Origin of the sequence: Micromonospora sp. NPDC048842, assembly GCF_040649935.1 — a bacterium.
Classification (GTDB): Bacteria; Actinomycetota; Actinomycetes; order Mycobacteriales; family Micromonosporaceae; genus Micromonospora; species Micromonospora hortensis.
Genome location: NZ_JBEZGK010000004.1, coordinates 285,853 through 341,219, shown reverse-complemented (window position 1 = coordinate 341,219; position 55,367 = coordinate 285,853). Strand labels below are relative to the sequence as shown.

Below are 55,367 nucleotides of genomic sequence, written 5' to 3'. Positions count from 1 at the left end.
ACACCGTCGACGAGACCGGTGCGCGCGCGGGTCGCAGCCGGTCGGCCACCATCGCGGCGGTGCTGCCCGCAGTGCTGGCCGGCTGGTACGCCGCCCGGTACGGCGCGGCCCAGGCCGAGGTCGTCCGGGACCCGTCGGCCGGGCGGGTCCGCGCTGCCGTCGGCGCCGGGATCACCGGGTTGCCGGCCCTCCAGGGCGCTCTCACCGCACGTGGTGGAGCGGGTCTGCTCGGGGTGGCCGTCGCGGCGGCCGCGCCGCTGGGTCGACGGCTGGCCCGGAAGGTCTCCCCGACATGAACGTCCCCGAGCCCCGGCCCGGTGCGTCGGCCGCCGACGCCACCACGCTGCGCCTCGGGTACGGCACGAACGGCTTCGCCAACCACCGCCTCGACGACGCGCTCGCCGTCATCGCCGACCTCGGCTACGACGGGGTGGCGCTCACCCTGGACCACGACCACCTGGACCCGTTCGCGCCCGGGCTCACCCGCCGGGTCGCCGCGGTCGGCCGACGGTTGGAGTCGCTGGGCCTGGGGGTGGTCATCGAGACCGGTGCCCGCTACCTGCTCGACCCGTGGCAGAAGCACGCCCCGACGTTGCTGCACGACGACCCGACCCGGCGGATCGAGTTCCTGCGCCGGGCCGTGCGGATCGGCGCCGACCTGGGCGCGGAGGCGGTCTCGTTCTGGGCGGGTGTCCGACCCGAGGCGGTGTCACAGCAGTGCGCCTGGGACCGGCTGGTGGCTGGCTGCGCCACAGTGGTCGACGCGGCCGACACCGCCGGCGTCACAGTCGGCTTCGAACCGGAGCCGGGCATGCTGGTGCAGGACATCGCGGACTGGCGTCGGCTGCACGCCGCTCTCGACAACCCGGCCTGCTTCGGCATCACCCTCGACATTGGCCACTGCCGGTGCCTGGAGCCCTGGCCGGTGCCGCAGTGCGTCGCCGAGGTGGCCGACCACCTGGTCAACGTGCAGATCGACGACATGCGCCGAGGCGTGCACGAGCACCTGGAGTTCGGCGTCGGCGAGATCGACTTCCCGCCGGTGCTGGCCGCGCTGCGCGACGCCGGCTACCGCGGCCTGGTCGCCGTCGAGTTGCCCCGCGACTCGCACGCCGCACCCGCCGTGGCCGCCCGGTCGATCGAGTTCCTGCGTGCCGCCGCACTGGCCGGCCGCACGAAGGACGAACTGCCCGCAGACATTCCTGGGGTGCCTGCGTAGCAACAAGGGGAGGAGACGGGATGACACCGGATTCACTACGGGCCGCGCTGGGAGGCGTACCCGATCCGGATTGGCTGGACACGGCCCTGCGCCGGGTCAGCACCGAGCCCACCGCGATCACCAGGCTCTTTCCCGCCGCCGGCCGACGCTGCGGACGGGCCGCGCTGCCCGACGCCCCCGGCTGGACCGCCGACGACGCGGCCCGGGTGCTGCTGCTCACCAGCCTGCCCGGCGAGCACGCGGCGTACGCCGAGCGCCTCTACCAGCACGGTGACGCGGCCGAGCGACGAGCCGTGCTGCGTGCCCTGCCACTGCTGCCGATCGGCGCCGACGGGGTTCCGTTGCTGCACGACGCGATCCGGACCAACGACACCCGGCTGGTCGCCGCCGCGCTCGGCCCGTACGCCCGGCACCTCGACCAGGCCGCCTGGCGGCAGGCGGTGCTCAAGTGCGTCTTCAGTGGCGTCCCCCTGGCGACCGTGGCCGACCTGGACACCCGGGCCGACGGCGAGCTGACCGCGATGCTGGCCGCGCTGGCCGCCGAACGGCACGCCGCCGGCCGGGAGCTGCCCGCCGACGCCAACGACCTGCTCCACCGGCTCACCGCCGCACTGCCCCAGGAGGCGTGAATGCGCATCTTCGACCCCCACATCCACATGACCTCGCGCACCACCGACGACTACGAACGGATGGCAGCCGCCGGAGTGCGCGCGGTGGTGGAGCCGGCGTTCTGGCTGGGCCAGCCGCGCACCAGCGCCGCCTCGTTCACCGACTACTTCGACTCGTTGATCGGCTGGGAGCCGTTCCGGGCCGGGCAGTTCGGGGTGCGCCACTTCGCCACCATTGCCCTGAACCCCAAGGAGGCCAACGACCCGCGCTGCCGGCCGGTCCTCGACCTGCTGCCCCGCTACCTGGACAAGGACGCGGTGGTGGCGGTCGGCGAGATCGGGTACGACTCGATGACGCCCGAGGAGGACGAGGCGTTCGCGGCGCAGCTCGCCCTCGCTGTGGCGTACGACCTGCCGGCGCTGGTGCACACCCCGCACCGGGACAAGGCGCGCGGCTGCGAGCGGACCCTCGCCGTGGTCGCCGAGTCCGGCATCGACGCGGGTCGGGTGGTCGTCGACCACCTCAACGAGGTGACGGTGAAGCTGGTCCGCGACAGCGGCTGCTGGCTGGGTTTCTCCATCTACCCGGACACCAAGATGACCCCGCAGCGGATGGTGGAGTTGCTGCGGGAGTACGGCACGGATCGGATGCTGGTCAACTCGGCAGCCGACTGGGGGCGCTCCGACCCGCTGCTGACCCGAGCCACCGGCGAGGCGATGCTCGCTGCCGGCTTCAGCGACGACGACGTCGACAAGGTGCTGTGGCGAAACCCGGTGGAGTTCTACGGGCAGTCGGGGCGGCTCGACCTCAGCGACCTGGAGGCAGCCGCCGCCGTGGACCCGCAGACCGGCAACTCGATCCTGCGCGGCGGTAGCTGATGCGGCTGCGACATGCCGGCGGTGAGACCGTCCACCTGAGCTACTGCACGAACGTGCACCCGGCCGAGGACCTGGCCGGCATCCTCGGTCAACTGGACACCTACGCGGTGCCGGTCCGCGAGACGCTCGGCAGCGATCTGCTCGGGCTCGGCCTGTGGCTGGCCGCCCCGGTCGCCGCCGAGCTGGCCGCCGACCCGACGCTACGCCGCCGGTTGCGCAGCGAGCTGGACGCGCGCGGCCTGGAGGTGGTCACCCTCAACGGCTTCCCGTACGCGGCCTTCCAGGCCCCGGTGGTGAAGCAGGACGTGTACCACCCGGACTGGACCACCGAGCAGCGCCTGACCTACACCCTCAACCTGGCCCGGGTGCTCGCCGACCTGCTGCCCGACGACGCCGCCCGAGGTTCGATCTCCACGCTGCCGCTGGCCTGGCGTTCACCGTGGGACACCGACCGGGCCGACGCGGCGCGGCGCCGGCTGGACCAGCTCGCCGCCGGCCTGGCCGACGTGCAGCGGGACACCGGCCGTGAGGTGCGCGTCGCCTTCGAGCCGGAGCCCGGCTGTGTGGTGGAGAGCACGGGTCAGGCAGCCGCGTTGCTGTCCGGAATGGACACCGAACGGCTGGGTGTCTGCGTCGACCTCGCCCACCTGGCCTGCGCCTGGGAGGAGCCGGCCGAGGCGCTGCACCGACTGCGGGCGGCCGGACTGCCGGTGGTGAAGGTGCAGGTCTCCGCCGCCGTCGAAGCCGCCGACCCGGAGGGCGGGGCCGAGGCGTTGCGCCGTTGGGTGGAGCCGCGCTTCCTGCACCAGACCCGGGGCGCCGGTTGCGCCGGTCTGGCCGACCCGGCCGACCCGGCGTACGCGGCCGACGACCTGGACGAGGCGCTGGACCGGGCGCTGCCCGGGCCGTGGCGGGTGCATTACCACGTGCCTTTGCACGCACCACCCGAGGAGCCGCTCGGCTCGACCCTGCCGGTGCTTCGCGCGGCCCTGAGAGCGCTCTTCGACGGCCCGACGGCCGGCTGCGACCACCTCGACGTCGAGACGTACACCTGGGGGGTGCTGCCGGCCGCCCGACGGCCCGGCACCGACGCGGAGCTGGCCGCCGGCATCGCCGCGGAGCTGGCGTTCGCCCGGGACGAACTGGTCGGCCTCGGCCTGACCGCAGAGCGAACCGTGAGTATGGGAGTGACGCGATGAGCCGGCGACTGGTGGTCCTCGACGTGGTGGGGTTGACGCCCCGACTACTGGCCCACATGCCTCGACTGCGGGGAGTCGCCGACGGCGGCTTCCGGGCCGAGCTGGGCACGGTGCTGCCCGCCGTCACCTGCTCGGTGCAGTCCACCTTCCTCACCGGCGAGCAGCCCAGCGGGCACGGGATCGTCGGCAACGGGTGGTATTTCCGCGAGCTGGGCGAGGTGCTGCTGTGGCGGCAGCACAACGCGCTGGTCGGCGGGGACAAGCTCTGGCAGGCCGCCCGCCGGGCCGAACCGGGCTACACGGTGGCCAACGTCTGCTGGTGGTACGCCATGGGCGCCGACGTCAACTGGACGGTGACACCCCGCCCGGTCTACTACGCCGACGGTCGTAAGGAGCCGGACTGCTACACCGACCCGCCGGAGCTGCACGACGCGCTCACCGGGCGGCTGGGCACCTTCCCGCTCTTCACCTACTGGGGGCCGACCGCCGGGTTGCCGTCGTCGCGGTGGATCTGCCAGGCGGCCGAGCAGATCCTCGCCGACGTGTCACCCGACCTGACCCTTGTCTACGTTCCGCACCTGGACTACGACCTGCAACGCTTCGGTCCCTCGTCGGCCCAGGCCGCCGCGGCGGCAGCCGAGCTGGACGCGGTGCTCGGCCCCCTTCTGGACGCCGCCCGGGCCCGGGACGCCACAGTGGTGGTGCTGTCGGAGTACGGCATCACCGACGTGTCCCGGCCGGTGGACGTCAACAGGTTGCTGCGCGCCGAGGGCCTCTTGCGGGTGCACACCCAGGCGGGCATGGAGTACCTCGACCCGTGGACGTCGAAGGCGTTCGCTGTCGCCGATCACCAGATCGCGCACGTCTACGTCAAGGATCCGGCCGACGTGCCCGCGGTGGCGAAGCTCTGCGCCGGCCTGCCCGGGGTGGCCGAGGTGCTCGACGCCGAGGGCAAGGCCGCACACGGACTGGACCATCCGCGCGCCGGTGAGCTGGTGCTGGTGGCCGAGCCGGACGCCTGGTTCACCTACTACTACTGGCTGGACGACGCCCAGGCACCGGACTTCGCCCGGCTGGTGGAAATTCACCGGAAGCCGGGCTACGACCCGGCGGAGCTGTTCTTCGACCCGGCGAACCCCGGTGCCGCGAAGGCTCGGGCCGGGGTCGCGCTGGCCCGCAAGAAGCTCGGCATGCGGTACCTGATGAGCGCTGTCGGCCTCGATGCCGGCGCGCGGGCGGTACGGGGCTCGCACGGGCGACTGCCGGACGATCCGGCGGACGGCCCGGTGCTGCTCTGCTCCGACCCGACAGCGGCCCGGGACAAGATCGCGGCGACCGAGGTCAAGGCGCTGCTGCTGGAACTGGCCGGGCTGAGCCCCGGCGGTGCCGGCGGGTCGGGGGAGGGTTCATGACGGTCACCGTCGCGCCCACCGACGCCAGCGAGCTGCGGGCGCGTTTCGACGCCGAGTTGGCCGGGTTTCTCAGCCGGCAGGGCCCGGACTGGCCGGACGGAGCGCCGCGCGGCGTGTTCACCGCGCTGCAACGGTTCGTGCTGGCCGGTGGCAAACGGCTACGACCGCTGTTCTGCTACTGGGGTTGGCGCGGCGCGGGGGCGGCCGACGGCACCCCGATCGTGGTGGCGGCGGCGGCCCTGGAGCTGTTCCACGCGTTCGCGCTGATCCACGACGACATCCTGGACGGCAGCGACCGCCGTCGGGGTGAGCCGTCGGTGCACCGGCTCTTCGCCGACCTGCACGCCCGCTCCTCGTGGCGCGGTGACCCTGAGGCGTACGGCCGAAACACGGCGTTGCTCTGCGGGGACCTCTGCGCGGCCTGGTCGGATCAGATGTTCCACGAGTGCGGGCTGAGCACCGAGCAGGTGCACCGGGGCTACGGCGTGTTCGCGCTGATGCGTACCGAGGTGATCGCGGGGGAGTACCTGGACCTGGTCTCGGGTGTGGGTGACGGCTCGGTGGCCAGCGCGCTCACGGTGATCCGGATGAAGGCTGCCCGGTACACGGTCACCCGGCCGTTGCAGATCGGTGCGGCCCTGGCCGGCGCGGGGCCGGAGCTGATCGCCGCGTTGGGCGAGTTCGGTGACCCGCTGGGTGACGCGTTCCAGCTCCGCGACGACGTCCTGGGCGTGTTCGGTGACCCGGCGGTGACCGGGAAGTCGGTCCTGGACGACCTACGTGAGGGCAAGCCCACTGTCATGATGGCGCTGGCCCGCAGCGCCGCCGACCGGCCGCAGACCATCCGGCTGCGGGAGCTGTTCGGCAACCCGGCGTTGGACGCCGAGGGCGCGGCGGAGCTGCGCGACATCATCGAGGCGACCGGCGCGCGGGAGCGGATCGAGCAGATGATCCGGGTCCGGACCGAGGCCGCGCTCTCCGCCCTGCAGAACGCCATGGTGGCCGACGAGGCCCGCGCGGCCCTGGTTGCGCTGGCCGGGCAGGCGATCGACCGACGCGCCTGACCGGCGACTTTCGATCAAATCGACAAAAGTTGATGCTGAACCGCCGGAAGGTATGGACACATCGACACGTGCGACTTAGTGTCGTGACCAACACGACAATGTTTCGTCGAGGTGAACCGGCGGCGCGGTAACCCATCGACCCCCCCACCACCGCTACGGCATCCGGCGCGACGGCGCGCGCCCGGCCTGGCAGTCACACGTCAGGAAGGGACAGCACAAATGTCCATGAAGGACGCTCCGAGACAACGGTCCCGACGATGGTTCTCCGCCGGATCCGCGCTGCTGCTGGCGGTCGCCGCCGGCACTGTCACCTTCGCCGCCGGCTCGGCCCCCGCCCAGGCACACACGATCGTCGCCAGCGACTTTCAGCAGGTCGAGCTGGCTCGCGGCGTGACCGACATGGGTGAGCCGATGTCGCTGGCGGTGCTCCCGGACCGCTCGGTCCTGCACACCGCCCGCAACGGCACCCTGCGCCGCACCGACGCCAACGGCACCACCTCCGTGATCGGCACCCTGTCGGTCTACCAGCACGACGAGGAGGGGTTGCAGGGCGTCGGGATCGACCCGGGCTTCGCCAGCAACCGCTACATCTACCTCTACTACGCGCCGCCGCTCTCCACCCCCGGCGGCGACGCGCCGGCCACCGGCACCGACTTCTCGGCCTGGAACGGCGTCAACCGGCTCTCCCGGTTCACCCTCAACTCGGACTTCACGCTCAACCAGTCCAGCAAGGTCGACGTGCTCGACGTCCCGGCCAGCCGGGGTGTGTGCTGCCACGTCGGTGGAGACATCGACTTCGACGCCGCCGGCAACCTCTACCTGTCCACCGGCGACGACACCAACCCGTTCGAGTCCTCCGGCTACTCGCCGCTGGACGAGCGGACCAACCGCAACCCCGCGTACGACGCGCAGCGCAGCGCCGGCAACACCAACGACCTGCGTGGCAAGATCCTGCGGATCAAGGTGAACGCCAACGGCACGTACTCCATCCCGTCGGGCAACCTGTTCGCCCCCGGCACGGCCCAGACCCGGCCGGAGATCTACGCGATGGGGTTCCGCAACCCGTTCCGAATCAGCGTGGACAAGGCCACCGGCGTGGTCTACGTCGGTGACTACGGGCCGGACGCCGGCTCCACCAGCTCCACCCGCGGGCCGTCCGGTCAGGTGGAGTTCAACAGGGTCGCGGCACCGGGCAACTACGGCTGGCCGTACTGCACCGGCACCAACACCAGCACCGAGACGTACAACGAGTTCGACTTCGCTACCAGCGCCAGCGGCGCGAAGTACAACTGCACCGGCGGGCCGACAAACAACTCGTTCCGCAACACCGGCCGGACCACCCTGCCGCCGGCCCAGCCGGCCTGGATCCGGTACGCCGGCGACGCCGGTACCCCGACCGAGTTCGGCGGCGGCTCCGAGTCGCCGATGGGCGGCCCGGTCTACCGGTACAACGCCTCGTCGACCTCCACCACCAAGTTCCCGCAGTCGTTCGACGGGCAGTTCTTCGCCACCGAGTTCGGCCGGGGCTGGATCAAGCCGATCCACGTCAACTCCGACGGCTCCCGGGGCACCATCGACACCTTCCCCTGGGTCGGCAAGCAGGTGATGGACTCGGCGTTCGGCCCGGACGGCGCGTACTACGTGCTCGACTACGGCACCGGCTACTTCAACGGTGACGCCAACTCGGCGCTCTACCGCTTCGACTACGTCGGCGGCGGCAACCGGGCGCCCACCGCGAAGGCCAGCGCCAACCGCACCTCCGGCGCGGCTCCGCTCGCTGTGACGTTCTCCTCGGCCGGCTCGGCCGACCCCGAGGGCGGCGCGTTGACCTACTCGTGGGCGTTCGGTGACGGGACCACCTCGACCGCCGCCAACCCGACGAAGACCTACAGCGCCAACGGCACCTACACCGCCACGCTGACGGTGCGCGACCCGCAGGGCGCCACCGGCAGCAGCAGCGTGCAGATCAGCGTCGGCAACACCGCGCCCACCGTCACGATCAACAACCCGGGCAACGGTCAGCTGTTCGGCTTCGGAGACACGGTGGCATACAGCATCACCGTGACCGACCCGGAGGACGGCACCATCGACTGCACGAAGGTCAAGATGACCTACGTGCTCGGGCACGACCAGCACGGGCACCAGATCACCTCGAAGACCGGCTGCTCGGGCTCGATCACCATCCCGGTCGACGGTGAGCACGACGACGCGGCGAACATCTTCGCGATCTTCGACGCCGAGTACACCGACGCCGGTGGGCTGACCACGCACACCCAGCACACGCTGCCGCCGCGGCACCGCCAGGCCGAGTTCTACGGCACCTCGTCGGGGGTCAACGTGTTCAGCAAGACCCCGGCCGAGGGTGGCAAGACCGTCGGCGACATCAACAACGGTGACTGGATCGCGTTCCAGCCGTACCGGCTGGGCAACGTGACCTCGTTCAACGCCCGGGTCTCCTCGGCGGGCGCCGGTGGCACCCTCCAGGTCCGGGCCGGCTCGGCCACCGGCACCGTGCTCGGCTCGGCCACGGTCCCGGTGACCGGCGGCTGGGAAACCTTCACCACTGTCACCGGGACGATCAGCAACCCGCCGACCGGCACGACCACGCTCTACCTGACCTTCGCCGGGTCGGGCACCGGGGCGCTCTACGACCTGGACGCCTTCACCTTCGTCACCGGGACGCCCCCGGCCGGTGGGGCCGGGGCGATCAAGGGCCTCGGCGGCAAGTGCCTGGACGTGCGCAACGCCGCCACCGCCGACGGCACGCAGATCCAGATCTACACCTGCAACGGCAGTGCCGCGCAGACCTGGGCGGTCACCCCCAACTCCACGATCAAGTCGTTGGGTAAGTGCCTGGACGTGTCGGGCGGCGCCACCGCCGACGGCACCAAGATCCAGCTCTGGACCTGCAACGGGACCGCCGCGCAGAACTGGGCCGCCCAGGCCGACGGCACGCTTCGCAACACGTCGTCGGGCAAGTGCCTCGATGTCTCCGCCAACAGTTCCGCTGACAGCACGGTGGTCCACCTCTGGACCTGCACCGCCGCCGCCAACCAAAAGTGGACCCTGCCCTGAGCTGGCGGGAGGGGCCCTTCGACAGCGCCTAGTGTGAGGCGAGGGGCCCCTCCTAACCGCAATTAGGAGAGCGATATGCGCAGACGCCTGCGACCCGTCCTCGGTGCGGCCATGGCCGCACTCGCCGTCATCGCCTGCACCACCCCGGCCACCCCGGCCAGCGCCGCCGACGCCCCGTACGACGTGCTGGTCTTCTCCAAGACCGCTGGTTTCCGGCACGACGCGATCCCGGTCGGCATCCAGACCATCCGCGACCTGGGCGCGGGGAACAACTTCACAGTCACCGCGACCGAGGACGCCGCCGCGTTCACCACGAGCAACCTCAACCAGTACGAGGCTGTCGTCTTCCTCAACACCACCGGCGACGTGCTCAACGCCAGCCAGCAGACCGCCTTCGAGTCGTACATCGGCTCCGGCCGCGGATACGTGGGTGTGCACGCCGCAGCCGACACCGAGTACGACTGGCCGTTCTACGGCAACCTCGTGGGGGCGTGGTTCGCCTCGCACCCCGCGATCCAGCAGGCCAACATGAAGGTGGAGGACCGGGGCCACGCGGCCACCGCTCACCTGCCGCAGACCTGGACCCGCACCGACGAGTGGTACAACTACCGCACCAACGCCCGGTCGAGCGCCCACGTGCTGGCCACCCTCGACGAGTCGTCGTACTCCGGCGGCGGGATGGGCGCCGACCACCCGCTGAGCTGGTGCAAGAGCTACAGCGGCGGCCGGTCCTTCTACACCGGCGCGGGGCACACCCAGGCGTCGTACGCGGAGGCGGGTTTCCGGAACCACCTGCTCGGCGGAATCCGGTACGCCTCCGGCCGGAGCAAGGCCGACTGCCGGCCCGAGACCGGCTACACCCCGCTGTTCAACGGCTCGACGGCCGGTTGGTCACAGGCCGGCCCGGGCAGCTTCACCAACACCGACGCCACCCTGACCTCGGTCGGCGGCATGGGACTGTACTGGTACAACGCCAAGCAGTTCACCAACTACTCGCTGAAGATGGACTGGAAGCTGGCCGGTGACGACAACTCCGGCATCTTCATCGGGTTCCCACCGTCGAGTGACCCCTGGTCGGCGGTCGACAACGGGTACGAGATCCAGATCGACGCCACCGACGCGGCCGACCGCACCACCGGCGCGGTCTACACCTACAAGTCCGCCGACATCGCCGCCCGTGACGCGGCGCTGAACGCGGCGGGGGAGTGGAACACGTACGAGCTGCTGGTCGAGGGCGAGCGGCTGCAGATCTTCCTCAACGGGGTGAAGATCAACGACTTCACCAACACCAACCCGGTGCGCTCGCTGGCCGGTCACATCGGCATCCAGAACCACGGCACCGGTGACGACGCCTCCTTCCGCAACATCCGGATCAAGGAGCTGGGCACCACGCCGCCGCCCACCGGCACGATCCAGGCCGAGGCGTTCAGCTCGGCCAACGGTGTCTCCGCGTTCACCAAGGCGGGCGCCAACGGCGGGCAGACCGTCGGCTACATCGACCCGGGTGACTGGGCCGCGTACAACGGGGTCAACCTGGCCGGGGTCACCTCGTTCACGGCCCGGGTCGTCTCCGGCGGCGCGGGTGGCGCCATCCAGGTGCGTACCGGTTCGGCCACCGGCCCGGTGCTCGGCACTGTCGCGGTGCCCAACACCGGCAGTTGGACGACCTACGCCAACGTCTCCACGGCGCTGTCCAACGTCCCGTCCAGCACCCAGAACCTCTACCTCACCTTCACCGGTAGCGGCACGGGGCTCTTCGACCTGGACGACTTCACACTGGTGAAGGGCGGTGGGGGCGGCACCGGTGTCGGCCCGATCAAGGGTCTCGCCGGCAAGTGCCTGGACGTGCGCAACGCCGCCACCGCCGACGGCACCCAGATCCAGCTCTACACCTGCAACGGCAGCACGGCGCAGACCTGGACCGTGACGCCGAACTCGACGATCAAGGCGCTCGGCAAGTGCCTGGACGTCTCCGGAAGCGGCACCGCCGACGGCACCAAGATCCAGCTCTGGACCTGCAACGGCAGCGGCGCGCAGAACTGGGCTGCCGCCTCCGACGGCACCCTGCGCAACCCGTCGTCGGGCAAGTGCCTGGACGTCTCCGGCAACAACTCCGCCGACAGCACCGTCGTGCACCTCTGGACCTGCCTCAACGCGGCCAACCAGAAGTGGACCCTGCCCTGACCGACTGACCCCCTGACCCCCTGACAGCGGAGGGGCCGCGGCTCACGTCGTCGGCCCCTCCGGCCCAGCCGGCCTGACCGCCGACGTGCTCCCGGCTGACGTGCCCGGTCGACGTCCCCCGCCGAACGGTCGCATCCTCGAAGCGCGACGAGCGGTGTCTCCAACGAGCGTGATGCCTCTGAGTCATCTTGATGACTCAGAGGCATCACGCTCGCACCGCTTCGTCCGCCGGGTCGCCATCCCGCCGGGCGTCGCACGCGGGGTGTGCGGGGTTGTCGGGGAGGCCGGGCCTCGGTGTAGGGCTGGCCCCCGCGCCGCTGCCGGGGCACTCGGATGCAGGCGCATTGCGTGGACGCCGCCGACCGGCTCACAGCGGGCTGCCGTACCTTGACCTGCATGGGGTTGTTCGCGCAGTGGCGTGGGACGGTGCTGGCGCGAGGCCATCAGCTGCTCGGTGCGCTGGGCCGGGCCGACGAGCCCGACGACCCGTCCGAGCCGGCGCCCAGCCTGAACCGCCTCGACGCGCTGGTGGAGGGCTTCACCGCCGGTCAACCGGTGCGGTGGACGATGGCCGGGCAACCCCGACCGCTGCCCGGCCCTGTCGACGTGGTGGCGTACCGGATCATCGAGGAAGCGCTGACCAACGCCTGCCGACACGCGCCGGGCGCGCCGGTCGGGGTCCGCCTGCGCTACGACACCGCGGGCATCACCATCGAGGTCCGCGACGAGGGCGCCGGTCCCGCTCCGTCCGGCGGCGGCACCCAGGGCGCCGGACGGGGTCTGCTCGGGGTACGCAGACGCGCCGAGCGGCTCGGCGGCACGTTCTCCGCCGGCCCACGCGCCGGTGGCGGCTTCACCGTACGGGCTGTCCTGCCCGCGCCCGAGGAAATGATCGGATGATCGGCCGACCGCGGGGCTTCCCCGATGGGGCACTGCGGAAATAGGGTGGGGGTCGGCGACCGTGCTGGTGGCCGGTGACCCGGTGGGAGGCGCAACCCGCCGGGCTCAGGTGTGTTCCGCACCCACCGGTGACCGCTCGGGTGCCGCGCACGTCCGGTCACCCTCGCCCCGGTCCGCACAAGGAATCCCCATCACACTAGGGGAGAAGGACAATGGCGCGACCCATCACGCTCTTCACCGGCCAGTGGGCCGATCTTCCGTTCGAGGAGGTCTGCCGGCTCGCCTCCGAGTGGGGCTACGACGGTCTGGAGATCGCCTGCTGGGGCGACCACTTCGAGGTCGACAAGGCGCTCGCCGACGACTCGTACGTCGAGCGCAAGCGGGAGACCCTCGCGAAGCACAACCTTGAGGTCTTCACGATCTCCAACCACCTGGTTGGTCAGGCGGTCTGCGACCACCCGATCGACGAGCGGCACCAGGACATCCTGCCCGGCCGCATCTGGGGCGACGGGGAGCCCGAGGGGGTTCGTCAGCGGGCCGCCGAGGAGATCAAGGACACCGCGCGGGCGGCGGCGAAGCTCGGGGTGAAGACCGTCGTCGGCTTCACCGGTTCGTCGATCTGGCACACCCTCGCGATGTTCCCGCCGGTGCCGCCGTCGATGATCGAGCGCGGCTACCAGGACTTCGCCGACCGCTGGAACCCCATCCTCGACGTGTTCGACGAGGTGGGAGTCCGGTTCGCGCACGAGGTGCACCCCAGCGAGATCGCGTACGACTACTGGACGACGAAGCGGACGCTGGAGGCGATCGGCAACCGGCCCGCGTTCGGGCTGAACTGGGACCCGTCGCACTTCGTGTGGCAGGAGCTGGACCCGGTGAACTTCATCTTCGACTTCGCCGACCGGATCTACCACGTGGACTGCAAGGACGCGAAGGTGCGTACCGGCGATGGCCGGCGTGGCCGGCTTGCCTCGCACCTGCCCTGGGCCGACCTGCGGCGCGGTTGGGACTTCGTCTCCACCGGCCACGGCGACGTGCCCTGGGAGGACTGCTTCCGCGCGTTGAACGCGATCGGCTACACCGGCCCGATCTCGGTCGAGTGGGAAGACGCCGGAATGGACCGGCTGGTCGGCGCCCCTGAGGCGTTGCAGTTCGTCCGCCGGCTCGCCTTCGACGCACCGAGCGCCGCCTTCGACGCGGCGTTCAGCAGCAAGGACTGACCGCACGTCGGACAGACCACGGGCCGGTCGCCCTGCGGCGACCGGCCCGTCGACGTGCGATTGGTCAGAGCGTGCTGGCGTTCGTGCCCGAGCCGGACGGCTTGGTGCGGGGGTTCGTGGACGACGGCGACCCGGAGGTCGTGCCGACCGTGCTGGTGCCCGCCTTGGCGCCCACAGTGGCGGGCGTGCCGGCGAACGCGTCGTCGGCGGCGGTCAGCTCCTGCTTGCCGGTGCTGCCGTTGGTGGTGCCCAGCTTCTCGCCCAGTTTGGTCTGGCCGAGCTTGTCCTTGCCCTCGCTGTAGAGCTTGTTGGCCTGGGCCTGCGCGACCCCGGCCGCCTCCTGGACGGTCGGGTGGTCGAGCACCTTGCGGCCCCGGACCACTAGCTCTTCGTACTTTTCCCGGCCGGCACGGGCGCCCAGGACGAATCCCGCAGCCAGCCCGCCAAGAAACATGATCTTTCCGCGCATGGCGGCTCCTTCCGTACCTGACGCGCCGTCACCCCGGCGAGTTGCCCCGTCGGAAGGCGACCTGTTCGCGCCTGCGTCCTCTGTCCGCAGCTAACTACCCATCCTGCTCTCCGCTCAAGCATTGTTGTGCCGGGATGGCGATTTACCCCTATTGTCAATGCGGCGGCGGGGAGGCAACCCACTGGACCACCACCGGGGGATGTCCTGTACTCTTGTCCCGTCGCAAGGCGTCGGGGAGATCCGAAGTCGGGCGGAGCACGATCCCCTGTAGCTCAATTGGCAGAGCAGCCGGCTGTTAACCGGCAGGTTATTGGTTCGAGTCCAATCGGGGGAGCTTTTCCACGTACGCCCGTCAGCCACCGGCCGACGGGCGTTTTCGTGTGTGTGACCTGGTTTCACCCACCCTCGACCTGCTTGCCCGGCAGGATGGTCGATGTCGACTGAGGCTACCGCTGCGTCGATTGATGCGTCGATCCTTGGGGTGAGTGCGGATGTCCGGACGAGGCGGCAAGGCCACGCTGATCGCGGTGGCGGTCGTGCTGGCCTGGTTGGTGATCGGCGGCGTGTCCGGCCCGTACGCGGGGCGCCTCAGCGAGGTCGCCACCAACGACAACGCCGCCTTCCTGCCCACCGACGCCGAGGCGACCCGCGCCCAGGACCTCGCCGGCGAGTTCGTCGACCGGCAGACCATCCCGGCTCTGGTCGTCTACGAGCGGCCCTCCGGGATCACCGACGCGGACCGGCAACGGGTGAGCGCCGACGCCGCCCGGTTCGCCCAGATTCCCGGCGTGGTCACCCCACTGCCCCCGCCCATTCCGAGCGACGACGGCCAGGCACTCCAGGTCGTCGTACCGGTGGACGACGCCGAGGGCGAGGAGATCGGCACAGTCGTCGAGAAACTGCGCGACATCACCGGCGGTGACCGCGACGGCCTCACAGTGGACGTCTCCGGCCCGGCCGGCCTGCTCGCCGACCTGATCGAGGTCTTCTCCGCCATCGACGGACCACTGCTGCTGGTCACCCTGGTCGTGGTGCTGGTGATCCTGCTGATCGTCTACCGCAGCCCAGTCCTCTGGATCTTCCCGCTGCTCGCCGCCGGGATGTCGTACGCCCTCGCCTCGGTCTTCGTCTACCTGCTCGCCGACGCGGACGTGGTCAAGCTCAACGGGCAGGCCCAGGGCATCCTCACCGTGCTGGTCTTCGGCGCCGGCACCGACTACGCGCTGCTGCTGATCGCCCGCTACCGGGAGGAACTGCACCGGCACGACCGCCCGTGGGACGCCATGAAGACCGCCTGGAAGGGCGCCGCACCGGCCATCATCGCCTCCGGTGGCACCGTCATCGTCAGCCTGCTCTGCCTGCTGCTGTCCAGCCTCAACTCCAACCGGGCACTCGGGCCGGTCGCCGCCATCGGCATCGCCGCCACCCTGCTGGTGATGCTCACCTTCCTACCCGCGCTGCTGGTGCTCGGCGGGCGGTGGGCGTTCTGGCCCCGACGGCCCCGAGCCGATCAGGCCGACCCGCGGGCCGAACACGGCATCTGGAGCCGGGTCGCCGGCTTCGTGGCCCGGCACGCCCGGCCGATCTGGCTGAGCACCGCCGTCGTGCTGGCCCTGCTGACCCTCGGCCTCACCCAGCTCGGCGCCACCACGCTCGGCCAGTCCGACCTGTTCACCCAGCGCACCGACTCGGTCGACGGCCAGGAGGTGATCGCCCGGCACTACCCGGCCGGCACCGGCAGCCCGGCCACCATCTTCACCACCGAGCAGACCGCCCGACAGGTCGCCCAGGTGGCGAAGGACGTGCGCGGGATTGCCGACGTCCGTCCCCTTCCGGCCGGCCCGCAGACCGGTCCACCCGAGGAGAACGCCGCCCCGAAGGTCGTCGACGGACGGGTGCAACTGGAGGGGACCCTGGCCGACCCACCCGACAGCGACGGCGCCGAGCGGACCATCCGCGAGCTGCGGGTGGCCGTACACCAGGTGCCCGGCGCGGACGCTGTGGTCGGCGGCTTCACAGCGATCAACGTGGACACCTCGGACGCCGCGAAGCGCGACCAGAACGTCATCATCCCGGTGGTGCTGGTGGTCATCGCTGTCATCCTGGCCCTGCTGCTGCGCGCACTGCTCGCCCCGCTGCTGCTGATCGCCACGGTTCTGCTCAGCTTCGCGGCGACCCTCGGCCTGTGCGCGCTGCTGTTCCGCCACGTCTTCGACTTCCCCGGCGTCGACTCGTCGTTCCCGCTGTTCGCGTTCGTCTTCCTGGTCGCGCTCGGCATCGACTACAACATCTTCCTGATGAGCCGCGTCCGCGAGGAGTCGGTCAAGCGCGGCACCCGCGCCGGAGTGCTCGCCGGCCTCGCCGTCACCGGCGGGGTGATCACCTCCGCCGGCATCGTGCTCGCCGCGACGTTCTCCGCCCTCGCCGTCCTGCCACTGGTGGTGCTCGTCGAGTTGGGTACGGCTGTCGCGATCGGGGTACTGATCGACACCATCATCGTCCGGTCGTTGCTGGTGCCCGCACTCGCGTACGACATCGGGCCGAAGATCTGGTGGCCGGGCCGGTTGTCCCGGGCGAACGGTGAGCGGGAGGCGCGCGGTGCTGGCTGAAACCGATGTGGTCATCGTCGGCGGCGGCCTGGCCGGCCTCGCCGCCGCCCGCCGGTTGCACCGCGCCGGCGTGCCCTGGCGGCTGGTGGAGGCCGAAGGTCGGCTCGGCGGCCGGGTCGCCACCGACGTTGTCGACGGTCACCTCATCGACAGGGGCTTCCAGGTGCTCAACACCGCCTATCCCCGGCTCGGCACGCTGCTCGACACCGGCCAGCTCGACCTCGGCTACTTCACCTCCGGTGTGCTGGTCCGCAAGGGCGACAGGCTGCTGCGCCTGGTCAACCCGCTGCGCGAACCGACCGGCGGGCCCGGCACGGCGCTCGCCGGGGTCGGCTCCCTGCTCGACCGGCTGCGCTTCGCCGCGCTCGCCACCGGCTGCGCCACACTCCCCGCGTCCCGGCTCCTTGCCGCCCCGGAAACCAGCAGCGAGACGGCGCTGCGCCGCGCCGGCCTGTCCGACGCCATCATCGAGGAGCTGCTGCGACCGTTCCTGTCCGGTGTGTTCATCGACCGGGAACTCTCCACCTCCAGTCACGTGCTGGCGATGGTGCTGCGTTCCTTCGCCCGCGGCCGGATCGGCCTGCCCGCCGAAGGGATGGCCGCGCTGCCCCGGGCCATCGCCGCGCCGCTGCCGGCCGACCTCCTCGACCTGGACACCCCGGTCGCGGAGGTCGCCCCCGGCCGGGTCCGCACCCAGGCCGGCGACATCCGCTGCCGGGCCGTCGTGGTCGCCGTCGACCCGCCCGCCGCGGCCGCGCTGCTGCCGGCCCTGGCGACGGTACGCATGCACAGCTACACCACCTACTACCACAGCGCTCCCGAGCCGCCGCTCACCGAACCGATCCTGCTCGTCGACGGCGACCGACGCGAACTCGTCGCCAACACTGTGGTGCTCAGCAACGCCGCCGCGACGTACGCGCCCGCCGGACGGCACCTCATCGCCACCTCGGTGGTCGGCCCGACGGCCCCACCCGAGCCGACCATCCGGGCCGAGTTGACCCGGCTGTACGGCCGCTCCACCGCCGACTGGACCCACCTCACCACTGTGGCCGTCCCCGAGGCGCTACCCGCCGCGCCACCGCCGCAGGGACGGCTGCGCAAGCCGGTGGCGCTGGGGGAGGGCCTGTTCGTAGCCGGTGACCACCGGGACAGCCCATCGATCCAGGGCGCTCTCACCAGCGGCTGGCGCGCCGCCGACGCCGTGCTGGACGAGCTGCGCGCCGGCTGACACCCGCCGCACATGAGGGCACCGCCGTCGTAGTTGATCACCTATGATCGCCGCCATGCCCGCCCCCCTACCGGCCCCCACCTTCGACGCCGGTGCCGCGTACCCCGAGGTCGAGGACCTGCGCAAGGCGCTCGATGCCGCCGACTGGCCCGCCGTCCGCTCGCTGCTCGCCGACCGCGACCACGACGGCCGAACACTGCTCGTCCGGGAAGCCGGTGACCACGTCGACGCTGACGCGTTCCTGCGCCGCGTGTACGACGAGGATCCGACCGATCAGCTCGCGGGCGCCCTGCTCGGCACCCACCTCGTCTGCGCGGGATGGCGGATCCGCAGCGGGGCCCGGGCTCAGTACGTGAGCAGGTCGCAGTTCGGCGGCTTCCACGAGCACCTGCGTCGCGCCGAGCAGGTGCTCATCGACGTCACCGCCCGATACCCCGACGACGCGGCCGCGTGGACCGAACGTATCAACGTCGCCCGGGGCCTGCAGCTGGGCCAGAACGAGGCGCGCCGCCGCTACGACCGGCTCGCCCACCACCATCCCCACCATTTGCCCGCACAGGCGAGCCTGCTTCAGCAGCTGTGCCCGAAGTGGAGCGGTGACTGGGACCGAGCCTTCGCGTTCGCCCGAGAGTGCGCCGAGGCCGCACCTGACGGCGCGCCCAACGCCGTGCTGATCGCCGGGGCGCACCTGGAACGCTGGCTCGACGCCGACAGCGACCAGGAGTGGGCGGACTACCTGCGCAGCACGCCGGTTGCCGACGACGTCCTGCGGGCCGCGCAGCGTTCCGTGCTGCACCCGGACTACGTCGACAGGCCCGGCTGGGTCGGGGTCCGTTCGCTGTTCGCACTGATGTTCAGCCTCACCGGGCAGTGGTCAGCCGCCGCGAGCCAGTTCACCGTCCTCGGCAACCGTGGCACCACCTACCCCTGGGCCTACGTGGACTACGCCGAAGGATTCACCAAGTACCGCTCGGCGGCGTACGCGAAGGGTGACAAGTCATGATCCAGCACTTGGACGTGGACGGGGTGCCCACGCTGCTCGCCCCCACCGGCGGGCCGATGCACGCCGGTTTGACCTTCCGGGTCGGCACCGCCGACGAGACGCTCGCCCGAGCCGGCATCACCCATCTCATCGAGCACCTCGCGCTCGCACCGCTCGGTCTCACCGATTACCACGTCAACGGCGCGACCGCCCCCGTGTTCACCACGTTCCACACCCAGGGCTCCGAGACGGACATCGCGGCGTTCCTCACCGCCGTCTGCGGGAACCTCTCCGATCTGCCGGTCGCGCGGCTGGCAGTCGAGAAGGAGATCCTGCGCACCGAGTGGAGCAGCCGAGGTGCCGCCGCCGTCGACGAGATCCCGCTGTGGCGCCACGGAGCCCGCGACTTCGGTCTGAGCAGCTACCCCGAGTGGGGGCTGAGCGCGCTTACCGCCGACGACCTGCGCGAATGGGCCGCTCGATGGTTCACCCGGGAGAACGCGGTGCTCTGGATCGCCGGTGACCGCGTGCCCGCCGGGCTGCGGCTAGCCCTGCCCAGCGGGGTCCGGCAGCCGGTGCCTGTGGCATCGTCGGCGCTGCCGCAGACCCCTGCGTACTTCGTCAACGGCGCCCGCGGCGTCGTGCTCGATTCGGTGGTACGTCGCAGCACCGCCGCCAGCACCTTCGCCGGTGTCCTGGAGCGCGAGCTGTACCGGTCGCTCCGTCAGGAAGCCGGCCTGTCCTACACCACTACCACCGCGTACGAGCCGCGCGGCGACGGGTACGCCACCCTGCGGGCGCTCGCCGACGCGCTGGCGGAGAAGCAGGACGCCGTGCTGGGTGGCTTCATCGACGTACTGGCCAAGATGCGGGTCGGGCGGATCGAGCAGGCCGACCTCGATGCGACAGTCGCCAAACGGGAGGACGTCCTCGCCACCGCGGAGGTGGACGCCGCGCGGTTGCCGTCGTACGCCCTCAACCTGCTGACGGGGCAGCCGAACCTCAGCATCGACGAGCACCGGGCCGAACTGAAGGCCGTCAGCCTCACCGACCTGCACGACGTGGCCGGAGAAATGACGGCGTCGGCGCTGCTGTTGGTGCCGGGCGGGCACACCGCCGACTGGGCCGGCTTCGTCGCCGCACCCACCCACTCCGCCGACACCGTGGAGGGCGCGACGTACCGGGCGAAGGAGGGTGCCGGCGGGCTCCGCGTCGGCGCCGACGGGGTGAGCTACCTGCGGTCGGAGGGGCCGCTGACCGTCCGCTACGACGACTGCTCTGTCATGCTCGCCTGGCCCGACGGCGCGCGACAGTTGGTCGGCGCGGACGCCATCGTGCTGCACATCGAGCCGACAATGCTCGATTTGCCCGCACTGACGATCCCGGCCATCGACGCCGGGGTGCCGTCCGACCGGCACGTCGCCATGCCGGCCCGTACCCCCGACCAGATCCCGCAGCCCCGGCCCATCGTCCGAGAAGTCAAGTTCCCCGGACGTTCCTGGTGGGAGGTCCCGGTCATGGTGCTCAGCGGACTCGGCACCCTGCTGATGGGCGGCCTCTGCCTGATGCTGACCATCGGCACCCTCGCCGACGACACCGAGCCGGACGAGGCATTGTGGTGGGGCGTCATCGCTGTCGGGTGGGTGCTCACTGTTATCCTCGCGTTGCCCATCGTGCTGCTGAGACGACGACGGCAGTGATGAGGTGGAGCCTGATCGCCCCTGGCCCGTGATCCACCGGGCAGGATACGATCCGGCGCGGCATCGGGGGCGGTAGCTCAGCCGGTTAGAGCAGGGGACTCATAATCCCTCGGTCGCGGGTTCGAGCCCCGCCCGCCCCACCAGCCGTTTTCCCTGGTCAGCGGCGCTGTCGACGACCCGGACGCACCGCATCGAGGTCCGGACCGACACCCGCAGTCCGATCTCGTGCGATCTTGGTCGCGCGGCGCTCATCCCGCTGGCGCACTGAGCCCGCAGCCGCACGGCCCGCCGCCCCGCCTCACGGAGCTGGCCGAGGTCGCCGCCTGTCCGCTCGATCGCGTCAGTGGTCACGAGGTCGTCGGGGCGCGGCCCCGACGGGCTGCTCCCGGAAGCACGCCGGGCGGGATGATGCCGAACCAGGCTCCGACGGCGGCCATCGAGGCGACGACGTACGCCGCCCACCACCCGAGCAGCGCCCACGTACCCTGGAAGACGGCGCCGGGCAGGCAGGGCAGGACGGGCAGGAGAAAGAGGTAGACCAGACGGCCGTGCGAGAGGCTGTTCTCCTTCGGCAGCCTCCGGGCCTTGCGGAACGGAATGAGTCTGACTCCGTAGGGACGACGGCGAAGCGTGAAACTCGCCGGCCAGAGCCGCCCGTACCCGGCCACGTCGACTACGCTGACGCCGGACCCGTGCCGGACCGTGGCCTGACGCGGCCTGGTCAGCTCGCGCAACCACGGTTCCCAGACGACGCGTTGGTGCAGGACACGGCCGTCCCGGCCGTTCACCGTCAGCCACACGGCGTATCCCTTGGGACTGGCGTCGATCCCGCCGGCGGCGCTCACGGCGCCCGCCGCAGCGGTGACCCGCCCCGCACTTCCCGGCTGCGGCGACTGCGCCAGATGCGCGGTCACCATGACGCGCTTCGCGGGAGCACGAGCGGCACCCCACCACTGCAAAAGGCGGACGAGCCAGGACAGCACCAGAAGGGCTCCCGAAGCCAGCGCCACGAGGATGACGACCTCTCCGTGCTCGACCCGCGGGTCGGTACCCAGCCTGTACCCCAGCGCGATGAGGGCGGCCAACGCGACGACGCTGCCGATCACGACCATCGGCGCGCGAGCACGCCGATTCGCCAAGGCCGCCGTACTTCCGCTGCTGGCCACCGCGTCGTCCTTCCCGTCCGGCCCTCCGGACGTCGCCCCGACGCTAGCAACGCCGAGCAAGGCTGACATTGCGCGTCCGTTCCAGATTTCACGTCGTACGGCGGTCGCAGGCTGCGGTGCGGTGCGGTGCCGTGCACATCCGCGGTTCCTAGCGAGGGCCATCGAGATCTCGCAAGTCTTGACGGAACCCGCTGTCGTCCAACAAGAGATGCGCGACAGATCTCCGCCAGTTGAAGTGCGACAGGCTCCACCGAACTAGAGCAGCAGGCCCTCGGGCGTGGACGCACGAATCTGTCAATGATCGGATGCCTGGCCACTACAACGAACACTGGCTTGGAACCGTGGCCGGACTACCCTCATTGGCGTGCCCATTGATGATCTTCCGTTGCCTCCCGCGTTCGAGGCGGTCACGGCCTGGGCCGGTCCTGGGCGGGTGGTGCGTGCTAGCGAGCTGGACGTGGCGACGTGGCGGCTTCCCGAGCCGCAGAAGGCCGCGCTGGTCTCCTCTGGCGTACCGCTGATCGATGACCTCGTGAGTGCGGTGTCGTTCCACGCAGAGCCGACGATGTACCGGTTGGCGAACGCCGATGACCTGGACTGGGTGTACGGTGCCGCGCCGGGGACCGGTGAGGTGCAGATCTGGTCGTCGGACGGCGGCACCGGGTTCGTCAACTCAACGATCACCCACTGGCTGTGTTCGCTGCACCTGGTTGGTAGCTGGCTGACCGGCTCGACCGTCATCGACCGCTGGGACGAAGACGGACAGGCCGAAGAAGAAGCACTCGCGGAGCTCGCCGACCTGTTGGAGCGGATCAAGGCCCTTGACCCGCCCGCGTTCGGGGACGGCGACCATACGACCCACTTCTGGCCCGGAGTGCTCGACCGGTGGCTCTACTGATCGACGCAGGCATCCTCTTCTGGCCGGACACCGATCCTGGCCACCACATGCTTGACAGTTGATCTAGCCTGGCTGCGCCAGATAATCGAGGTAGCGAAGCTGTGGCGAGGGAACTCATGGTCGACGTTGTAGACGAGGCTCCGGGCTGGGCCGCAATCGAGGCGGCAGTGGCAACCAGGGTTGGTGATCAGAATCCACTGCACTGGGGGACGAACAACCTCCCGGGGCAGGGCCTCTACGGCTTGAGCGCGTACCGATCCACCGGCCACTGGTTGCTGGTTACGTTCGGGATGACCGAGCTGTTCTCCAAGAACAGCGATGAGCCGGACGTCAGCGGCTGGGGATACGAGCTGACGATGCGCGTACCCATGGACGCCGACCAACCTCCCGCGTGGTCCATGCGCCTGCTTGAACGACTGGTCGACTACGTGCTCACCAGCGGTAGACCCTTCACCGAGGGCCATCGCATGGACCCGGGCGGCCCGATCACGGGCCAGGCGACCACCCGGCTCCGCGCACTAGCCTTCGCTGCCGACCCTGAACTGCCGCCCATCGACTCCCCGCATGGCTCAGCGCGGTTCCTGACCGTCGTCGGGATCACCGTCGACGAACTGGACCGCATGAAGGCCACCACGACGGCCGAGATACTGAGCGAGCTGGCCGAGCGCTCGCCCCTGCTCGTCACCGACCCGACTCGCTAGCCCTCACCCGCTTTGCCACCACCCTGCAGGGCGCCCCAGCGCTTCCCAGCGTGCTGTCGCTTATTACGCGGGACTTGGTTCTCTGAGCTGATGCAGTAGCCGGGAGTGCTCGTTCCAGGTGTATGCGTCGCCGGGGTCGGTGGCGGTGTTTGCCAGGACGGTGACCCGTGCGCAGGCGATGAACCCCGGTTCAGTGTCCGCGGTGGGCAGAGTGAGGCAGAGGTACCGGGCCTGGTGGCGTTCGGGTATCCGGGCGAAGGCAAGGATGTTGGCGCGGGTGTCATGTTCTGCGGATTGGAGAATCAACGGGTGGTAGGACGGGCAGAGCTTCACGGCGCGGACGTCTTCGAATAGGACGTTGAGGTGCTCGTCGTGGCTGCTGTCGGCGTGAGCGTGCAGCAGCAGTGTCGAGTGGCTGATGCCGTAGCGCCAAGGGCGGAACCGGCGGCGCAGCGTGAGAGGTTCCATCGCCCGATCATGACCACGGTGGCACGCATCGACCACCCGGTCCAGAGGGGCCGGCGGGCCATCCACGGGCCAGTAACCGTGACGCCCAGCGGTCATGAGGGGCCCAAGCGGCACTTGGCTCTGCTGCCGGCCGTGCATCACCGCCAGCGGCGCAGCCCGCCGTAGGCCAGCACGCGGATGATCAGCCATTCGGCGACGCGCGATTGTCAGGTTGGTCAGAACCAGTCGAACATCCGCACTGGTAGGAGTACGAGAACGACGGTCGCAGCGACGGCCAGCAGAACGCGCACCGTGCGAAGACCTCGCCACCACGGGATGACCCAGAGCAGCAACCACATGGTGCCTGAGATGACCACATGTACGCCGACCACACCGAGGCTGGTCTCCTCGCACATGTTTTCAGCGATGGCCTTCTTGCACAGCGCTGGCGGGCCGTTGTGGTCACCGAGGCTTCCCAACACCCCGACGAAGCAGGCCAACACGGGGGCCGCCACCAGGGTGAACAGCGGCGTCACCAACCACCCGGCGAGATCACGGTGCCGGTCCACTAGCCGTTCCACTGGCAGAACGCTACAACCCGATATCGACAGTTCTCAAGCTGTCGCTTCAAGCCCTCGCGCCAATGGAACGGTCCGCGTCCAGTCCGTGAGAGGTTCACGGACGGTGGGGAACGGTGAGAGGTGCAGGAAGGGTTTTCCGCCGCTAGACCACCGTGGGCCGGGCTTGCGGCGGTCGATGAGGAAGTCGGCGATCGGATTGCGTAGCCCGCGCTAGTGCTGGGTCAATCCGATTGTGTCGGCCATGCGGGTCAGCGGCGGGCGACGTCGTCAGCGTCGCCAGCGGTGGCGCAGGGACCGAACAGCACCTCCATGCACTGGGAGGCGCCGCCGAGGCTGAGTCGGGTGCGGGCGCGTCGAGGACGAGCAACACCAGGGCAACAAGGTGTCCGCAGACGACAAGCGGCGGGCGGAGGTGCGGCAGGAACCGTGCGACCATCGGAAGGCCCTACGTGATGTGACCGACTTCGATGGGGGTGCGAATCCGGCCCAGGCCGGCGAGCGGTGACGTGGTGGAGGGGCAGGACATGTTTCGAGGCACCCGCGCCGAGCTGCTCGGGCGCTTGGCCGAGGCGGTTGACTCCGTCACCGTCACCGTCACCCACCCGACGCGGGTTGCCGTCGACGGGCCGCCCGCCGCCGGCAAGACCACCCTCGCTGACGAGTTGGCCGCCGTCCTGCGTGACCAGGGCCGCCACGTCATCCGCGCCACGATCGACGATTTCCTCTTTCCCCGGGCTCAGCGCTATCAGCGCGGCGAGTACTCGGCCGAAGGCTGCTACTACGACACTCACGACTACGACGCGCTGAACAGGGTTCTGCTCGGTCCGCTCGGCCCGGACGGAGACCGACGCTTCCAACCCACTGTCTACGACCGAACTACGGATGCCGTGCTGTCCCCGCCGGTCGCAGCCGCCCCCACCGACGCCGTGCTCGTCTTCGACGGCGTCTTTCTCCTGCGCCCGGAACTGGTTGACCGGTGGGACCTGCGCATCTTCGTGTCGACGGCACTGGAGAAGACAGTGGACCGTGCCGTGATCCGAGAGGGCCGGGTGTCAACTCGGGCACACATCGAGCGACGCTGGCGCGAGCGCTACATCCCCTCGCAGCAGCTCTACTTCGCGACGGCGCGCCCGACACGGCACGCCGACGTCGTCGTGCACAACGACGAGCCCCAGCGGCCGGTCTGGGAGGCTGCCCGGCGAGGAGGTCCGCTTCCCGACGTCCTCACGGCCGGTGAGTGACAGCGCTTACGGGTGGTCCACATACTCGCCGAACGGCTCGATGGACCCGTCCCAACCATTCCAACCCTGCTGGGTGATCTGCCCGTTCGCGTAGGTGTACGACCAGCGGGCGCCGTCCTCGCCCTCGATCTGGACGGTTCCCGAGCGAACGAACGGCGCGATCGCGACGTAGAAGGCCGTTGTCTGGTTCGACCACTTGGGGTCGCCCTCGTCGTCGTGCCCGAACTCGATCCAGTCACCGTCGCGGACGATTGTGGCCCTGGCCGGATCCCCCAGGTCGACCAGCGTGCCATCCGACGGAAACTCACCCGGCCTGTACCAGCCGCCTCGTCCTGCCAGGGCGGCGTGGACAGCGGCGACCGCAGCGGCGTCCTCCGACTCGGGGAGGTTCAGACGGCCTGAGGGCATCACCGTGTATCCCACGGCACGCACCCTACAGCGGTCGATGTCCACCACGCCCCAGTCAGGATCTGGTAGGGCGGCTGTCGCATAGGCGGAACTGGCCAGGGAGGTCGCAGCAGCCTTCGGCGTGGAGGTCGAGGGTGGGGGCGTTGAGGGTGGACGGCGTGAAGTAGGACGGGTCGAGGTGGTAGGTCAGTCTGGTGCCGGTGCCACCTGGCGCGTCGAAATCGTGGACTGGACCGGCGGGGCGTAGGCCGGCGAGGTCCTGATGCCGGGCGTGGCCTGCCTGCCAGGTCTCGATCGTGGTGTGGGTGCTCACGGCCGCGGCTGCGGCGTGGACCCAGCGGTAGGAGGTCAGGAGGGATCCGGGTGGAGCGACGCTATGACGACGGCGGTCAGGACGCTGGTCGCCAGGTGCGCATCGGCCCCGAAGTACATGCCTGGCCGACGGCGGACCGACTCGTCGAAGTCCAGGACCGTGATGTTCGCTGCGGTGTACTCACTCACGGGTTAACGGTGCCCGAACCGGCAGGGAAAGAGAAGATCGGGCTACGAGTCACCCTGACTCTGCGCGCGGGTGCGCTGAATGCTCCCGACCTCGCCTTTGATCGGCAGCCAGTAGAAGGGGATGAACGCGATGACCACCACGAGGCCCACGACCGGATGAAGGGCGCCGAGAGCGGTCCCGACGGCGATCCAGAACGGCGCGGGGCGGAAGCGTCTGCTGATCGCCCGGGCGGTGTCATTGTCGGTGGTAGAGGTCAGCAGACGACGGCCGTGCCTGGCGTACTCCCAGATCACGTTGAAGAGGATGGCGGCCACCTCGTAGGTGGCCCCGTAGAAGATGAGTGCGGTGCGCTTGCCGTGGCCGGACTCGAACGCGTGAGCCAGGAGGGACGAGGCGAACGGCAGGAACGCGATCACCATCAGCAGCAGGGTGTTGAGCAGGAGCAGCATGCGGTCGGCGGAGCGGATGTGGTCGAACATGACGTGGTGGTTCACCCACATCTGCCCGATCAGCAGGAAGGTGATCGCGTACGCCACGTACGAGGGCCACAGTTCGATGAGGCCGCGGAGCAGGTGCTCGGTGTCCTCCGGCGGCTGGATCTCCAGGACGAGCAGCGTAACGGCGATGGCGATGACCGCGTCGCTGAAGGTCACCGCCCGCTTCGGATCTCGTTCCGCACCGATCGGGTTGCTGGATCTGGTCGCGCCCTTCGTGGAGGCGTCGCGAGCCGCGCGGAACCAGCGCATGAGCCCCCCCGAAGATGAGAGCACCCGGTCACGCACCGCGGGCAGGGCTGCCCACGGTGGTCATCCAAGAGCCTTCCGGTGCCGCGGGTTCCCGCCGTCGCTTGAACCAAACCGGCTTGCGGCTGCCGTACCAGCCCCTGCTGCCGTCACCGTTCCCTGATCCGTTGCCGCCACCACGCCTGCGCGTGCCACGGACTCAGCTCGGCAGCTCGGGGGTCGGGCAGCGTCTTCCGGAGAAACTCGTCGTCCAACGGGTCGACGACACGCCGCAACTCGCGGGAGGCTGCCGTTGGCAGTCGGCGCATCGCGTCGCCCAGGACGTCTCGCTGGTACAACACATCGCAATCCGGACAGGGACAGTCATCCCCTAGATCGAGCCACCGTCCCGAGCGTCGAATGGTGCGACGGTAACCGGCCAGCGCTGTCGCTACTGCAACGAAACCCGGATGGGTGCCTTCGAGCCTGGCGATCGCCGCGTTCGCGCCGTTCGAGAGACCATCGATGGGGCGCAGCTTGCCCGCATTCCGCCCGGCCGACTTCAACAGTGCGCGCAGCGCACCAGGTGACCTACGCGCCATGGACCTTTCGGGGCTGAGTCATGACGAGCACCTTGCCACACCACGACCGGGCCCCGCCAACCCATTCGCGCTGTGGTGACGCCGCCTGGATGAGTCGGCCTCAGCCGATGTTGATCAGCAACACCTGGTCGCTGCGAAGGTCGGAAATGGTTTCGCGCAACAGCCTCAACGTGTCCAGACCGGCCATGCCGCTCTCGTCGAAGTCCACCCCCATCTCCGTGAAGTGGGCGGCCAACTCCTCCTCGCGGTGCGCGCCGGGGTCGAGCTGATCCAGTAACCCCGGAGCTGGAGTGATGAGCGTGGTCAGGCCGTACGCGCTGTTGATGGCCTCCGACTCGGCATTGAGCTCCGACTGGTCAAGGTCGATGCCGCGCTCCTCCAGATAGGTAAGGACGTACAGCATGCAGTAGCCGGACCAGTCGTACTCCTGCCGCGTCTTGCTCCCGTGTTCGGCCAGGTACGTGTGGAACGACGACGGCGATGTGCGGGCCAGGCGGGCCAGCTCGGTGATGCCGTCCCTGGGGACCACTGTCAGTGAGGCGATTGCAGACAACGCATCCTCCGTCGGTTCAGGAGAGCACGCGGTAGGTGACGTGCAGGACCGTGCTCGCCGCCCGCGCCGTCAGTTGTTCGAGGTTCAGCGGCGGGACGCCCTCGAACAGCCGCACACCGGCGCCGAGGGTGAGCGGCACGATGTGCAGCCGCAGCTCGTCGACCAGACCGGCGGCGAGGTACTGGTTGATGGTGGTCGCGCCGCCGTGGATCAAGATGTCGCCGCCACCGGCCGCCGTGCGTGCCTGCGTGAGCGCCGACTCGATCCCGTCGGTGACGAAGTGGAAGGTGGTGCCGCCCTCCATCGGCTGCGGCTCCCGGGCGTGGTGGGTGAGCACGAACACCGGCTTGTGGAACGGTGGGTTCTCACCCCACCAGCCGTTCCACTGCCGATCCCATGCGCCGCGCACGGGGCCGAACATGTTGCGGCCCATGATGACCGCTGAGGCGGTGTTGCTCAGGTCGAGCTCGGCCTGGTTCTCCTCGGCGTCGTCGAACATCCAGGAGTGCAGCCCACGGCCCCAGCCGTCACCGCCGTCGTCGCCGAACGGGCGTTCCTCGGTCTGGTTCAGCCCGGCCGAGTAACCGTCGGCGGAGATGGTCTGGTCGGCAATCACCTTGCCGTCACGTGTGGTCACTGCGCTCACCTATCGGGGGGACGGGGACGGTTGAACATTCCGGCCATCGACTGTCGGCCACGGCACGACGGGGTCGCCGGCCGTCGGACGGTTGGGCTGCGCTCCAACGAACATGAAAAGCAGCGCGGCGGCCAGCACCACGGGGGCCAGGGCGCACGCGACACTCACCACCACCACCGTGACCCGAGAGCTGCTGTCGGTCTCGGTCTCCCGTTTCGGGAAGGCATACACGCCGACCAGGAGGAGGACGAGCCACAGGGGCACCAGCAGGGGAGCGAGAGCGGGCCAGACGGGCCAGACCGGCTCGACGACGATGCCCGGGCCCAGGACCATCCAGGTGAGGGCGGCGCCCGGGAGGAGGCCAACCGTCACCAGGGTGCAGACCAGCAGGGGTACGGGTCGACGTCGCCGTGCCACCCACCCGAACAGCGCCGCGCCGGCTGCGGCGCCGGCGAGGGTGCCAGCGACCGTGCTGGGCAGGAACTTGCCGGGCGCGGCCGGTGCGATGGTCAGCTCTGTCCCGCTCGCAGAGTATTCGAGCGCAACCGTCAGGCCGTCGCGCTCGGCCCGCCAGCCGTCGCACAGGTAGCCAGGGACGCGGTGGAGCCCCTGCCACCCCTGCGTCCGGGCGCTGCGCCGGAACTGCTCGGAGAGCCCACAGTCGTCACCATCGTCGTACTGGAAGGAGTCCCGGCTCGAGCCCAGGTCGTCGGCAGCGAGATGGACGCCCCACCGGTAGCCATGAGCGACCCGACCCGAGTGGACCGGCACCGCTCCAGGAAGCAGCTGCGCCGCCAGGCTCTGCGCCTGGTCGCCGCTGGGCGGCGTGACACCGCGACCGCCGTACCACGCACCAAGGCTCAGGCCGACAGTACCCAGCAACACCGCACCGAGCAGCACCAGCGCGACGTGCCGCAGCCGATGGCTCACCAGCGCCCCTCTCTTCAGTGGTGCGCTAGAGGTTAGCTCCCGAGGCCCGGCCGTGCTGCCCGGCTGGTGTCGCCGCAGGAGCGAGGTGGATCGTGTCCATTACGCGACGAATAGATCGAGTTTGCTGGGCTGGGGACGTTAGTTTGATTCGGTGATTTCGATGGTTGGTACGGGCGTGCGGGTCAGGCTGCTCGGGCCGGTGGAGGTGGTCGTCGCCGGCAACTCGCAGGCGGTGAACGGCGTGCGCCGCAAGGCGGTACTGGCCACGTTGGCGCTGCACGCCGGCCGTGTAGTCAGCATCGACCGGCTCATCGACGTGGTCTGGGGCGACCAGCTACCGGCCACCGCTGCGAACACGTTGCAACGCCACGTCTCGTACCTACGCGGGGTGCTCGGCGAGCCCCTGTCGATAGTGGCGCGCCAGCCCGGATACCTGCTCGACACCGGGCCGGACTCCACTGATGTCCAGGCCGCCGAGCGCCTCATCGAGCTGGCCCGGCGCTCGACGGACCGTAACGAGCAGGTGAGGCACCTGACGGCCGCTGTGGCACTGTGGCGGGGCCCACCGCTGGCCGACGTGGCCGGGTCGGCGTGGCTTGAGGAGCAGGCGGAACACCTGGCGCGCCTACGGTTGGAGGCCGAGCGATCGCTCGCCGAGGCCCGGCTGTCCGTCGGTGAGCACGCCGGCCTCGTTCCCGGGTTGGAGCGGCTGGTCCGACAGCACCCCTTCGACGAGCACCTGCACGCGCAGCTGATGCTCGCCCTTTACCGCGACGGCCGCCAGGGGGAGGCGGTCGCCACGTACCGGCGGCTGCGTGACAACCTGCGGGAGAACCTCGGCCTCGACCCGGGTCCGCGGCTACGTGACCTGGAGTGCGCCATCCTGCGCCAGGACAGCGCGATCGCCGCACCGGCCGCGGCGGCACCACAGCGGGTCGCGGCGCAGCTGCCTCCCCCCGTACCCACGTTCACCGGACGCGGCGCGGAGCTGGCGGCCCTCGACGCGCTGGTCGACCGGGGCGGCGCCGTCGTGGTGTCCGGGACCGCCGGCGTCGGCAAGACCGCTCTCGCCTTGCACTGGGCGCACCGCGTGGCCGAGCGCTTCCCCGACGGGCAGCTGTACGTCAACCTGCGCGGCTTCGACCCGGCGGCCACACCGACCGAACCGGCGCGAGCGCTGCACGGCTTCCTGGAGGCGCTCGGCGTTCCGGTGGCCCGGATGCCCCGCGACCCGGACACGATGGCGAGCTTGTACCGCACGACGGTGGCGGGCAAGAGACTGCTGGTGGTGCTGGACAACGCCCGCGACGCGGAACAGGTCCGCCCGCTGCTGCCCGGCTCACCGGACTGCCTCGCCATCGTCACCAGCCGCGACCAGCTCATTCCGCTGGTCGTCACCGAGAGCGCCCAACCCGTGCCCCTCGACCTGCTGAGCCCCGGCGAGGCCCGCGACATGCTGGTCCGCCGTCTCGGGGAGCGTCAGGTCGCCGCCGAACCCGCCGCGGCCGACACCATCGCCGACCGGTGCGCGCGGCTGCCCATCGCCCTGGCCATCGTGGCCGCCAGAGCCGCCACCAACAGGCACTTCTCGTTGGCCGCCGTCGCCGGCGAACTGGGCGACCTGGACGCCTTCCGCGCAGGCGACGAGGCCACCGACGTACGGGCGGTCTTCTCCTGGTCGTGCCGGACGCTCAGCCCAGCCGCGGCCCGGCTGTTCCGGCTGCTGAGCCTGCATCCCGGCCCGGACGTCTCCGCCCCGGCCGTGGCCAGCCTGGCCGGCGTCGGTGAGCAGGCGACGGGTCCCCTGCTCACCGAGCTGACCCGGGCGAACCTCTTCACCGAGCACACGTACGGGCGCTACGCGTTCCACGACCTGCTGCGCGCGTACGCGGCCGGCCTCGCCGACGAGGCCGAGTCGCCGGCCGAGCGTCGGGCCGCCATCCACCGGCTGCTCGACCACTGCCTGCACACCGCCCACGCCGCCGACCTGGCACTGCACCCGCATTTCAGCGCGATCAGCCTCCCGCCACCCCCGGCGGGTGTGACGCCGGAGCGACCCAGGAGCCGGTCGGCCGCCGCGGCGTGGTTCACCACCGAGGTCCCCGTCCTGCTCGCCGCGGTACCGCTCGCGGCGCGCTCCGGGTTCGAGGGACACGCGTGGCGGCTCGCCTGGGCCATGGCCGGCTTCCTGCACAGGCAGGGGCACTGGCAGGACTGGCTCGGCACCCAACAGATCGCGCTGGCCGCCGCGTCCCGCATCGGGGATCAGGCGGGGCAGGGCCACGCGCACCGCAGCCTCGGTCTCGCCTGCTCCCGGCTCCGACGGTACGACGAGGCCGACGACCACCTGAGGCGCGCACTCGACCTGTTCACCGAGGTCGGTGACGACGCCGGACGGGCGCACACCTGCCTGAACCTTGGTCAACTGGCCGAGCGGCAGGGGCAGCACCAGCAGGCGCTGCGCCATTCCCGGCGGGCGCTGACCCTGTTCCGGGGGACCGGGAACCGGGCCGGGCAGGGGTACACCCTCAACGCTGTCGGTTGGCAGGAAGCGCTGCTCGGCAACTACCAGCACGCGCTTGAATCGTGCGGCGAGGCGCTGCGGATGTTGCAGGAGGTGGACGACGTCCAGGGGCAGGCCGACACCTGGGACAGCCTCGGCCACGCCCACCACCAGCTCGGGGACGACCGGCGCGCCATCGCGTGCTACGAGCACGCCCTCGAACTCTTCACACAGGTCAACGACCGGTACGCCGAAGCCAGCACGTACGTCAATCTCGGCGGCAGCCACCGGGCGCTCGGCGACCTCGGCGCCACCCGTGGCGCGTGGCGCCGGGCCCTGACGATCCTCGACGAACTCGGCGATGCCGACGCCGACTCGATCCGCGCCGACCTCGACCAGCTCGACGCCACGCGGCTGCACTGACGTACTCCGCTTTCAGCGCCGTTTCCGGGCCGCTTCAGCGCAGCCAGCCACTCTTCGGACACCAGTTTCTTCCGCACCAGGAATGGAGCGTTCGATGAGTCGTTTGGCACACCGCCTCGCGGTGATCGGGGTGGTCAGCGGGACGGTGCTGGCCATGTCCTCCGCCGCCGTGGCCCACACCGACAAGCCGCCGCAGAAGGGCGCCGACTGCGTGGTCCAGCACGTCGACGAGCGCGGCAAGATCCTCCGTACCGAGACCGCGCCCGAGGGCCGGGAGTACGACCCCTTCCGCTGCGTCGGCGGGAAGTGGACGTTCGCCTGGGCGCCCTTCGAGGCGGACGACATGATCACGGCCAACGAGATCCAGATCGAGCCATCCGGTGCCGTCTCGGTCCGGCGGTTCACCGGCCCCGCCCTCGGCAACGACCTCACGGTGGGCGAGATCGCTGGCATCGCCCAGGCCGTCAGCGGCAGCCGGGAGGTGCTGGTCGACCGCGCGATCGTGGCCGTCGACGACGGCAAGGAGCGGACCCCGGAGCAGGTCGCGGCGCTGCTGGCAGGCAAGGACGACACCGGTGTACGGGTGCTTGACATCATCGAGAAGCCCAATGCCGCCATGTCGACGAAGGACGTCATCGACGAGGCCGGCGGCACACCCGAGACGACAGTCGTCTACTTCAGCATCTGGGGCGCGATCAAGTCGGTGTTCGCCTGGATCGTCGACACGATCGGCGAGATCGGTGAGTGGATCGACGACCACTGCGACGCGGGTTCCCCCAACGACTTCGGCGACGTGATCACGTGTCAGTGGTAGCCCGTCCCACCCCGCCGACACCGATCACCGAGATGAGGACAGGATGACAACTCTGCGGGACATCACCAGGCGCGCCACCATCGTCACGACCGCCCTGATCGTCGGGCTGACCGCTTCGTACGCCCCGTCGCAGGCCGCCGAGGGGGAGGCCCGGACGACGATCACCGACCACCCTGGTGCCCCGGGCACGATGCTCCAACAGTTCGAGGACCTGACCGGCCGACCCGTCGGCGACCTGGACAAGGTGCTGGCCGTCGACACCGGCGGGCGGAACCTCACCGGTGACCAACTCGCGGCGCTCGCCGCCGGCAAGGAGGTCGACGGTGTCACTGTCGTCGGCACGATTCCGGGCAGCCGGGACGTCCTCGGCGCGACCATGGCCGACCTCGCCGACGGCGCGTACGACGGCAGCGGCGACAGCGGGACACCGACGTCCCTGCTCTTCTCCTCGTCCACCCCCGACGGCCGGGAGTGGTGCCTGACCATGTGCGTCGCCTCGGGCAAGACCATCTGGCAGTGCCTGTTGTCGCGCCGGACGGGCGAGCTGATCCTCACCCTCGACCTCGCCGGCGCTACCACGGTCGGTGGGACGAAGGCTGCCTTCGAGAAGGCCAAGGGCGTCGCCGTCGACGGCCCGGACACGGTCGACACGCTGATCGGCGATCGTGAGCCCTCGGCGGACGAGATCAAGATGCTCCTCGACGGCAAGGACATCGAGTCGATGCGCCGGGTGGCGACAGTGGCCGGGCCGGACCCCGGGTGGGCGCTGGCCGACATCGCCGAGAAGTCCGGCGTCGTGTACTCGAAGAACAGAGGCCACCTCTTCACTTTCACCTCTCCGGTCCTCGGCAAGGTCCTCGTGTGGTGCAACTCGAAGGATGGTGGCAAGACCTGGAAGTGCTCGGCCCTTTGATGGGGGTTCTGACGGTTAGACCGTCAGCGGTCCCGCTCCGCATCGACCTCGCCGGTCGGTGCGGAGCGGGATTCCACGCTTGCGTTCATGACTATGTAGTGCGTCCGCGTTCGGCCGCGTTGACCAGTTCGCCGAGACGGTAGCGCAGGACGCGCGCTTGGCCGATGGACAACACCACCTGGTTGGACGCCGTGCCGTCAGTCGCGGTCATCACCACCATCGGTTCGGCCGTCGGACGGGTGGTCTGCACCAACCCCAGGATGATGACCGATGTCTCGGGTCGGTTGGTGTCCACGTCCAAGATCCGGGACCGGTGTTCCCTGCCTCGGTCGCACCCGTCGCGGCCACACCAGCGGGGGTGCCGGGCGTCTGCCGCCAGCGTCCCGGTGGGGAAGACGTGCACAAACCCGCATCGCCGTTCCACGTCTTGTGTGATCTGGGCCAGGGCAGTGGTGAACCCGGCCGCCGTGATGGCGTCGGTCGCCGCGCTCGGATGGGCGGAGCAGACGTAGGCCACACCGTCCAACGACTCGGTCCCGATTTGGCTGTAGACCTCGATTCGGAGGGCCGCAGGCTTTCCGCAGTCGACCAGCGCGAAAGGTAGTTTGGTCATGGGTCGCCTCCCTGGGGCGATCAAGTCCCCCGGTCAGCGTTCGCAGCGCGAACCGGGGGACGCATCTACCAGTGCCAACTACTTACGGTATCTGTATAGGCCAATGCTTTGAACTCATGCAGTTGGCCAAATGATAACCCCGATGCGCTTGGCCTAGGTAGGTGCCGGACAAGATGGCCAAGTGGATCTCGACGGGGCTATGCGTGCGCTGAAGGCCGCCGAGGAGGCGCTACCCCAGGCGGAGGAACAAGCCGCGCAGGCCGCCCGCCAGATCAAGGCCGATGCCCGCGCCCGGGTCGACCACGCCCGCGCCGAGCTGCACCATGCCATGGTTGCGGAGCACCGGGCTGGCGCACGGCAGGTGGATCTCGTGAAGCGGACCGGTTACAGCCGCGAACGGGTCCGCCAGATCCTGCGAGCCGCCGGCATCGAGGCGGACTGACCCGGATCGAACCCCATTGAGCAGGGGAGTGGTGCTATCGGACGACAGCGTCGACGCATGTCCGGTAGGGACGGACGGTAGCTCTGGCCGAGCGCGTCCCTGATACTCGTCAAGTGATCAGCAACGAGCCTCGCGCCCCGTGGTTGCCTCGCGCGCCCCACCCAGCCGACAGCTCGACACTGCCGCTCTACATGGTCATGTTTTTTGTCCTGGGCCTCGTTGGCTTCGCGGCGCATGGGTTGGCAGACGGCAGGGAAGGGTTCGTTCTCGCGAGCATCATCTCGGGAGTGTTCTTTGCCTGCTTCCTGATCCTCTTCGCGGTCTACTGGATCGGATACCTGCTCAAGGGACACGCCATCTGGCAGGCCGAGCGCCAGGCTGAGTCAAACGGGCCGTCTACGGGTCAACAACCAGAGGACTGAGTCGTCCGCTTGAACACCTTGCGAGCGCGGCGTTGTGCTGTGAATCGTGAAACGCTGCTGGCATGGCGAGGAGGAGCGAACGGACCTGGTTCCGGATGACTCGGAGGCAGCGGGCCATCTTCGTGGTCGGTGCCTGCGTCGCGCTGGTAGGGCTGGTGCTGGCCCTGACGGTCCACACCGCGCTCGGGTCGATCATCATGGCGGTGGGCACGTTCACCATGATCGGCGCCCAGATCTTCGCCCCACCCGGGTAGCCACCGACAGACCCGGATCTGCCTGGCGTGCGATCCTCCACTCAACCCCGGAGGCCGCAGGTGGCGTCTCACTCTGCGTCCGCACTGAGACGCGAGGTGGACGCGACCTGGAGGTGGCGTGAGTCGGCACGAGGACGACGAAGAGTTTCGGCTGTTCGTCCAACGACAGTGGGGGTCGCTGCTCCGAACGGCCTACCTGCTGACCGGTGACCGGGGGACAGCCGAGGACCTGACGCAGTCGGCGTTGGAGAAGACCCATCGGCGCTGGGGTCGGGTGCTGCGCAGGGACGCGCCCGAGGTCTACGTACGCCGGGCGATGGTGAACACGGCGATCTCCTGGCGGCGTCGGCGGCGGCCGTTGGAGGTGCCGCTGCTGACCTCCGACAGCCAGCCGGCGCATGACGCGTACGTGCAGGTGGAGCAGCGCCAACTACTCCTCGCCGCGTTGCGGCGATTACCGCCCCGGACGCAGGCGGTGCTGGTGCTGCGCTACTTCGAGGATCTGAGCGAGGCGGACACCGCCAAGGTCCTCGGCTGCTCCGTCGGCGCGGTGAAGAGCCAGGCGTCGCGCGGGTTGGCCCGGCTGCGGAGCGACTTCGCCCCGCCCGCCGCTCAGTCCCCGGCACGGCTAGAGGAGGAACTGGCATGACCGGCAGCTTCGCCAATTCGACGCTCAGCCCGGCGCTGCGGCAGGCCGCGCACGGCGTCGACGTACCCGAGGACCCCTGGCCCGGGTTCGTCCGCCGGGAGCGACGGCACCAGCGGACGCGGCTGGTCCGCACCGCGTTGGCCGCCGCGGTCGGGGTCGCGCTCGTCGGGGTCCAGACCAACGTGGTTCCGCTGCCCGGATGGGCACCTGGCATCGCGGTCGCCGCCACACCGACGGCGCTGCTCGACGCGCCACCGCGGGGCGCGCTGGCCGGGGACCGGGCCTGGCTGGACACGCTCCGAGCGCGGATCAGCGCCGATCCGCCGGTGCGAATCGACGCCCCGGTGGGTGCCTGGAAGATCGGCGATCGTGACCGGATCCGTCTGATCTACGGCAGTGACCAGCCGGGCCACCGGGTCGCGCTGGTCGCGGTGCCGCTGCGGTTCGGCCTGCTGACCAGGGAGGCACTGGTCTGGTACGTGGGTCCGGCCGGGGCCGGGGCCGAACAGATGCGGTACGGCGGCCACAGTGAGGGTGACGACGTCCCGGTGATGACGCTGATGCAGGCCCACCCCGACCGGGCCGGGTTCGCGGTCGCCGTCGGCCCGCCCGAATCCACAGTGACGATCAGTGGCGAACCTCGATACACGTCGAGGGGGACTGTGGAGTACCAGGACATCGCCAGGGCGGACGGCGGCGGGGTCGGGCTCGCCGTGCTGCCGCCCGAACCCCTGCCGCACGAACCCGTCGTCCGGGTCGGCCGCGGCGACCGGGTGTACTTCCAGGGCGGTCTGGGCGGCGGCCCGTACGCGGGGATCGATCCGACCGGGCCGGAGATGAACACCCTGCTCAGCGGCGCTCGCCAACCCGACCGAGGTACGCCGCTCGACGACGCCAATCTCCGCAACTTCGTCCGTACGGCATTGCAGGACAGCCACCTCCCGGCCGTCGGCACGACGGTTCGGCTGCGGTGGTCGGGCCGCGAGCAGGGCCAGGCCGGCGCGCTGCTCACCGTGCAGCCGGCTGGCGGGGGAGTGATCGCGTACGCCATGCACGGCGACGATCGGACCGGCTGGTGGACCGACCTGCGGCTGCTGTTGCCGGCCGAGGGCGCCGACCAGCGACCGATCGGCTGGCGGGTCCGGACCGAGGACGGTGCCCGTCCCGCCACGGGCGAGGTGCGGGTGATCGCCCCGCCGGACGCGGCCCGCGTCACTGTGACGGTCGGAGACGCGCCCCCGGCCACTGTCGCCCTCGACGCGTCGAACGCCGGCACCACCCGGGTGCCACCGGACCAGGCGGCCACTCTCACCGCGTACGGCAGGGACGGCGGCGTCCTCGGGACCACCCCGTTGCCGCCCGTGGAGACCGACAGCAGCGCGGGAGGTCTGCCCGGCGACAGCCCGGCGACCAGGGTGACGCAGTGACGCAGCGGCAGGTGGGCCGAGCCGTCCGAGGACGGCTCGGCCCACGTCGGTCTCTAGGATCGACAGCCTTAATGGCGAAGACGGCCTGTGGGAGCGCATGGTGACGAGCGAGGCGGAACGGCCGCCCGACCGGCTCGCCGACATCGCCGAGCGGGCCGAAGTCGTACTCGTCGACTTCGACGGTCCGATCTGCCGCCTCTTCGGCAGCAGGGCCGCGCCGCGCATCGCCGCCGACCTGCGTGAGCTGATCCTCAGCCGGGGCGTCGTCCTGCCCGACGAACTGCGCGACGGGGACGACCCGCTGGAGCTGTTCCGTGCGACAGCCGTGTTCGCGCCCGAGCTGGTCGGGGAGGTCGGTGCGGCCCTGGCGGCGGCGGAGGTCGAGGCAGCGGCGTCCGCGGAGACCACGATCGGAGCCTTCGACCTGGTCGCGGCGTGCCTGGCGACCGGGCGCCCCCTCGCCATCGTCAGCAACAACTCCGCCGCCGCCATCGACGCCTACCTCGGGCGCCGCGACCGGTCCCGCTACTTCGCCGCCGTCATCGGGCGAGGCGAGCACCCCGATCTGCTGAAGCCCAACCCGACGCCCGTTGTGCGGGCCCTGCAAGAGCTGAAGGTCGCACCCGATGCCGCTGTTCTGGTCGGTGACTCGGTCACCGACGTGGAAGCCGCCCGCGCAGCCGGTGTCGCCTGCATCGGGTACGCCAACAAACCCGGCAAGGCCGAACGCCTCACCGCCGCCGGCGCCGACGCGATCGTCACCGACATGACCGACCTGGCGGGCGTCCTCGCTCGTACGCGCACGCCGGCCAGCCTGCTGCAGTGGGTCGAGTCGGGCGGCGGGCCGCTCATCGTCGTGCCGACGACGGCGCTCGGCGAGTGGAGGGGCGCGTCGGTCGACGACGATGACTCCTGGGGTGACTACGACCGGGCCTGCCGGGTCGACGGTTACGTGGGGGTGCTTGACGTCGGTGCCGTCCAGGCGCTCGTTCTGGCCGACGAGCCGGCTTCCACCACGTACCTCCCGGACCGGCGGATCTTCGTACGGTGGCTCTACGCCGCCTCCGAGGCGGATGTCGTCCGCCTCGTTCCCCGGGCGGTCAGGATCGCCCGCTGGGAGGACGCGGGTACGTGGACGACCAGCGGGCCGGCCGAGTTGTTCGACTCCGGCTACACCGGCGACGGGCTGGAGCACACCACCCACCTCACCGTGGACCTGGCTCGTGGCACGTACCTGATCCGGACCGCTTTTGTGCAACCCGACAAGAGGACGGCGCTGATGCTGGTCCACCTGGTCGAGCAGACGCAGCCGGTCTGAGCGGCCCGAACAGGTCCGAACAGGCCGGTGAGCAGCCCGGACGGCCGCATAGCTGTTCGGAACAAGCACCGACCGTAGTGGATGCCTAACTGGCGGCAATACGCTGACGTCCAATCACCCGGACGCCGGCGAACGACATGGGTGATGAAGTCGCCGACATGTGGGGGCCTCCAACGTTCGGTCAGCGCTGTCGCCTGTTCAAGCGGCGACACACACCCCTGGAGAGGGAGACATCATGCGAATCCGTCGTGTTATCTACGCAGCGGCCGTCGGGGCCATCCTGGCGGCCACCTGGATGGCCGCGCCGGCTCAAGCCGGTTGGGGTCACGGCTGGTAATCGGCTTCGGGCGAATGCGGGCGGGCCGGCGCCCAGCGGGACTCCGGCCCGCCCGACACCCACACGGCCGGACTTCTGTCGCCTCGCGGCGGGTCCTCGCACCTCGAGGAGCCACCGGGAGGTGGGTCGCCCCGGCTATGAGTCGAGTCGGGGCTCGCACAGGCTCTGGGCGTCCTCGTGCCAGGCGCTCCCGACGAGAGCGACCGGGTAGCGCGCCTCTCTGAGCCGCTTGTCCTCGGTCTCGACGGAGAACCGCACCGACAACGGCTCCAGCTCGAACGCCTTCGCGCACTCCAGTTGCAGTTCGACGGGGATCTGGCCGGTGCCACCCGGGCGGACCTGCCGGGCCTGGCCCATACTCCGTACCTGGACGCCCGGCCTTTCTGCCTGAACCGCGCGGATCGTGATCGGCGCGGGGCCGGTGTTGATCAGTGTCAGCTGCCCGTTCAGCAGGACGGTTCCCCTGCTGTTGAAGCCTCCCGAGAAGCCCGACTCGGGCAGGGCCACGAGCGAGACCACAGTGGACCGCTCGCGCTGTGCCCGAGAGTCGCGCAACTCGCCGACACCGATGCCGCCGAGCACCACACCGATCGCGAAGGCGGCGACGAGTGACAGGAGTATCTTCCGCCTGTTCGCGACGCTCCCGTGGGTGCTGCCACTCCGTTCGGCCGGTTCAGGACCGTGTTCGTCGAGATCGATCACCACATGTTCCGCCGCCATTGCGACAGCCTAGGGCTGGCACATGTCCGGTCAGGAGGCGGCTGTGCGGACCTCTGACACGATGTGATGCATGGATGGGGAGCAGCGGGAGCGCGCCGTCTTCGTCGCCGAAGCCGAGTTGCTCGAGCAGCGGCACGACTCCTGGGCTTCACTTCAACGGAGGCAAGCCGCGTTCTGGCAACGCTGGAACACCCTGACCACTGTCTCGTCGGCGGTCCTCGCCGGCGCGTCGGGGGCGGCCGGGCTGGCCTCCGCCGAGCTCGGCACGGCGGCCGCGATCGCGGCCCTGGTGGCCGCCGGCCTCGCCTCGGTGGCCAGCAGTTCCGGGGCCGCCCACCGCAGCGAAGTGGCGTTCACCTCCGCTGCGGCCAACCAGGCCCTGGCCGACCAGGCCAGGGCCTTCCGGACCATCTGGGCTCCACACCAACCGCTGACCGATGTGCGAGCCCGGTTTGCCGAACTCTCCCTTCAACGCGATCAGGCGGTCACCAGCGCGGCGTTGAAGTTGGGCAGGCGGTCGTTGATGCGGTATCTCCAGAGGAACACGCCCTCGGTCAACCCGCGAGGACACTGACGCCGCCGCCCGCCGGGTTTGGCTCGCGGCACCGGAGCCGGGCGCCGCGCCTCAGCCACCCGTCAGGACGCGGCCGTGCGCATCTCCGTTCTGGTCGGGACGACGCGGTGGCGGCGCACCGGGTAGAGCACCGGGTGCGCGATGCTCCACGCGGCGCCCGCGCAGACGAACTCCTTGTAGCGGGCCGCCAGCTTCCCGGTGAGCTGGGCCGGCCTGGCCCGGTCGTCGGCGGTCACGTACTGGATGATGCCGTCGCGGCGGCCGAGGCTGATGCACTGGTTGAAGTAGCGCAGCGGGGCCTTGGGGAACTTCGCCCGACCGGTCAGGCGTGCGGCGATGGCGTCGGCGGCCTGCCAGGCCATCGGGATGCCCGAGGCGCAGGACATCCGCAGTGGCTTGCCGCCCGGCCCTTCGGCGATCGCGGCGTCGCCCACCGCGTACACCTCGGGGTGTGAGACCGACCGCATGCTGGAGTCGACGATGATCTGTCCGGTCGCCGCGACCGTCAGGGTCGTGGCGGCGGCGATGGGGTGCACGGCGAAGCCGGTCGTCCACACCGTCACCTGGGCCGGGATCTCCCGACCGTCTCGGGTGACAGCACCGGTCGCCTCGACCCGCGCGATGTCGGTGTGTTCGTGCACCGTGATGCCGAGCCGGTCGCAGACGCCACGCAGGTGCTGCTGCGCCTTGCCGTTGAGCCAGTCGCCGAGACCCCCGCGCGCGGCGAGCGCGACATCGAGGTCCGGCCGGGTCTCCGCGATCTCGGTGACCGCTTCCAGGCCGGTGAGGCCGCCGCCGACGACGAGCACGGTCCCGCCGGCCGCGAGGTGGGCGAGGCGGTCGCGCAACCGCAGCGCCGAGGGCCTGCCGGCGATGTCGTACGCGTGCTCGGCGACCCCGGGGACGCCGTGGTCGGCGGCAACGCTGCCGAGGGCGTAGACGAGCGTGTCGTACGCGATCTCGTCGGTGCCGTTGTCGTCGGCCAGCGCGACGGTCCTGCGGTCGACGTCGACGGCCGTGACCCGCGCCCGTCGAGGGTTGACGCCGGTGCCGGCGTAGACCTTGCTCAGTGGGCGTGGTGTGAGGTCCTGTCCGGTGGCGAGTTGGTGCATGCGGACCCGCTCGACGAAGTCCGCGTCGGCGTTGACGAGGGTGATCTCGGTGTCGTCCGGGTGCAGCCGCTTGGCGAGGCGCCCGGCGGCCATGGCTCCGGCGTAACCCGCTCCGAGGACGACGATGCGGTGCTTCATGGTGGCACTCCTGTCTCGGTGGTGGTCGCTTCCTGAACCGGACAGCGACGCGATTCCTGACAGGAGTTGGCTATGAGCTGGATCACCAGACGCGGAGGGTGGGCTCCTCGTGCTCCGAGGCGGACCACTGCCGGGTGGCGCGGACGAGCTTGTCGGGGTTGACCTGGTTGTGGATGGCAGTGACACCCTCGGGCGTCACCTGCACCGACATCACGCCGATGACCCGGTCGTCGATCACGACCACCACTGCCGGAGCGCCGTTGGCGGTGGTGACGTACATGGCTGGGCTGCCCCCGACCAGGTCCCGCTTGACATCGGCGGGCTTGAACAGGCCACGCAGGAACTTCGCCACCGCCAGCGCGCCGACGATGGGCGCGGACCGGGCCGGGATCTTGCCGCCGCCGTCGGCGGTGCTCGTCGCGTCGTCGGTCAGCAACTCCACCAGCCGCTGAATCTCGCCGTTGTTGGCCGCCGTGAGGAACTCCGCGACGACCTTCCGGGCGGTGGCCAGGTCGACCTCCGCGCGGGCCCGTTCGGCGGTGACGTGCTGCTTGGCACGCCGGTAGGTCTGCTGGCAGTTCGACTCGCTGATGCCGAGGATCGCGGCGACCTCACCGTGCGAGTAGCCGAAGGCCTCCCGCAGCACGTACACCGCGCGCTCGTTCGGCGACAAGCGCTCCAGCAGGGTGAGCACCGCCATCGAGACCGACTCGCGTTGCTCGGCGGTGTCGAGCGGGCCGAGCATCCGGTCCCCGGCGAGGACCGGTTCGGGCAGCCACGTGCCCACATAGGTCTCTCGTCTGGCCCGCGCCGAGGTCAGCTGGTTGAGGCAGACGTTGGTGAGGACCTTCGTCAGCCACGCCTCGGGCGTTTCGACGTGCTCCCGGTTGGCGCCCTGCCAGCGGAGGAAGGTGTCCTGGACGGCGTCCTCCGCGTCGCTGGCCGAGCCCAGCAGGCGATAGGCGATCGCCTCCAGGCGGGCCCTGGAGTGCTCGAACACCTCGACCTCGTCCGGACTGAGCGGCATGACTAGACAGTATCCAGACGGACGGCGGACGGCGGACGGCGGACGGCGGACAGCGGACAGCGGACAGCGGACGGTTCAGGGTTGGCTCGTGCTGGGGCCGGAGACCCGGCTCGGCTTCCGCCGACCCACGTAGAAGATCCGCCCGGCCAGCAGCAGCACGAGCGCCAGCGGCACCAGCACGGGAGCGAGGGCGGGCCAGACCGGCCACGTCGGTTCGGCCAATCCATTCGCCAACAGGCCCTGCCAGGTGAGGACGACGCCCGGGAGGAGGACGATCGTCACCAGCGTGCCAACCAGTCGGGGTACGGGTGGACGTCGCCGTCCCGCCAGCCCGAACAGCACCGCGCCGGCCGCGGCACCCGGGACGGTGGCAATGAGGATGACGGTGACGTAGCCGTCCGGCGCGGCTGGCACGAACCTCAGGACCGCCATGCGGTCCACCTGGGTGAGCGTGGCTGTCAGCCCGTCCCGTTCGGCCCGCCAGCCATCGCATGGCGTGCCAGTGACCCGATGGTTGCCCTGCCAACCCAGTGCGGCGGCGTTGCGCCGTACCAATTCGGAGTGCCTGCATTCGTCAGCTATAGCGTCGACGTAGTGGTATTCCGCGTACGCCGAGCCGAAGTCGTCGGGGCCCAGGGCACCGTGGACGTAGTTGAGGCCGACGCTCGAGCCGACTGACTCGGTGCCGGGAAGCAACTCCGCCGCCATGCTCTCTACCCGGTCGAAGTTGACTGGCACGGTGCCGCGGCCGGCGTACCAGGAGCCGAGGCTCAGGCCGGCGGTGCCGAACAGCGCCGCGCCGAGCAGCACCATCGCGACCTGCCGTAGTCGATCTCGCACCGATGGACCCCTTCCCTGGTGCGGGGGAGCGTAGCCGAGCGCAACCAGCTCTGGATGTCCCGCGGGAGGGGCCGGGAGTGCGCTGTGGTCGTACCCTTGCCGCGGTGACGTCCGATCCGTTGCGCCGAGCCCTCACCGCACCCGCGGACCCGCCGCTACGGCCCCTGCCCGACCAGGTCGTCGCCCTACTGGAGGCCCTGGACGCGCCGCCGCGCCTCGCCGCGCACCTGCGGGCCGTGCACGACGTGGCCGCGCAGCTCACCGACGCGATGGCGCACCGGTTCCCGCAACTCCCGTTCGACAGCGAGGCGGTGCTCTTCGGCGCCGCCACCCACGACATCGGCAAGGTCCGGCACCCGGAGGAGTTGTCCGGGCCCGGTTCCGCCCACGAGCCCGCCGGTTACGAGCTGCTGCTCCAGCACGGCGTCGCCGAGTCGTCGGCCCGGTTCGCGCGCGACCACGCGTCCTGGCACCAGGACGGCGTCGGCGTCGACGACCTGCTGGTCAGCGTGGCCGACAAGGTGTGGAAGGGAAAGCGGGTCACGGACCTGGAAGAGTTGCTCGTGGACCGGCTGGCCCACGCCACCGGCCGGGAGCGCTGGTCGGTCTTCCTCGACCTGGACGACATCCTCGACCGGATCGCCGCCGACGCGGACCGTCGACTCGCCTTCCAGGCGACCCATCCGGTACGCGGGTGACCCCGGTCAGCGGCTCGCCGGACCCGTTCCCACCGATCGGCGTGGTGGGCGCGCGGTCGGTGTCTCGTCGTACGGCGTCGACCGGTCGTGGAGGCTGGCCACCACCGCTGCGGTCAGGCAGATCGCCGCGGCCGTCATGAGCGGCGGGCGGGCGCCGAGGTGAACGGCCGCGGAGCCGAGCGGGATCGCCACGACGAGCGGTCCGAACATCGCGGTGTTGGCCGTCGCGGAGACCCGTCCCAGCAGCGCCGATGGCGTGTGGGTCTGCACGGCGGTCACCGCCGCGACCAGGGTCCAGGGCAGCCCGACGCCGGCCACCACCGCCCCGACGACAGTGGCCGGCCACCACGGCAGGCAGCGCGCCAGGCAGCCGATCGCGAACAGCGCCGTTCCGACGACACCGACGGCACCGGGACCTCGTGCCGCGATGAGCCGGCCGACTATCAGGCCACCGAGAATGGAACCGGCGCCCTGCGCGCCGGCCAGCACACCCAGGAACGTCGTCGGCAGGCGCAGCTCGGTCACAACGATCGCGTAGATCCCCGCCGTCGTGAAGCCGGACATGGCGATCGACATCGCGGCGAGCACGACCGGCAGCCGTGTCGCTCGCTGTCCGAACAGGACCACCAAGCCGGCGCGCGGGCCGTCGCCGCCTTCGGTGGGTCGCGCGGCGGGCGTCCGGTTCAGGCGAAGAAGCGCGTACAGGGTGGCGACCAGGATCGGCATTGCCGCACTGAGGACGGCGACAGCGTGGCCGCCCCGCCAGGCGTAGAGGCCGGCCCCGGCCAGTGGAGCGACGAGCTTCATGCCCTCCTGTGCGCTGGAGCGCCACCCGTTGACGTCGCCGAGTTCGGTCGGCGCGAGTGCCGACGGCAGCAGCGCCGTCTCGCCGGCGTCGATCAGCACGTAGCTGATGCCGTAGGCGCACGAGACGGCGAAGATGAGCCAGGTCTGCCCCGGCCCGCGTACCGCGAGGAGCGCCAGCAGTGTGGCTGCCAGCATGAGGTTGACGGCGATGACCAGCGGCCGCCGGGGTGCCCGGTCGAGCAGGCCGCCCAGCCACGGGCCGGCGAGCACCGGGGCGTAGACGCAGAGCCCGGCGAGGGCGGCGAGGCTGGTCGAGCCGGTGAGGTCCAGGATCCAGATGCCGGCGACCAGGGACATGGCGCTGCTGCCGAAGCCGGACAGCAGGGAGATCGCCACGAACAGGCCCGCGTTGCGACGCATGAGCACTCCGAGTTGAGTCGAGGTGACTCATATCCTCAAGCTTGAGCGACGCACGGGCAATGCCGCTGCACCCTGTCAACGGTCCGTTGACAGGGCGACGTCGATCTTCGTCGCGGCGGTTCGAGCGGGCGCGGGCAGTCGCTCACCCGCTTCGGCGAGATCGGTGGCGAGGAGCACTGCCAACGCGTGCAGCGAGCCCGGGGTGGCGTCCAACGCGGCGTCCACGGTGCTCCGCACGAGCGCCGCTCGGCGAAATCGCCTGTCCCACCGCTGATCGGCGCCGATCCACCGGCCGAGGTCGGCCACCGCCGCCCGCAGCGTCGCGATCTGCGGAGGCATCCGGAGGTCGAGCCGCTGCCGCCGCGACCACCGCGCCGCCATCAGCCGCTGGCGACGCTGCTCGGCGGCCTGCCTGCTGCCGAGGCCGAGTGCCGTCGCGATCTGGGCCCACGTCGCACCGTCGTGGCGCGCGCGGTCGATGATCTCCAGCTCCTGCTCGTCCAGGCGGGCGCGGGTAGCGCGAACCTCCGCCAACCGAGCCAGCTCCGCCGTCATCTGTCAACGCTACATTGACAGCGTCCGGGCCTCGGCGGTGATCGTCCGGGGAGCACGGACCATGAACACGTCCACCGGATCCTCGGTGTCGACCGCGAAGCCGTGCCGCTCGTACAGCCTCCGGGCCGGGCTGCCCCGCAGCACGTTCAAACGCACCTGCGTGCCGGCGCGATCGCACCGGTCCAGCAGCTCGCGCAGCACGGCCGTGCCGATGCCACTGCCCTGCAACAGCGGGGCCAGGTAGAAGTGCTCCAGCCAGTTGGCGTCCGCGTCGGGCCGCAGCGCCACGCAGCCGGCGAACGCGCCGTCCACCTCGACGACCCAGGTGTACGCCGGCGCGAAACGGTCCCGCAGGCGCTGCCGTACCCGCTGTTCGTCGTACCGCCCGAGCCGCTCCAGGTCGGCCCGCAGCACCACCGCCCGCAACTCGGCCACCGCTTCGACGTCCGCCGCCGAGGCCGGCCGAAGCTCCCAGTCCGCCATGATCAGTAAGTTAGCGCGGCCCGGTGTCCTAGCAGCGGGGCCTGTCGTATCGTTCTCCGATGGTGCAGCCGGTGTGGGCGAACGGTGACGCGTACGAGGCGTACGTGGGTCGGTGGAGCCGCCTGGTCGCTGTGGAGTTCCTGCGCGGCTTGGCCGTTGCGCCGGGGCGGCACTGGCTCGACGTGGGGAGCGGCACCGGAGCACTGACCTCGACGATCCTCAGCCACAGCGACCCCGTCGAGATAACCGGCATCGACCCGTCGGAGGGTTTCGTCGCTGTCGCGCGTACCCGGGTCACCGACCCCCGGGCGGCCTTCCAGGTCGGTGACGCGCTGGCGCTGCCGCTGCCCGATGGTGTCGCGGACGTGGTGGTCAGCGGATTGACGCTCAACTTCGTGCCGGAGCCCGAGCGGGCGGTGGCGGAGTTCGCCCGGGTGGTCCGGCCGGCCGGGGTGGTGGCCGCCTACGTCTGGGACTACGCCGAGGGGATGGCGATGATGCGGCACTTCTGGGCCGCCGCCGCACAGCTCGACAGGGCCTCGGCGAAGCTGAACGAGGGGAACCGCACCACTGTGTGTCAGCCCGACGCGCTCCGCACGTTGTGGGAGCGGGCCGGGTTGCGGGACGTGTCGGTCTGGCCGGTCGACGTACCGACGACCTTCACCGACTTCGCCGACTACTGGACGCCGTTCCTCGGCGGTCAGGGGTCGGCGCCGGGATACGTCGCGACGTTGGCCGAATCCGACCGGGCCGCGCTGCGGGAGTCGCTGGCCACCCGGCTGCCGGTCGAGCCGGACGGCTCGATCCGGCTCACCGCGCGGGCCTGGGCCGTACGCGGCACGCTGCCCGAGTAACAGTCGCGCCGAGCCCTTCCGGGCCCTTGTCGCAATTCGGACAAGACGGTAAAGCCCCAGGTAGAGCACCCTTGGGGCAGGTGGAGGTAGACGGGTGGCGGGCCACATCCCGATCCTCCGGACCGGTGGGGACAACATCGTCCGTACCGGCGCCGCCCTCACCCAGCCCGGCCTCGAAGCCGTGGCGGTCACGGCACAGCCGCCGTGCCGATCGCGCGTACGACAGGCCGTGGCTGTCACCGACACCACCGCGGGCGCCCGCGGCGGTGCCTCCGCCCACCGGGACAAGGACGTCAGCACCACCGGCAGTCAGGTAACTCCGTCCGCCGGTAGTGCCTACCGTCCCCGTGCCCCGCCGGCCTTTCGCACTGTGGACCCCGCCAGGGTCCGGCGTCGCTGAACCGCGCGCCGGAGCCCCGGCGACCGAGCAAGAAAGGGCCCGACATGGCCGCTCCCACTGCAACCGCAGCCCTGAACGCATCCGTCTTCGCGCCGGGTGACCAGATGCTGCTGACAGTCACCTACTCAGACGCCGACACCAAACCGCTGACCGTCACCATCGTGGTCGCCGACGCGCAGGGCAACAGCAGCGCGCCGGTCAAGGTCACGGCGGTCATCGACCCGCTCGCGGTGACCGTCACCGACAACTCCGGGCGTACCTGGACCCGGGTTTCCGACAACGGCTCCGTGGCCGTGTATCGGTCGGTGGCGTGATGCCCCGGGTAACCGTCCAGGTCCGCGACGCCGCCGGCAACACCGCGACGGCCGCCGCCGACTACAGCCTGGGCCAACCCGTGCTCGGCGGCTACTACCTCTCCGGCGGTGCCGATCCGACCGCCGACATGGCCGGCGGCAACTTCCGGTCGCTCACCCAGTACCGCAGCCTCGCCGACGGCTACATCTTCCCCGGCTACAACCGCCCCTGGCTGGTCAGCCTGGGCAAGGCCGGGGTGCAGATGAACATGGTCCTGGAGCTGAAGCACTACGGTGCTCCGAACTACGGACCGCAGAGCTTCGCTGTGGACGGCACCAGCTACACGGTGCCGGCGCCGACGATGACCATCCAGCAGCGCCCCGGCGCGACCTGGCCGAAGGCGTACGGGTACGGCCAGGTGCTCAAGGGGCAGTGTGACGGGCTGCTGGCCCGTGCCCTGTCGCAGTACCGGACGCTCGGCTTCGGGGTGAACATCCAGCTCGCCTCGGAACTGGACACCGATCACGAGTTCGGCACCACCGAGGACGGCAAGGCATACACCTGGGCCGAGTCGGACGCTCGGGCGGTGCAGGCGATGAACTACATCCTGACGTGGTTCAAGGCGCGGACGCTGCCGGCCGGGACGACCTTCTCGGTGGGGCTGGGCGGCTTCGACCGGGCCTGCTTTCAGCGCACCCACCCGGAGTCGCTGATGTCCCGCCTCGACTATCTCCAGTGGAACGCGTACGGCACCAACGCCAGCCACACGGCGCTGGCCCGGTTTCGGCGTACCAAGGACTGGGCGGTCGCGGATCTTGGCCCGGTGGCGCTGTCCCGACCGGTGATCATCGCCGAGTGGGGGGTCAGGTCGGCCGAGATCCCGGACCAGGCGGCCTGGATCGCCACGGTGCCGGCGGCGATCGCTCAGCTCAACGCCGAGCGTGGGCCACGGATCGTGCGCACCAACTACTTCAACTCCGGATGGGGCACCCTGACGCCGAAGGCCGTCGGGTTGGCCGCGCTCCGCGAGGCGTACGCCAAGCGGCCGTACGTCTGAGCGGGTTCCGGCGGCTCCGGGCTCCGGGGCCGCCGGGACCGCACCGGTCAGCCCTCGCCGAGCCGTTCGGCGTACGCGTCGCGCAGCTCGGGCCAGCCGTAATCCTTGGCCTCCGCGCCGCGGATCGGGCCGACCGGGTCGCCGTCGAGCAACCGGTCTGCCACGTCGAGGCAGAGGTGCCAGCCGGCCGCGACCATCGGCACGATGCCCCGGTCGGCGACCGTGTGCCGCAGGGTGAGCCGGGTGCCGCTGCCCAGCGGGCTCAGCTCCCAGCGCAGCAGGTCGTCGCCCCAGGTGTACTCCAGCAGGTGCGGCGGCTCGGCCCGGCGTACCGCCGCCGGGTCTTCCTGGGTGGTCTCGCCGTCGATGAGGGTGAGGACGGCGGCGCCGGCGCTGCCGAGGTCGCGGTCGGCGAGGAACGGCGCCCACTGCGCGAGCTGGGCCGGGTCGGTCAGTGCCGCCCAGACGGCGGCCGGCGGATGCCGCAGGTCGCGGACGAAGACGAGTGTCGCGCCGCCGTCGGTGGGCTCGGCGCGCACGTCGGCGGGTGGGCTCGGGCGGAACGCGTCGCGGTCCATTCACTGCTCCTGACTGTCGAGGTGCCGTTCCAGGGCGTCCAGGTGTCGGGCCCAGAGTCGCCGGTACGGGTCGAGCCAGCCGTCGACGTCCCGTAGTGGGCCGGGGTCGAGGCGGTAGATCCGCTGTCGGGCGGCCGTCCGGCAGGTGACGAAGCCGGCGTCGCGAAGCACCCGCAGGTGTTTGGAGACGGCTGGCTGGCTGACTCCGAGCCCGTCGACCAGCTCGCCGACGCTGCGTTCGGCGTCGCGGAGCTGATCGAGGATCCGGCGCCGGGTGGGCTCGGCGAGGACGGTGAAGGCGTCGGTGGACACCTTTCCAATATGCCTTCTCCGTCATATGACTGTCAAAGCATACGACGACAGTCGCCGTCCCGACGCGGCACCGCCGATCGGCTCCCTATGCTCGGATCATGGAACTTCGGATCTTCACCGAGCCCCAGCAGGGCGCCAGCTACGACCAGTTGCTCGCCGTCGCCCGCTGCGCGGAGGACGCCGGCTACGGCGCGTTCTTCCGTTCCGACCACTACCTGATGATGGGTGACGTGAGCGGCGAGCCCGGCCCCACCGACGCGTGGACCACGCTCGCCGGCCTGGCCCGGGAGACCAGCCGCATCCGGCTCGGCACGCTGATGACCGCCGCCACCTTCCGGCTGCCCGGCCCGCTGGCGATCACAGTCGCGCAGGTCGACCAGATGAGCGGCGGCCGGGTGGAGCTGGGCATCGGCACCGGCTGGTACGCCGAGGAGCACAGCGCGTACGGCATCCCGTTCCCGCCCCTGGCCGAGCGGTTCGACCGGCTGGAGGAGCAGCTCGCCGTCATCACCGGGCTCTGGGCCACGCCGCCGGGGGAGCGGTTCGACCACGACGGCAGGTGCTACCCGGTCCGGGACTCGCCCGCCCTGCCCAAGCCCGTGCAGCCGCGTCCTCCGATCCTGCTCGGCGGGACGGGCCCGAAGCGCACCCCTCGGCTGGCCGCCCGCTACGCGGACGAGTTCAACCTGCCGTTCGCCTCGGTGCCGGACACCGCGGCGCAGTTCGACAGGGTCCGCGCGGCCTGCGCCGAGATCGGCCGGGACCCGGGCGGAATGGTCTGGTCCAACGCCCTGGTGCTCTGCTGCGGGCGCGACGACGCCGAGGTGGCCCGGCGGGCCGCCGCCATCGGCCGCGAACCGGACGAGCTGCGGGCCAACGGTCTGGCCGGGACTCCCGCCGAGGTGCTGGACACCATCGGCAGGTACGCGGAGATCGGCAGCGAGCGGTTCTACCTCCAGGTGCTGGACCTCAGCGACCTGGACCACCTGGAGCTGGTCGCCAGCGAGGTGATGGCAAAGCTCTGAGTCGATCGGTGGCCATGGGGACGCCGCCGCCGGTCAGGCCCGGTGGACGCCCGTCCCGACCGCGTTCGGGTCACCCAGCACGGTGTCCAGCCGCCCGTCGCGGTCACTGTCCACGTAGGTGATGTCCGGAATCCCGTCGCCGTCCACGTCGATCTGGACGACGTCGGCGACGCCGTCACCGTCGAGGTCGGTGACCACCTCCACCGAGCCGTCCAGGTGACGCGTCACGATCGACTGTGCGCCACTGGCCCGCGGCGGCGGGCCGGGTGCCGGCACCGGCGTCGGGGCGGGCGCGGGCGCCGGTGTCGGTCGAGGGCCGGGGGTGGGCGACGGGTGGCTCGGAAGCCCGCCGGCCGGCGGTGCGCTGGCCTGCTCGACCTCGGTGCCGGTGGGGTCCAGCTCCTCCTCGGAGGGGAAGACGTCACCTCGTGCGGCCGGATCGCGGTAGCTGCTCATGGGCGTAGGGTTCCCCGACGACGACGAGAACAACCGTGCCCGATCGACCGGTGTCCTTGGTGCCCGGTCTGGCGGAAGATGTCGGGACCGACGCCACGGTCATGAAACGGGGGTCCGAGCGTGGAATTGCGCCGGAATCGGGGGGCCCGTGCGCTCGCCCTGGTGTGCGTACTCGGTGGAGTGCTCCTGTTGGTCTATCGCAGCGACGGCGCCCTGCTACGGACGATCATCGCGGTGGGGGCGATCGCGCTCGGCGCGGTGGCGCTGGTCAGCGCGATGCGGCCGTTCCGGTTCAGGATCCACGCGGACGGGCTCAGCATCCGGCGGCCCGGCCTGCGTCGGGAGATCGGGTGGGCCGAGGTGGACGTGCTGGTCCTCGACGAGCCGCCCCGACGCGACGGCCATCCGGAGCCGCCACGACTGCTGATGGTGCCGGTGCAGGCCGTGCCGCGTGAGCTGGTGACCGCCCGCCACCCGCTCGACGGCCGAGCAGCCGTCGAGTTGCTCGTCCTCGACCAGGTCCGTGAGCAGCCCGAGCAGGTGTCCGCAGCGCTCACCCAACATGCCGGTGGCCGTTTCGTCGACCTGCTCGCGCTGCGTCGCGCCGCCTTCGAGACCCCGGAGCTCCCGGTCGGCCTGCGGGGCTACCAGATGGACCGGGTCGACCGGTTGATCCGACGCGGCCAGGACGCGCTGATGTCCGGGGACGCGTCAGCCCGGCAGGCGGCCCGCGGAGAGATCGAACGCGCCATCACTGCCGGTCTGCCGGTCGCCCAACGTGGTTACGGCACGTTCCAGACGGATACGGTTCTGGACGCCCTCGTCACCGCGTTGGCCGACCAGCAGAGCACCGATCGGGAGACCGCCACATGACCGCGCAGGGATCGCACGCCGCGTCGACCACTGAGGTTCCGCGCCGCAACTGGGCCGGCAACGTGCGGTACGCCGCGAAGGCGTTCCACCGCCCCACCTCCGTCGACGAACTGCGCCGGCTCGTCGCCGGCAGCAGCCGGATCCGGGCGGTGGGCAGCGGGCACTCCTTCAACAGTCTCGGCGACACCGACGGTGACCTGGTCAGCCTCGCCGGGCTGCCCCCGGTCGTCGAGGTGGACCACGAGCGGGGACAGGTCACAGTGAGCGGCGCGCTGCGCTACGGCGACCTCGCCCGACAGTTGCACACCCAGGGGTACGCGCTGGCGAACCTCGCCTCGCTGCCGCACATCTCGGTGGCCGGTGCGGTGGCCACCGCCACCCACGGCTCCGGCCAGACCCACGGCAACCTGGCCAGCGCTGTCGCCGGCCTGGAGCTGGTCACCGCCGACGGCGATCTGCTCCGGGTCGACAGCGACACCGACACGTTCGCCGGCATGGTGGTCGGGCTCGGCGCGCTCGGCCTGGTCACCCGCGTGACCCTGGACGTGGTGCCGACCTTCGCGCTGCGCCAGTACGTACGCCTCGACCTGGACCGGACGGCGTTGGACGAGGCGCTCGGCTCGGCGTACAGCGTCAGTGTCTTCACCGACTTCCGTACGCCCCGGCTGCGCGAGGTGTGGCGCAAGCAGTTGGCCGACCAGCCGCAACCTTCGGCGGACTGGCTGGGCACCACAGCGGCCGACCAGCCCCGGCACCCGGTGCTCGGGATGCCGGCGGAGAACTGCACCCCGCAGCTCGGCGAGCCGGGCCCGTGGCACGAGCGGCTGCCGCACTTCAAGCTCGGCTTCACCCCGAGCAGCGGCGACGAACTGCAGTCCGAGTACCACGTCGCCCGTACGGCGGCGGCTGACGCGCTCGCCGCGCTGGACGACCTGGCCGACCTGATCGCCCCGGTGCTGCTGGTGTCCGAGCTGCGGACGGTCGCGGCCGACGAGCTGTGGCTCAGCCCGAACTACCGGCGGGACAGCTTCGTGCTGCACTTCACCTGGGTCGACGACACCGCGGCGGTGCTGCCCGTGGTGGCCGCCGTGGAGGAGCGGCTGGCGCCCTTCGCGCCCCGCCCACACTGGGGCAAGGTCTTCGTCACCGACCCGGCGGAGCTGTCCGCCCGCTACCCGAGGTACGCCGACTTCGCCGCGCTCCTGGCCGACCTGGACCCGACGGGCACGTTCCGCACCGACGCCCTGGACCGCTACTTCCCCCGCTGACCGAGCGCGTGCCATAGCGCCGTGGCATGGGGCGGCTGGGATTGGTGGGGTGGAAGACCATCGACAGACACTGATGTTTGTCGATGAGTCTCATCGTCCGGTCCCCGTCCCGGGACCGTCGGCTCCACCCCTCGGAGCGAGACATGCAGCCCGTACCCGCCATCACCCCCGAACCAGTCGCCCCTCGTCCCCGCCGCGGTCTGCGGTGGGCGCTCGCCCTGGCAGTGCTCGGCGCCGGACTGGGCGCAGCGCCGGCCGCCCACGCCGCAGCCAGCCCGTACGAGCGCGGCCCGGCCCCCACAGTGGCCAGCATCGAGGCCAGCCGCGGTGCGTTCGCCATCGCCCAGAGCACCGTCGCTGCCTCCAGCGTCAGCGGGTTCCGGGGAGGAACGATCTACTACCCGACCAGCACCGCCGAGGGCACCTTCGGCGCTGTGGCGATCTCACCCGGCTACACCGCCACCCAGTCCAGCGTGGCCTGGCTGGGGCCGCGCCTCGCCTCGCAGGGCTTCGTGGTGATCACGATCGACACGTTGTCCCGCTACGACCAGCCGACCAGCCGGGGCACGCAACTGCTCGCAGCCCTGGACTACCTCACCAACACCAGCGGCGTGCGTACCCGGAT

59 protein-coding genes and 2 tRNA genes (2 of these 61 only partly in view) are annotated in these 55,367 nt (G+C 70.7%); 38 read left to right on the top strand and 23 right to left on the bottom strand.

The genetic code is table 11. The annotated features are described in order from the left end of the window. The 11 genes from AB0C19_RS08715 to AB0C19_RS08665 form a co-directional block, all read left to right on the top strand. On the top strand, window positions 1-296 hold the 3' end of the coding sequence (locus AB0C19_RS08715; protein WP_357181507.1) for an SCO3242 family prenyltransferase. 664 nt of this gene lie to the left of the window's left edge; only the last 296 of its 960 coding nucleotides appear in the window; its start codon lies off the left edge, out of view; the stop codon is at window positions 294-296. After that, on the top strand, window positions 293-1,219 hold the full coding sequence (locus AB0C19_RS08710; protein WP_357181503.1) for a sugar phosphate isomerase/epimerase family protein: 927 nt from the start codon (window positions 293-295) through the stop codon (window positions 1,217-1,219). Before AB0C19_RS08715 ends, AB0C19_RS08710 begins: the two co-directional genes overlap by 4 nt. Window positions 1,220-1,239: 20 nt before the next feature. Continuing rightward, the gene (locus AB0C19_RS08705; protein ID WP_357181500.1) at window positions 1,240-1,848 is read left to right on the top strand and encodes an EboA domain-containing protein; all 609 of its coding nucleotides are present in this window, start codon (window positions 1,240-1,242) and stop codon (window positions 1,846-1,848) included. Then, window positions 1,849-2,706, top strand: a complete 858-nt coding sequence (locus tag AB0C19_RS08700; protein WP_357181497.1) for a TatD family hydrolase — start codon at window positions 1,849-1,851, stop codon at window positions 2,704-2,706. Next, the gene (gene eboE / locus AB0C19_RS08695; RefSeq protein ID WP_357181494.1) at window positions 2,706-3,905 is read left to right on the top strand and encodes a metabolite traffic protein EboE; all 1,200 of its coding nucleotides are present in this window, start codon (window positions 2,706-2,708) and stop codon (window positions 3,903-3,905) included. Before AB0C19_RS08700 ends, eboE begins: the two co-directional genes overlap by 1 nt. Then, window positions 3,902-5,317 (top strand): nucleotide pyrophosphatase/phosphodiesterase family protein, encoded by a 1,416-nt coding sequence (locus AB0C19_RS08690; RefSeq protein ID WP_210783903.1) that lies wholly within the window; start codon window positions 3,902-3,904, stop codon window positions 5,315-5,317. The genes eboE and AB0C19_RS08690 overlap by 4 nt, the downstream gene beginning before the upstream one ends. Next, complete coding sequence (locus AB0C19_RS08685; RefSeq protein WP_112675806.1) at window positions 5,314-6,381, top strand: polyprenyl synthetase family protein; 1,068 nt, start codon at window positions 5,314-5,316, stop codon at window positions 6,379-6,381. The genes AB0C19_RS08690 and AB0C19_RS08685 overlap by 4 nt, the downstream gene beginning before the upstream one ends. Window positions 6,382-6,600: 219 nt before the next feature. Then, complete coding sequence (locus AB0C19_RS08680) at window positions 6,601-9,456, top strand: PQQ-dependent sugar dehydrogenase (RefSeq protein WP_357181490.1); 2,856 nt, start codon at window positions 6,601-6,603, stop codon at window positions 9,454-9,456. 75 nt (window positions 9,457-9,531) lie between these two features. Continuing rightward, entirely contained in the window at window positions 9,532-11,640 is a 2,109-nt protein-coding gene (locus AB0C19_RS08675; RefSeq protein WP_357181487.1) for a ThuA domain-containing protein, read from the top strand. Between the two features lie 396 nt (window positions 11,641-12,036). Continuing rightward, a complete protein-coding gene (locus AB0C19_RS08670; RefSeq protein WP_357181485.1) occupies window positions 12,037-12,540 on the top strand; it encodes an ATP-binding protein in 504 nt (167 codons plus the stop codon). 212 nt (window positions 12,541-12,752) lie between these two features. After that, window positions 12,753-13,760 (top strand): sugar phosphate isomerase/epimerase family protein, encoded by a 1,008-nt coding sequence (locus tag AB0C19_RS08665; protein ID WP_030488695.1) that lies wholly within the window; start codon window positions 12,753-12,755, stop codon window positions 13,758-13,760. Between the two features lie 64 nt (window positions 13,761-13,824). Here AB0C19_RS08665 and AB0C19_RS08660 read toward each other — a convergent pair whose 3' ends face one another. Then, window positions 13,825-14,229 (bottom strand): hypothetical protein, encoded by a 405-nt coding sequence (locus tag AB0C19_RS08660; protein ID WP_357181482.1) that lies wholly within the window; start codon window positions 14,227-14,229, stop codon window positions 13,825-13,827. Window positions 14,230-14,490: 261 nt separating this feature from the next. Between AB0C19_RS08660 and AB0C19_RS08655 the strand changes: the two genes are divergently transcribed. The 6 genes from AB0C19_RS08655 to AB0C19_RS08630 all read left to right on the top strand — a co-directional run bounded on the left by AB0C19_RS08655 (window position 14,491) and on the right by AB0C19_RS08630 (window position 20,891). Next, window positions 14,491-14,563, top strand: a tRNA-Asn gene (locus tag AB0C19_RS08655). A gap of 157 nt (window positions 14,564-14,720) precedes the next feature. Beyond that, the gene (locus AB0C19_RS08650) at window positions 14,721-16,838 is read left to right on the top strand and encodes an MMPL family transporter (RefSeq protein WP_357181479.1); all 2,118 of its coding nucleotides are present in this window, start codon (window positions 14,721-14,723) and stop codon (window positions 16,836-16,838) included. Continuing rightward, window positions 16,828-18,066 (top strand): FAD-dependent oxidoreductase, encoded by a 1,239-nt coding sequence (locus tag AB0C19_RS08645; RefSeq protein ID WP_357181476.1) that lies wholly within the window; start codon window positions 16,828-16,830, stop codon window positions 18,064-18,066. The genes AB0C19_RS08650 and AB0C19_RS08645 overlap by 11 nt, the downstream gene beginning before the upstream one ends. A gap of 55 nt (window positions 18,067-18,121) precedes the next feature. Next, window positions 18,122-19,069: a hypothetical protein gene (locus AB0C19_RS08640; protein WP_357181473.1), complete on the top strand. Its 948-nt coding sequence runs from the start codon at window positions 18,122-18,124 to the stop codon at window positions 19,067-19,069. Beyond that, entirely contained in the window at window positions 19,066-20,748 is a 1,683-nt protein-coding gene (locus AB0C19_RS08635; protein ID WP_357181470.1) for an insulinase family protein, read from the top strand. Before AB0C19_RS08640 ends, AB0C19_RS08635 begins: the two co-directional genes overlap by 4 nt. A gap of 66 nt (window positions 20,749-20,814) precedes the next feature. Further along, a tRNA-Ile gene (locus tag AB0C19_RS08630) sits at window positions 20,815-20,891 on the top strand. 204 nt (window positions 20,892-21,095) lie between these two features. On the opposite strand, the gene AB0C19_RS08625 is transcribed toward AB0C19_RS08630, so the two are convergent. Next, window positions 21,096-21,983 (bottom strand): hypothetical protein, encoded by an 888-nt coding sequence (locus AB0C19_RS08625; protein WP_357181468.1) that lies wholly within the window; start codon window positions 21,981-21,983, stop codon window positions 21,096-21,098. Window positions 21,984-22,278: 295 nt separating this feature from the next. Here AB0C19_RS08625 and AB0C19_RS08620 point away from each other — a divergent pair, with 295 nt between their 5' ends. Further along, window positions 22,279-22,812 (top strand): SUKH-4 family immunity protein, encoded by a 534-nt coding sequence (locus tag AB0C19_RS08620; RefSeq protein WP_357181465.1) that lies wholly within the window; start codon window positions 22,279-22,281, stop codon window positions 22,810-22,812. A gap of 116 nt (window positions 22,813-22,928) precedes the next feature. Continuing rightward, window positions 22,929-23,513: a suppressor of fused domain protein gene (locus AB0C19_RS08615; RefSeq protein ID WP_357181463.1), complete on the top strand. Its 585-nt coding sequence runs from the start codon at window positions 22,929-22,931 to the stop codon at window positions 23,511-23,513. A gap of 63 nt (window positions 23,514-23,576) precedes the next feature. On the opposite strand, the gene AB0C19_RS08610 is transcribed toward AB0C19_RS08615, so the two are convergent. Further along, window positions 23,577-23,981: a hypothetical protein gene (locus tag AB0C19_RS08610; RefSeq protein ID WP_357181461.1), complete on the bottom strand. Its 405-nt coding sequence runs from the start codon at window positions 23,979-23,981 to the stop codon at window positions 23,577-23,579. A gap of 215 nt (window positions 23,982-24,196) precedes the next feature. Continuing rightward, window positions 24,197-24,541 (bottom strand): hypothetical protein, encoded by a 345-nt coding sequence (locus AB0C19_RS08605; protein ID WP_357181458.1) that lies wholly within the window; start codon window positions 24,539-24,541, stop codon window positions 24,197-24,199. 524 nt (window positions 24,542-25,065) lie between these two features. Between AB0C19_RS08605 and AB0C19_RS08600 the strand changes: the two genes are divergently transcribed. Then, a complete protein-coding gene (locus AB0C19_RS08600) occupies window positions 25,066-25,782 on the top strand; it encodes a uridylate kinase (RefSeq protein WP_357181455.1) in 717 nt (238 codons plus the stop codon). A 6-nt stretch (window positions 25,783-25,788) separates the two neighbouring features. On the opposite strand, the gene AB0C19_RS08595 is transcribed toward AB0C19_RS08600, so the two are convergent. The 8 genes from AB0C19_RS08595 to AB0C19_RS08560 form a co-directional block, all read right to left on the bottom strand. After that, complete coding sequence (locus AB0C19_RS08595; RefSeq protein WP_357181452.1) at window positions 25,789-26,205, bottom strand: hypothetical protein; 417 nt, start codon at window positions 26,203-26,205, stop codon at window positions 25,789-25,791. Window positions 26,206-26,245: 40 nt separating this feature from the next. Beyond that, window positions 26,246-26,503 (bottom strand): hypothetical protein, encoded by a 258-nt coding sequence (locus AB0C19_RS08590; RefSeq protein WP_357181450.1) that lies wholly within the window; start codon window positions 26,501-26,503, stop codon window positions 26,246-26,248. A gap of 35 nt (window positions 26,504-26,538) precedes the next feature. Then, window positions 26,539-26,691 carry a hypothetical protein gene (locus AB0C19_RS08585; RefSeq protein ID WP_357181447.1) on the bottom strand — a complete coding sequence of 51 codons (153 nt, stop codon included), beginning with the start codon at window positions 26,689-26,691 and terminating at the stop codon, window positions 26,539-26,541. Between the two features lie 42 nt (window positions 26,692-26,733). After that, window positions 26,734-27,438, bottom strand: a complete 705-nt coding sequence (locus AB0C19_RS08580) for a TMEM175 family protein (protein ID WP_357181444.1) — start codon at window positions 27,436-27,438, stop codon at window positions 26,734-26,736. A gap of 146 nt (window positions 27,439-27,584) precedes the next feature. Continuing rightward, a complete protein-coding gene (locus AB0C19_RS08575) occupies window positions 27,585-27,776 on the bottom strand; it encodes a hypothetical protein (RefSeq protein WP_238686921.1) in 192 nt (63 codons plus the stop codon). 340 nt (window positions 27,777-28,116) lie between these two features. After that, window positions 28,117-28,569, bottom strand: a complete 453-nt coding sequence (locus AB0C19_RS08570; protein WP_357181440.1) for a hypothetical protein — start codon at window positions 28,567-28,569, stop codon at window positions 28,117-28,119. 16 nt (window positions 28,570-28,585) lie between these two features. Beyond that, window positions 28,586-29,206 carry a dihydrofolate reductase family protein gene (locus AB0C19_RS08565; protein WP_357181437.1) on the bottom strand — a complete coding sequence of 207 codons (621 nt, stop codon included), beginning with the start codon at window positions 29,204-29,206 and terminating at the stop codon, window positions 28,586-28,588. A gap of 9 nt (window positions 29,207-29,215) precedes the next feature. Further along, window positions 29,216-30,136: a hypothetical protein gene (locus AB0C19_RS08560; protein ID WP_357181434.1), complete on the bottom strand. Its 921-nt coding sequence runs from the start codon at window positions 30,134-30,136 to the stop codon at window positions 29,216-29,218. A gap of 160 nt (window positions 30,137-30,296) precedes the next feature. Here AB0C19_RS08560 and AB0C19_RS08555 point away from each other — a divergent pair, with 160 nt between their 5' ends. From AB0C19_RS08555 to AB0C19_RS08545, 3 genes are all read left to right on the top strand, one after another. Next, complete coding sequence (locus AB0C19_RS08555) at window positions 30,297-33,062, top strand: BTAD domain-containing putative transcriptional regulator (RefSeq protein ID WP_357181431.1); 2,766 nt, start codon at window positions 30,297-30,299, stop codon at window positions 33,060-33,062. Between the two features lie 94 nt (window positions 33,063-33,156). After that, window positions 33,157-33,876 carry a hypothetical protein gene (locus AB0C19_RS08550; protein WP_357181428.1) on the top strand — a complete coding sequence of 240 codons (720 nt, stop codon included), beginning with the start codon at window positions 33,157-33,159 and terminating at the stop codon, window positions 33,874-33,876. 43 nt (window positions 33,877-33,919) lie between these two features. After that, window positions 33,920-34,789: a hypothetical protein gene (locus tag AB0C19_RS08545; RefSeq protein WP_357181425.1), complete on the top strand. Its 870-nt coding sequence runs from the start codon at window positions 33,920-33,922 to the stop codon at window positions 34,787-34,789. Between the two features lie 91 nt (window positions 34,790-34,880). On the opposite strand, the gene AB0C19_RS08540 is transcribed toward AB0C19_RS08545, so the two are convergent. Next, window positions 34,881-35,402 carry a hypothetical protein gene (locus tag AB0C19_RS08540; protein WP_357181422.1) on the bottom strand — a complete coding sequence of 174 codons (522 nt, stop codon included), beginning with the start codon at window positions 35,400-35,402 and terminating at the stop codon, window positions 34,881-34,883. A gap of 181 nt (window positions 35,403-35,583) precedes the next feature. Between AB0C19_RS08540 and AB0C19_RS08535 the strand changes: the two genes are divergently transcribed. From AB0C19_RS08535 to AB0C19_RS08510, 6 genes are all read left to right on the top strand, one after another. Next, the gene (locus AB0C19_RS08535; RefSeq protein WP_357181419.1) at window positions 35,584-35,844 is read left to right on the top strand and encodes a hypothetical protein; all 261 of its coding nucleotides are present in this window, start codon (window positions 35,584-35,586) and stop codon (window positions 35,842-35,844) included. Window positions 35,845-35,957: 113 nt separating this feature from the next. After that, entirely contained in the window at window positions 35,958-36,266 is a 309-nt protein-coding gene (locus AB0C19_RS08530; RefSeq protein WP_357181416.1) for a hypothetical protein, read from the top strand. A 62-nt stretch (window positions 36,267-36,328) separates the two neighbouring features. Beyond that, a complete protein-coding gene (locus tag AB0C19_RS08525) occupies window positions 36,329-36,520 on the top strand; it encodes a hypothetical protein (protein WP_210820168.1) in 192 nt (63 codons plus the stop codon). 118 nt (window positions 36,521-36,638) lie between these two features. Continuing rightward, window positions 36,639-37,169, top strand: a complete 531-nt coding sequence (locus tag AB0C19_RS08520) for a SigE family RNA polymerase sigma factor (RefSeq protein ID WP_357181412.1) — start codon at window positions 36,639-36,641, stop codon at window positions 37,167-37,169. Next, the gene (locus AB0C19_RS08515) at window positions 37,166-38,596 is read left to right on the top strand and encodes a hypothetical protein (RefSeq protein WP_357181410.1); all 1,431 of its coding nucleotides are present in this window, start codon (window positions 37,166-37,168) and stop codon (window positions 38,594-38,596) included. Before AB0C19_RS08520 ends, AB0C19_RS08515 begins: the two co-directional genes overlap by 4 nt. Before the next feature lie 100 nt (window positions 38,597-38,696). Then, window positions 38,697-39,914 carry an Imm21 family immunity protein gene (locus AB0C19_RS08510; RefSeq protein ID WP_357181408.1) on the top strand — a complete coding sequence of 406 codons (1,218 nt, stop codon included), beginning with the start codon at window positions 38,697-38,699 and terminating at the stop codon, window positions 39,912-39,914. A 472-nt stretch (window positions 39,915-40,386) separates the two neighbouring features. Here AB0C19_RS08510 and AB0C19_RS08505 read toward each other — a convergent pair whose 3' ends face one another. After that, complete coding sequence (locus AB0C19_RS08505) at window positions 40,387-40,971, bottom strand: hypothetical protein (RefSeq protein ID WP_357181405.1); 585 nt, start codon at window positions 40,969-40,971, stop codon at window positions 40,387-40,389. Window positions 40,972-41,041: 70 nt separating this feature from the next. Between AB0C19_RS08505 and AB0C19_RS08500 the strand changes: the two genes are divergently transcribed. Further along, window positions 41,042-41,545, top strand: coding sequence for a hypothetical protein (locus AB0C19_RS08500; protein WP_357181402.1), 504 nt, complete (start codon window positions 41,042-41,044; stop codon window positions 41,543-41,545). Between the two features lie 62 nt (window positions 41,546-41,607). On the opposite strand, the gene AB0C19_RS08495 is transcribed toward AB0C19_RS08500, so the two are convergent. The 3 genes from AB0C19_RS08495 to AB0C19_RS08485 all read right to left on the bottom strand — a co-directional run bounded on the left by AB0C19_RS08495 (window position 41,608) and on the right by AB0C19_RS08485 (window position 44,662). Beyond that, window positions 41,608-42,795: an FAD-dependent oxidoreductase gene (locus AB0C19_RS08495; RefSeq protein WP_357181398.1), complete on the bottom strand. Its 1,188-nt coding sequence runs from the start codon at window positions 42,793-42,795 to the stop codon at window positions 41,608-41,610. Window positions 42,796-42,877: 82 nt separating this feature from the next. Beyond that, window positions 42,878-43,822, bottom strand: a complete 945-nt coding sequence (locus AB0C19_RS08490) for an RNA polymerase sigma-70 factor (RefSeq protein WP_357181395.1) — start codon at window positions 43,820-43,822, stop codon at window positions 42,878-42,880. A 75-nt stretch (window positions 43,823-43,897) separates the two neighbouring features. Then, complete coding sequence (locus AB0C19_RS08485) at window positions 43,898-44,662, bottom strand: hypothetical protein (protein WP_357181393.1); 765 nt, start codon at window positions 44,660-44,662, stop codon at window positions 43,898-43,900. A gap of 104 nt (window positions 44,663-44,766) precedes the next feature. On the opposite strand from AB0C19_RS08485, the gene AB0C19_RS08480 reads away from it, so the two are divergent. Then, complete coding sequence (locus AB0C19_RS08480) at window positions 44,767-45,360, top strand: HD domain-containing protein (RefSeq protein WP_266304745.1); 594 nt, start codon at window positions 44,767-44,769, stop codon at window positions 45,358-45,360. Between the two features lie 6 nt (window positions 45,361-45,366). Here the strand turns inward: AB0C19_RS08480 and AB0C19_RS08475 are convergent, their stop codons facing one another. From AB0C19_RS08475 to AB0C19_RS08465, 3 genes are all read right to left on the bottom strand, one after another. Beyond that, window positions 45,367-46,587: an MFS transporter gene (locus AB0C19_RS08475; RefSeq protein ID WP_357181388.1), complete on the bottom strand. Its 1,221-nt coding sequence runs from the start codon at window positions 46,585-46,587 to the stop codon at window positions 45,367-45,369. 75 nt (window positions 46,588-46,662) lie between these two features. Further along, window positions 46,663-47,142, bottom strand: a complete 480-nt coding sequence (locus AB0C19_RS08470) for a hypothetical protein (RefSeq protein WP_357181384.1) — start codon at window positions 47,140-47,142, stop codon at window positions 46,663-46,665. Window positions 47,143-47,151: 9 nt separating this feature from the next. Beyond that, window positions 47,152-47,625: a GNAT family N-acetyltransferase gene (locus tag AB0C19_RS08465; RefSeq protein WP_357181381.1), complete on the bottom strand. Its 474-nt coding sequence runs from the start codon at window positions 47,623-47,625 to the stop codon at window positions 47,152-47,154. Window positions 47,626-47,684: 59 nt separating this feature from the next. On the opposite strand from AB0C19_RS08465, the gene AB0C19_RS08460 reads away from it, so the two are divergent. From AB0C19_RS08460 to AB0C19_RS08450, 3 genes are all read left to right on the top strand, one after another. Then, window positions 47,685-48,479, top strand: coding sequence for a class I SAM-dependent methyltransferase (locus tag AB0C19_RS08460; RefSeq protein ID WP_357181377.1), 795 nt, complete (start codon window positions 47,685-47,687; stop codon window positions 48,477-48,479). A 444-nt stretch (window positions 48,480-48,923) separates the two neighbouring features. Beyond that, on the top strand, window positions 48,924-49,193 hold the full coding sequence (locus AB0C19_RS08455) for a hypothetical protein (RefSeq protein WP_357181374.1): 270 nt from the start codon (window positions 48,924-48,926) through the stop codon (window positions 49,191-49,193). Beyond that, on the top strand, window positions 49,193-50,230 hold the full coding sequence (locus tag AB0C19_RS08450) for a hypothetical protein (RefSeq protein ID WP_357181371.1): 1,038 nt from the start codon (window positions 49,193-49,195) through the stop codon (window positions 50,228-50,230). The genes AB0C19_RS08455 and AB0C19_RS08450 overlap by 1 nt, the downstream gene beginning before the upstream one ends. 47 nt (window positions 50,231-50,277) lie before the next feature. Here the strand turns inward: AB0C19_RS08450 and AB0C19_RS08445 are convergent, their stop codons facing one another. Together AB0C19_RS08445 and AB0C19_RS08440 are read right to left on the bottom strand one after the other, a co-directional pair. Next, window positions 50,278-50,808 (bottom strand): SRPBCC family protein, encoded by a 531-nt coding sequence (locus AB0C19_RS08445; protein ID WP_357181368.1) that lies wholly within the window; start codon window positions 50,806-50,808, stop codon window positions 50,278-50,280. Next, a complete protein-coding gene (locus AB0C19_RS08440; RefSeq protein ID WP_112699184.1) occupies window positions 50,809-51,120 on the bottom strand; it encodes a metalloregulator ArsR/SmtB family transcription factor in 312 nt (103 codons plus the stop codon). A gap of 98 nt (window positions 51,121-51,218) precedes the next feature. On the opposite strand from AB0C19_RS08440, the gene AB0C19_RS08435 reads away from it, so the two are divergent. Then, entirely contained in the window at window positions 51,219-52,145 is a 927-nt protein-coding gene (locus tag AB0C19_RS08435) for an LLM class F420-dependent oxidoreductase (protein ID WP_357181365.1), read from the top strand. A 33-nt stretch (window positions 52,146-52,178) separates the two neighbouring features. Here AB0C19_RS08435 and AB0C19_RS08430 read toward each other — a convergent pair whose 3' ends face one another. Continuing rightward, on the bottom strand, window positions 52,179-52,601 hold the full coding sequence (locus AB0C19_RS08430; protein ID WP_357181362.1) for a hypothetical protein: 423 nt from the start codon (window positions 52,599-52,601) through the stop codon (window positions 52,179-52,181). Between the two features lie 120 nt (window positions 52,602-52,721). On the opposite strand from AB0C19_RS08430, the gene AB0C19_RS08425 reads away from it, so the two are divergent. The 3 genes from AB0C19_RS08425 to AB0C19_RS08415 form a co-directional block, all read left to right on the top strand. Next, the gene (locus AB0C19_RS08425) at window positions 52,722-53,474 is read left to right on the top strand and encodes a hypothetical protein (protein ID WP_357181359.1); all 753 of its coding nucleotides are present in this window, start codon (window positions 52,722-52,724) and stop codon (window positions 53,472-53,474) included. Then, window positions 53,471-54,742 carry an FAD-binding protein gene (locus AB0C19_RS08420; RefSeq protein ID WP_357181356.1) on the top strand — a complete coding sequence of 424 codons (1,272 nt, stop codon included), beginning with the start codon at window positions 53,471-53,473 and terminating at the stop codon, window positions 54,740-54,742. The genes AB0C19_RS08425 and AB0C19_RS08420 overlap by 4 nt, the downstream gene beginning before the upstream one ends. 143 nt (window positions 54,743-54,885) lie before the next feature. Next, window positions 54,886-55,367, top strand: partial view of an alpha/beta hydrolase gene (locus AB0C19_RS08415; RefSeq protein ID WP_357181354.1) — the 5' portion only. 427 nt of this gene lie beyond the right edge of the window; 482 of the gene's 909 nt are visible here — the first part of the coding sequence; it begins with the start codon at window positions 54,886-54,888; its stop codon lies beyond the right edge, outside the window.

Bases quoted from the DNA above. Each gene is read 5' to 3' on its own strand.
- AB0C19_RS08710 (WP_357181503.1), top strand. From the start codon at position 293: ATGAACGTCCCCGAGCCCCGGCCCGGTGCGTCGGCCGCCGACGCCACC.
- AB0C19_RS08705 (WP_357181500.1), top strand. From the start codon at position 1,240: ATGACACCGGATTCACTACGGGCCGCGCTGGGAGGCGTACCCGATCCG.
- AB0C19_RS08700 (WP_357181497.1), top strand. From the start codon at position 1,849: ATGCGCATCTTCGACCCCCACATCCACATGACCTCGCGCACCACCGAC.
- eboE (WP_357181494.1), top strand. From the start codon at position 2,706: ATGCGGCTGCGACATGCCGGCGGTGAGACCGTCCACCTGAGCTACTGC.
- AB0C19_RS08690 (WP_210783903.1), top strand. From the start codon at position 3,902: ATGAGCCGGCGACTGGTGGTCCTCGACGTGGTGGGGTTGACGCCCCGA.
- AB0C19_RS08685 (WP_112675806.1), top strand. From the start codon at position 5,314: ATGACGGTCACCGTCGCGCCCACCGACGCCAGCGAGCTGCGGGCGCGT.
- AB0C19_RS08680 (WP_357181490.1), top strand. From the start codon at position 6,601: ATGTCCATGAAGGACGCTCCGAGACAACGGTCCCGACGATGGTTCTCC.
- AB0C19_RS08675 (WP_357181487.1), top strand. From the start codon at position 9,532: ATGCGCAGACGCCTGCGACCCGTCCTCGGTGCGGCCATGGCCGCACTC.
- AB0C19_RS08670 (WP_357181485.1), top strand. From the start codon at position 12,037: ATGGGGTTGTTCGCGCAGTGGCGTGGGACGGTGCTGGCGCGAGGCCAT.
- AB0C19_RS08665 (WP_030488695.1), top strand. From the start codon at position 12,753: ATGGCGCGACCCATCACGCTCTTCACCGGCCAGTGGGCCGATCTTCCG.
- AB0C19_RS08660 (WP_357181482.1), bottom strand. From the start codon at position 14,229: ATGCGCGGAAAGATCATGTTTCTTGGCGGGCTGGCTGCGGGATTCGTC.
- AB0C19_RS08650 (WP_357181479.1), top strand. From the start codon at position 14,721: ATGTCCGGACGAGGCGGCAAGGCCACGCTGATCGCGGTGGCGGTCGTG.
- AB0C19_RS08640 (WP_357181473.1), top strand. From the start codon at position 18,122: ATGCCCGCCCCCCTACCGGCCCCCACCTTCGACGCCGGTGCCGCGTAC.
- AB0C19_RS08635 (WP_357181470.1), top strand. From the start codon at position 19,066: ATGATCCAGCACTTGGACGTGGACGGGGTGCCCACGCTGCTCGCCCCC.
- AB0C19_RS08625 (WP_357181468.1), bottom strand. From the start codon at position 21,983: ATGTCAGCCTTGCTCGGCGTTGCTAGCGTCGGGGCGACGTCCGGAGGG.
- AB0C19_RS08615 (WP_357181463.1), top strand. From the start codon at position 22,929: ATGGTCGACGTTGTAGACGAGGCTCCGGGCTGGGCCGCAATCGAGGCG.
- AB0C19_RS08610 (WP_357181461.1), bottom strand. From the start codon at position 23,981: ATGGAACCTCTCACGCTGCGCCGCCGGTTCCGCCCTTGGCGCTACGGC.
- AB0C19_RS08600 (WP_357181455.1), top strand. From the start codon at position 25,066: ATGTTTCGAGGCACCCGCGCCGAGCTGCTCGGGCGCTTGGCCGAGGCG.
- AB0C19_RS08580 (WP_357181444.1), bottom strand. From the start codon at position 27,438: ATGCGCTGGTTCCGCGCGGCTCGCGACGCCTCCACGAAGGGCGCGACC.
- AB0C19_RS08555 (WP_357181431.1), top strand. From the start codon at position 30,297: ATGGTTGGTACGGGCGTGCGGGTCAGGCTGCTCGGGCCGGTGGAGGTG.
- AB0C19_RS08550 (WP_357181428.1), top strand. From the start codon at position 33,157: ATGAGTCGTTTGGCACACCGCCTCGCGGTGATCGGGGTGGTCAGCGGG.
- AB0C19_RS08545 (WP_357181425.1), top strand. From the start codon at position 33,920: ATGACAACTCTGCGGGACATCACCAGGCGCGCCACCATCGTCACGACC.
- AB0C19_RS08540 (WP_357181422.1), bottom strand. From the start codon at position 35,402: ATGACCAAACTACCTTTCGCGCTGGTCGACTGCGGAAAGCCTGCGGCC.
- AB0C19_RS08525 (WP_210820168.1), top strand. From the start codon at position 36,329: ATGGCGAGGAGGAGCGAACGGACCTGGTTCCGGATGACTCGGAGGCAG.
- AB0C19_RS08515 (WP_357181410.1), top strand. From the start codon at position 37,166: ATGACCGGCAGCTTCGCCAATTCGACGCTCAGCCCGGCGCTGCGGCAG.
- AB0C19_RS08505 (WP_357181405.1), bottom strand. From the start codon at position 40,971: ATGGCGGCGGAACATGTGGTGATCGATCTCGACGAACACGGTCCTGAA.
- AB0C19_RS08500 (WP_357181402.1), top strand. From the start codon at position 41,042: ATGGATGGGGAGCAGCGGGAGCGCGCCGTCTTCGTCGCCGAAGCCGAG.
- AB0C19_RS08495 (WP_357181398.1), bottom strand. From the start codon at position 42,795: ATGAAGCACCGCATCGTCGTCCTCGGAGCGGGTTACGCCGGAGCCATG.
- AB0C19_RS08490 (WP_357181395.1), bottom strand. From the start codon at position 43,822: ATGCCGCTCAGTCCGGACGAGGTCGAGGTGTTCGAGCACTCCAGGGCC.
- AB0C19_RS08475 (WP_357181388.1), bottom strand. From the start codon at position 46,587: ATGCGTCGCAACGCGGGCCTGTTCGTGGCGATCTCCCTGCTGTCCGGC.
- AB0C19_RS08470 (WP_357181384.1), bottom strand. From the start codon at position 47,142: ATGACGGCGGAGCTGGCTCGGTTGGCGGAGGTTCGCGCTACCCGCGCC.
- AB0C19_RS08465 (WP_357181381.1), bottom strand. From the start codon at position 47,625: ATGGCGGACTGGGAGCTTCGGCCGGCCTCGGCGGCGGACGTCGAAGCG.
- AB0C19_RS08460 (WP_357181377.1), top strand. From the start codon at position 47,685: ATGGTGCAGCCGGTGTGGGCGAACGGTGACGCGTACGAGGCGTACGTG.
- AB0C19_RS08455 (WP_357181374.1), top strand. From the start codon at position 48,924: ATGGCCGCTCCCACTGCAACCGCAGCCCTGAACGCATCCGTCTTCGCG.
- AB0C19_RS08450 (WP_357181371.1), top strand. From the start codon at position 49,193: ATGCCCCGGGTAACCGTCCAGGTCCGCGACGCCGCCGGCAACACCGCG.
- AB0C19_RS08445 (WP_357181368.1), bottom strand. From the start codon at position 50,808: ATGGACCGCGACGCGTTCCGCCCGAGCCCACCCGCCGACGTGCGCGCC.
- AB0C19_RS08435 (WP_357181365.1), top strand. From the start codon at position 51,219: ATGGAACTTCGGATCTTCACCGAGCCCCAGCAGGGCGCCAGCTACGAC.
- AB0C19_RS08430 (WP_357181362.1), bottom strand. From the start codon at position 52,601: ATGAGCAGCTACCGCGATCCGGCCGCACGAGGTGACGTCTTCCCCTCC.
- AB0C19_RS08420 (WP_357181356.1), top strand. From the start codon at position 53,471: ATGACCGCGCAGGGATCGCACGCCGCGTCGACCACTGAGGTTCCGCGC.